This window comes from Streptomyces sp. NPDC107522 (genome assembly GCF_055657525.1).
Map to the genome: position 1 here is coordinate 222632 of NZ_JBVKAU010000006.1, position 56854 is coordinate 279485.

The following is a 56854-nucleotide window of genomic DNA, read 5'->3' on the forward strand; positions in this document are numbered from 1 at the left end:
AGGGCGTCCAGGTCGAGGACATCGGACTGCGCAGGCCGAGCCTCGACGACGTCTTCCTGCGCCTGACCGGACACCGCACCGAGTCCGCCCAGAAGGAGGCCGTCGCATGACCGCCGTAGACCTCACCGTCCCGGCCACGCACGGCCGTCTGTACTGGACCCTCGCCGACGTGTGGAACGTCGTCCGCCGCGGCCTCACCCACTACCAGCGCCAACCGGTCAACATCGCCTGGCAGCTGGGCTTCCCGATCCTCTCCGTCCTTCTCTACGGCTATGTCTTCGGCAGCGCGATGAAGGTGCCCGGCGGCGGGGACTACAAGGACTTCCTGATGCCGGGCATGTTCGTGATGACGATGGCGTTCGGCTTCATCAACACGGCGACGCTCGTCGTCTACGACTCGACGAAGGGCGTCATCGACCGTTTCCGCTCGATGCCGATGGCCTCCTCCGCGGTGGTCGCCGGGCGCGGGATCACCGATCTGCTCGCCGCCTGCGCGGAGTTGGCGATCATGATGCTGACGGCCTTCGCGATGGGCTGGCGCCCGGACGGCGGCCTCGGCTTCCTCGGTGCCTTCGGGCTGCTGCTGTGGCTGCGGTTCGCGTTGATCTGGATCGGGGTGTGGCTGGGTCTGCTGGTACCCAACCCGGAGGCCGCGGGCGGTCTGTTCGCCGTCGCCTTCCCGCTGACCATGATCTCCAGCATCTTCGTCGCGCCTCAGCTGATGCCCGACTGGCTGGGCTGGGTGGCGGCCTGGAACCCCATCTCCTCCACGGCCGCGGCCACCCGCGAGCTGTTCGGGGTGCCGGGCGGGGCCCTGGCCGGGGACTCCTGGGTGGAGCAGCACGCGATGCTGATGGCCGGGGTGTGGCCGGTGATCCTTACGGCGATCTTCCTGCCGCTGGCGGTGCGGAGGTTCCAGAAGCTGAGTCGGTGACGCCGTAGGGCGTCGTATGAGGTCGTAGTCCTTGACGTGTTCATGTGACCTGACTTCCATGGGAGGTGCGGGCGATGGGAGCGCTCCCATCCGTTCCGGGCCCGCGCCTCCGAGAGGAAGCAGCGACATGTTCCGCAGCTTGCGAAGAGCGCTGTGTGCGGTGGCCGCGGCGCTCCTGTTACCGCTGGCCGGCGTCGGTGCGCAGCCGGCCCGGGCCGCCGAGGCCGGTGCCGGCTACTGGCACACCAGCGGCCGGCAGATCCTGGACGCGGCCGGGCAGCCGGTCCGGATCGCCGGGATCAACTGGTTCGGCTTCGAGACCGGCAACCACGTAGTCCACGGCCTGTGGACCCGCGACTACAAGAGCATGCTCGACCAGATGAGATCGCTGGGCTACAACACCCTCCGCCTGCCCTTCAGCGACGACATCCTCAAGCCCGGCACGATGCCGGACAGCATCAACTTCGCCGACGGCAAGAACGCCGACCTGCAAGGGCTGACGTCCTTGCAGGTCATGGACAGGATCGTGGCGTACGCCGGTCAGGCCGGCCTGAAGATCGTGCTGGACCGGCATCGCCCCGACGCGGGCGGGCAGTCGGCGCTCTGGTACACGTCCTCGGTCCCCGAGTCGACGTGGATCGCCAACCTCAAGGCGCTGGCGACGCGCTACAAGGGCAACAGCACGGTCATCGGTATCGACCTGCACAACGAGCCCCACGATCCCGCCTGCTGGGGCTGCGGCGACACGGCGAGGGACTGGCGGCTCGCCGCGCAACGGGCCGGGAACGCGGTCCTGGCCGTCAACCCCGAGCTGCTGATCATGGTCGAGGGCGTCCAGTCGTTCAACGGCGTCAACGGCTGGTGGGGCGGCAACCTCATGGGCGTGGCCCAGTATCCGGTGCAGCTCGACGTGCCGAACCGCCTGGTCTACTCCGCCCATGACTACGCGACGAGCGTGGCCCAGCAGCCCTGGTTCAGCGACCCGTCGTACCCCGACAACCTGCCGGGTGTCTGGGACAGGTACTGGGGCTACGTCTTCAAGCAGAACATCGCGCCGGTCTGGCTCGGCGAGTTCGGTACGACGCTCCAGTCGACGGTCGACCAGAGGTGGCTGGCCGCGCTGGTGAGCTACCTGCGGTCGACGTCGGCGTACGGCGCGGACTCGTTCCACTGGACCTTCTGGTCCTGGAACCCCAACTCCGGGGACACGGGCGGGATCCTGAAGGACGACTGGACGACCGTGGACACCGTGAAGGACGGGTATCTGGCGAGCATCAAGGCGCCGGGGTTCCCGGGGAGCGGGGGAGGCGGCGATCCCGACCCCGATCCCGGTGGCGGTACGGCCGCCTGCAGTGCCGCCTACACCGTCAGCAGCGACTGGGGCGGCGGCTTCAACGCCGAGGTGAAGGTGACCAACACAGGGGCGGTGCCCATCAACTCCTGGAAGGTGACCTGGACCTGGAGCGGCGCGCAGAAGGTCACCTCGATGTGGAACGCGTCGTACACCCAGGGCGGTGGGACGGTGACCGCGTCCAATGCCGCGCACAACGGGTCGGTTCCGGCGGGCGGTTCGGCGAGCTTCGGCTTCGGAGGCGCGCCCGGGGGCGGGGGTGTGCCGAGCATGAGCTGTACGGCGGCGTGACGGCGGCCCGACCCGTGGTGGGCTCCGTGGCAGGGACCGCGGCGTGAGATGGGGGCGCCTGGTGTTCTGGTGTTCTGGTGTTCGCCGAGCGCCCTCATCGGCGGGGTGGTATGTCCGTATCGGACCAACTATCCCTATCTGTGAGTAACTTGAGCGCTCTCAATGACTCAATTCGGTCAAGTCCTAGTCGAATATGTTCTTTCGCGGTGTGCTCTTCCGGAACCATGCGGCAGGTGGCCCGCGAACGCGCGGGCCTGAACCCCCCTCACAGTTGCGAGAGAACTCCATGAGAAGAAGCGCAGCCGTGCTGTGCGGCGCCACCGTCGTCGTGGCCGGGACGCTCACAGCCGTCCCCGCCAACGCCAGCGCGTCGGACTCCGCGAACACCGTCCAGGCCGCCGCCGCGCAGGTCACCTGGAAGAAGTGCGCCACGGACGACTACCCGACGCTCCAGTGCGCGTCGGTGAAGGTGCCGCTCGACTACGCGAAGCCGAGCGGGAAGAAGATCACGCTGGCGCTGTCCCGCGTACCGCACACCGCGGACAAGTACCAGGGCCCGCTGCTGGTCAACCCGGGCGGCCCCGGCGGCAGCGGCCTGACGCTGGCCGGGTTCGTCGCCTCCAGCCTGCCCAAGGAGGTCGCGGCCCAGTACGACGTCATCGGCTTCGACCCGCGCGGAGTGGGCAAGAGCAAGCCCGCCCTTGACTGCAAGCCCGGTTACTTCAACCCGGTGCGCCCGGACTCCGTGCCCAGCACGCCCGCGATCGAGAAGGCCAACCTCGATCGCGCCAAGTCCTTCGCCAAGGCCTGCGGCACGAAGTACAAGGACGTCCTGCCGTACATCAACACCATCAGTGCCGTGAAGGACATGGACTCGATCCGGAAGGCACTCGGCGCCAAGAAGATCAACTACTTCGGTTACTCGTACGGCACCTACCTCGGCGCGGTCTACGCCAAGCTGTACCCCGAGCGGGTGCGGCGCCTGGTGCTGGACTCGATCGTCGACCCGACCGGAGTCTGGTACGAGGACAACCTCGCCCAGGACTACGCCTTCGACGCCCGCCACAAGGCGCTCATGGCGTGGATAGCCAAGTACGACTCCACCTACAAGCTGGGCACCGACCCGGCGAAGGTCGAGGCCAAGTGGTACGCCATGCGGGCGGCCGTGGCCAAGAAGCCCGCGGGCGGCAAGGTGGGCGCCTCCGAGCTGGAGGACATCTTCATACCCGGTGGCTACAACAACGGCTACTGGCCCACCCTCGCCAAGGTGTTCTCGGCGTACGTGAACGACAAGGACGAGGCCGCGCTGGTCAAGGCGTACGAGAACATCGCCGCCATCGACGCCTCCGGAGACAACGGCTACAGCATCTACACCTCGGTGCAGTGCCGCGACGCGTCCTGGCCGCGCGACTGGAAGCAGTGGCGCAAGGACAACTGGGCGGTGTACGAGAAGGCGCCGTTCATGGCCTGGAACAACGCCTGGTACAACGCGCCGTGCGCGTTCTGGCCGACGAAGTCGCTGAAGCCGGTGAACGTCGCCAACTCCAAGCTGCCGCCGGTGCTGCTCTTCCAGGCGACGGACGACGCGGCCACGCCGTACCAGGGCGGCGTCACCGTCCACAAGCTGCTCAAGAACTCCAGCCTGGTCGTCGAGCAGGGTGGCGGCAACCACGGCATCTCGCTGAGCGGTAACTCCTGCCTCGACAAGTACCTGGCGACGTACCTCACCAACGGCAAGGTGCCGCACGGCGCTGGTACGGCCGACGCCGTCTGCCAGAAGCTGCCCGACCCGAAGCCGCAGAGCACGCAGAGCACGAAGGCGGCGTCGAGCGCCGAGACCGGCTCCACACTGCACGGCATGCTCGGCTTCCGCGGCTGAGTGTTCCTGCCCGGGCCACGAGCGCGGGCGATGACCTCGCGCAATGAGCTCCGGCAATGAGCTCGCGCAACGAGAAGGGCGCCCGGTCCGTACCGGGCGCCCTTCGCTGTCGTACAGGAGTGATCAGAGCTTCTCGATCACGTAGTCGATGCACTTCGTCAGCGCCTCGACGTCCGCCGGGTCGATCGCCGGGAACATCGCGACGCGCAGCTGGTTGCGGCCGAGCTTGCGGTAGGGCTCGGTGTCGACGATGCCGTTGGCACGCAGGACCTTGGCGACGGCGGCGGCGTCGATCTCGTCCGTGAAGTCGATCGTGCCGATGACCTGGGAGCGCTTGGCCGGGTCGGCGACGAACGGGTTGGCGTACTTGATGTCCTCGGCCCAGCCGTACAGGGTGCGGGCGGAGGTCGCCGTGCGGCGGACCGCCCAGTCCAGGCCGCCCTGGCCGTTGATCCACTCCAGCTGCTGGTTGAGCAGGAAGAGGGTGGCGAGGGCCGGGGTGTTGTACGTCTGGTTCTTGCGGGAGTTGTCGATCGCCGTGGGGAGGCTGAAGAACTCCGGGATGTGGCGGCCGGACGCGTGGATGCGCTCGGCGCGCTCGATCGCGGCCGGGGAGAAGACGCCGATCCACAGGCCGCCGTCGGAGGCGAAGGACTTCTGCGGGGCGAAGTAGTAGACGTCGGTCTCGGCGATGTCGACCGGGAGACCGCCGGCGCCGGAGGTGGCGTCCACGAGGACCAGGGCGCCCTCGTCGGCGCCTGCCACGCGCTTGATGGGCATGGCGACACCGGTGGAGGTCTCGTTGTGGGTGAAGGCGTAGACGTCGACGTCCGCCTCGGCCTCCGGCTGCGGGTGGGTGCCGGGGTCGCTGGCGATGACGGTGGGTTCGGCCAGCCAGGGGGCCAGCTTCGCGGCCTTCGCGAACTTCGAGCTGAACTCGCCGAAGTTCAGGTGCTGCGACTTGTTCTCGATCAGGCCGTGCGTCGCGATGTCCCAGAAGGCCGTCGAGCCGCCGTTGCCGAGGACGACCTCGTAGCCCTCGGGGAGCTGGAACAGCTCGCTGATGCCCTCGCGCACCTGGCCGACCAGGTTCTTGACCGGGGCCTGGCGGTGGGAGGTACCGAGGAGGGAGGTTCCGGTGGCGGCCAGCGCGTCCAGCGCTTCCGTCCGCACCTTGGAGGGGCCCGCGCCGAAACGTCCGTCGGCGGGCTTGATGTCAGCGGGAATCTGGATCTCAGCCACGGAGTGAGGTTAGCCGGTGGGGGAAACCTCGGTGAAACCTCGTCCGTCGGGTGAGACGCGTTCGGGTGACCGTCCCTGGGGACTGCCGCCCCCAGACGGCCGCTCGCCGGTCGCGGCCGCCCAGTCAGTGCCCGGGGGCATGCTGGACGTATGACGGATCTTGAGGCTGCGCTGCGTACCGTCGTCCGGGGTGAGGTGGGATTCGACGTCACCTCTCGGGCGTTGACGACCATGGACGCGTCCAACTACCGGCGGGTCCCGAGGGGAGTCGTCGCTCCGAGAGACGCGGACGACGTGGCCGCCGTGCTGGAGGTCTGTCGCGCGCGTGGCGTGCCCCTCGTCGCCCGGGGCGCGGGTACGTCCATCGCCGGGCAGGCCACCGGCACCGGCGTCGTGCTGGACTTCACCCGGCACATGAACCGGCTCCTGTCGCTCGACCCGGAGACCCGCACCGCCGTCGTCCAGCCCGGCCTCGTCCTCGACCGCCTCCAGGACGCCGCCGCCCCGCACGGACTCCGCTTCGGCCCCGACCCCTCCACCCACAGCCGCTGCACGCTCGGCGGGATGATCGGCAACAACTCGTGCGGTTCGCACTCGGTGGCGTGGGGGACGACCGCGGACAGTGTGCGGGAGCTGGACGTGCTCACCGCGCGGGGGGAGCGGTTGCGGCTCGGGCAGGGATGGGCGGGCGCGCCGGAGGGGCTGCGGGCACTCGCCGAGGCCGGGTTGGCCCGTCTGCGGACCGGGTTTCCCGAGCTGCCGCGCTGCATCTCCGGGTACGCGCTGGACGCCCTGCTGCCGGAGAAGGGCGCCGATGTCGCCCGTTCCTTCTGCGGGAGCGAGGGCACCCTGGGCATCCTCACCGAGGCGGTCGTACGGCTGGTGGAGGCGCCACGCGCGCGTGCGCTCGCCGTGCTGGCGTACGGCGACGAGAGCGCGGCCGCGGAAGCGGCGGCCGGCCTGCTGCCGTACGGGCCGTTGACGGTGGAGGGGATGGCGGCCGACCTGGTGCCGTCGGCGGCGGCGCTGCCACGGGGCGGGGCCTGGCTGTTCGTGGAGACGGGCGGGGAGTCGGACGGGGAGGCACGCGCGCGTGCGGAGGCGATCGTGCGGGCCGCCGACGTCGTGGACGCGCTGATCGTGACGGACCCGGCCGGGCAGCGGGCACTGTGGCGCATCCGGGAGGACGCGAGCGGTACGGCGACCCGGATGCCCGACGGGAGCGAGGCGTGGCCCGGCTGGGAGGACTGCGCGGTGCCGCCTCAGCGCCTCGGGGCGTATCTGCGGGACTTCCGCGCGCTGCTGGCCGCGCACGGGCTGCGCGGGACGCCGTACGGGCACTTCGGGGACGGCTGCATCCACGTCCGGATCGACTTCGACCTGCTGACGCAGGCGGGCATCGGCCGCTTCCGGCGCTTCTCGGAGGAGCTCGCCGAGGTCGTCGTGGCGCACGGGGGCTCGCTGTCCGGGGAGCACGGGGACGGGCAGGCGCGGGCCGAGCTGCTGCCGAAGATGTACGGCACGGAGCTGGTCGCGCTCTTCGAGCGGGCGAAGGGAGTGTGGGACCCGGACGACCTGCTCAACCCCGGAATGCTGGTACGCCCGGCCCCGCTCGACTCGAACCTCCGGTTCGCCGTCCTGCCCCGGGAGCCGGTGGACGTGGCCTTCGGCTACCCGGCCGACGGCGGGGACTTCTCGGCGGCCGTACGGCGCTGCGTCGGGGTCGCCAAATGCCGTACGACGTCGGTGGCCGGCTCCGCCGTCATGTGCCCGTCCTTCCGGGCCACCGGCGAGGAGGAGCACTCCACGCGCGGGCGTGCCCGGCTGCTGCACGAGATGCTGGCCGGGGAACTGGTCACCGACGGGTGGCGGTCGACCGAGGTGCGCGACGCGCTGGACCTGTGCCTGTCCTGCAAGGGGTGCCGCTCCGACTGTCCGGTCGAGGTCGACATGGCCACGTACAAGGCGGAGTTCCTGCACCACCACTACGCCGGGCGGCGCCGCCCGGCCGCCCACTACAGCATGGGGCGGCTGCCGCAGTGGCTGCGCGCGGTGGCACGCACGCGCACGGCGTCACTGGTCAACGCCCTGGCCGCGGTACGGCCCTTGGCGTGGGCGGCGAAACGGCTCGGCGGGATCGCCCCGGAGCGGGGCATTCCGCGGCTGGCGAGGCAGACGTTCAGCCGGTGGTGGGAGCGGCGGGACAGGGCGGCCTTGGAGGGCGACCTGGTCATCCTGTGGCCGGACACCTTCACCGAGCACCTCTCGCCGTCCGTGGGGCAGGCGGCGGTACGCGTGCTGGAGGCGGCCGGACTGCGCGTGGCGCTGCCGCCGACGGTGCGGCTGAAGAGGGGGCCGGGGGGCGAGGGGACGACGGTGGCGCTGGACCCGATGTCCCTCCTGCGGGGCCGCAGCCGCGTCTGCTGCGGGCTGACGTACGTCTCGACGGGGCAGCTCGACCGCGCCCGCGCGGTGCTGCGGCGCACGCTGGACCTGATGGAGCCGGTGCTGGAGACCGCCGCCCCGGTCGTGGTCCTGGAGCCGAGCTGCGCCGCCGCCCTCCGCGCCGACCTGCCGGAACTCCTGCACGACGACCCACGGGCCCGCCGCCTCGCCGACCGCGTCCTGACCTTCGCCGAGGCGCTGCAACGCCTGGCCCCCGACTGGACCCCGCCCCGCCTGGACCGCCCGGTGGTCGGCCAGACCCACTGCCACCAGCACGCGGTCCTCGGCGACGAGGCCGACCGCCGCCTGCGTCGAGCCGCTCTGCTCTCCGGCGAACTGAGCGGCGGCTGCTGCGGCCTCGCGGGTGACTTCGGCTTCGAAAAAGGGCACTTCGAGGTGTCGACGTCCTGCGCCGAGGAACAGCTGCTGCCTTCGGTGCGGGGAGCGGGGGAGGGGGCGCTGGTACTGGCGGACGGTTTCTCGTGCCGGACCCAGGTGGAGCAGCTGGCCGGGGTGCGGGCACGGCATTTGGCGGAAGTGTTGGCGGAGGGGGTGGAGGGGAGTGGGGTCTGAGAGGTGGTCGGCACGGTCGGTGCGGTCGGATCGGGTGGTGCCGGGACGGCTGGGCCGCGTGGCCGTCCTCTCCGACATACACGGCGTCCTCCCCGCCCTGGAGGCGGTGGTAGCGGCAGTGTGGTCGGCAGGGGTTGGCCGGACCGGGTTCCCGAGCCGGCCGTACTGGACTGGCCTCTGTCGAGATGAGGGGTGCGGGGTCCGCTCGTAGGGTGGCAGGTGAGCCGTCCAAGGAGCGCTGACCATGCCCCTGCACCTGCAGCCCATCACCCGTGACGAGCACCTGGCCTTCGTTGCGGGCCGTTCATCCGTCAGCCATATGCAGGTGCCGTCCTGGGGTGAGGTGAAGCCCGACTGGCGGGCGGAGAGCCTGGGGTGGTTCGACGGGGAGCGGGGCGGCGGGCGGCTGGTCGGGGTGGGGCTGGTGCTGTACCGGCCGCTGCCGAAGGTGCAGAGGTACCTGGCGTATCTGCCGGAGGGGCCGCTCATCGACTGGTACGCGCCCGACCTCTGCGAGCGCTGGCTCGACCCGATGCTCGGGTACCTCAAACGGCAGGGGGCCTTCTCGGTGAAAATGGGCCCGCCCGTCGTCGTACGCCGCTGGAGCGCCGACGCGGTGAAGGCCGCCATCGCCGACCCGGCCGCCCGGCGGCTGCGCGACGCGGAGCCGACGTCGTGCGAACAGGGCGCCCTCGACATCGCCGACCGGCTGCGACGCACCGGCTGGCGGCAGACCGAGCCCGGTGGTGAGGAGGGCTTCGCCGCCGGTCAGCCGCGGTACGTCTGCCAAGTGCCGTTCGCCGGGCGGTCGTTGGACGACCTCCACCGCGGCCTCAACCAGCAGTGGCGGCGCAACATCAAGAAGGCCGAGAAGGCGGGCGTGAAGGTCGAACGGGGCGGCTACGAGGACCTGCCCGTCTTCCACGAGCTCTACGCCGAGACCGCCGAGCGGGACCGTTTCCTCCCGCGCCCCCTGACCTACTTCCAGCGCATGTGGACCGCGCTCACCGCCGAGCACCCCGACCGCATGCGGCTCTATCTCGCCCACCACGACGGCGACACCCTCGCCGCCGCCACCATGCTCACCGTCGGCGACCATGTGTGGTACTCCTACGGCGCCTCCACCAGCCGCAAGCGCGAGGTCCAGCCGAACAACGCCCTGCAGTGGCGGATGATGACCGACGCCCATGAACTCGGTGCCCGCGTCTACGACTTCCGCGGCATCACGGACACCCTGGAGGAGTCCAACCATCTGCTCGGCCTGCTGCGGTTCAAGGTGGGCGCCGGGGGTGAGGCCGTGGAGTACCTGGGGGAGTGGGACTTCCCGCTCAACCGGCTGCTGCAGAAGGCGCTGGATCTGTACATGGCGCGGCGGTAGGTCACATGGGGCGGGGACAGGCCACATGGCGCGGGGCCCAGGCCCGATTGCGCGGCGACAGTCCACACTCCGGGACAGTGGCGTCATGGGTTCACACGCCTGACGAGGTCTACTACCCTGGACTCGGCAGTACAGCATGATGAACATCCTCCCCGCGAAGAGCCGAGTCCCCTGGAACGCCCGTGAGCACCCCCGATGCCACCGCCGCCACACCCTCGCCGACCCGCACCCGGGCGTCCGTACCCGAGTCGACGGCGGGCGCCCCGCGCCGCTGGGGCTCTCTCGGCCCCGTCGGCCTGGTGCTCGCCGGAGGGGTCTCGGTGCAGTTCGGCGGCGCCCTGGCGGTGAGCCTGATGCCGAGGGCCGGGGCGCTCGGGGTGGTGGCACTGCGGCTGCTGGTGGCGGCGGTCGTCCTGCTGCTGGTCTGCCGGCCGCGGCTGCGCGGTCACTCCCGTACCGACTGGGGCACGGTGATCGTCTTCGGCATCACGATGGCCGCGATGAACGGCCTCTTCTACCAGTCGGTCGCCCGTATCCCCCTGGGCCCCGCGGTCACCCTTGAGGTGCTCGGCCCGCTCGCCCTCTCCGTCCTGACCTCGCGACGCGCGATCAACGTCGTCTGGGCCGGACTCGCCCTCGCCGGCGTCTTCCTTCTCGGCGGCGGGGGGTTCGGCGCCCTCGACCCCATAGGTGTCGCCTTTGCCCTGGGGGCCGGCGCCATGTGGGCGGCGTACATCATCTTCAGTGCCCGTACGGGCCGACGCTTCCCCCAGGCCGACGGGCTGGCGCTCGCGATGGCGGTGGGGGCCGTCCTGTTCCTGCCCCTGGGGATCGCCGAATCGGGCATGAAGCTCGCCGACCCGGTCACCCTCGGGCTGGGCGCGGCCGTGGCGATCCTCTCCTCGGTCCTCCCCTACACCCTCGAACTCCTCGCCCTGCGCCGCATGCCCGCGCCGACCTTCGCGATCCTGATGAGCCTGGAGCCGGCCGTCGCCGCGACCGCCGGTTTCCTCATCCTCAGCCAGGCCCTCACGGCCGTACAGGCCTTGGCGATCGCCCTGGTGATCGCGGCGAGCATGGGGGCGGTGCGGACGCAGGTGGGGAGCAGGGGCTCGGCCCGGCCCTCCGGCTGACCCCTTCGGGGCGGCGCCCGTGAGATCCTCCACCGCGCCGTGAAGGAAGGGGGGCGAGCCGTCATGCGGACCGAGAACCGTGGGAAGACCGCGGGTTGGGCGAAGGTTCTCGCCTGGCTCGTGTTCATCGTCGTGCTCCCCCTGGTCGTCTGGTTCCTGCTCTCCCTCCAGAACTCGGCCGCCTTCCCCTGGTGAAGCCGGCTGCGGCCGGTTCTCGGGGGGGCGCACCCCCGTGCAGGGCGGTCACCCCGGCCCGAACAAATTAATGCAAGCATGCTTGCTTGTTTCTGGTCCCGCTGCCATGCTCCCCCCATGGCCGACCCCACGCCCGTGTTCGACGACCTGCGTGCCGAAAGCGACGAACTCGACAGCCTCGTCGCGGAGTTGAGCCCCGAACAGTGGGCGCTCCCGACCCCTGCCCCCGGCTGGACGATCGCCCACCAGGTCGCCCACCTCGCCTGGACCGACCACTCGGCCCTGCTGGCGGTGACCGACGTGGACGCCTTCCACGCGCTGGTGGAGGAGGCGCTGAAGGCCCCGGGCTCCTTCGTCGACGAGGGAGCGCAGGAGGGGGCCCGGCTGGCGTCTGCCGAGCTGCTGGCGCGGTGGCGGGAAGGGCGTGCCGCCCTGGACGCGGCGTTGCGCGAGGCATCCCCCGGCGCGAGGTTCCCCTGGTACGGCCCGCCCATGTCCGCCGCCTCCATGGCCACGGCCCGGCTTAGGGAGACCTGGGCCCACGGTCTGGACATCGCCGACGCACTCGGTGTGGTGCGCACACCTACCGAGCGGCTGAGGCATGTGGTGTGGATCGGGGTACGGACCCGGGACTTCGCCTTCGGCATCCATGGACTTCCCGCACCGCTCGACGACTTCCGCGTCGAACTCGTGTCGCCGTCCGGCGAGGTGTGGGCATACGGCCCCGAAGACGCCCCGCAGCGCGTCACCGGCCCGGCGCTCGACTTCTGTCTCCTGGTCACCCAGCGCGCCCACCGCTCCGACCTCGCCCTGCGCGCCGAGGGCCCGGACGCCGACCGCTGGTTCGACATCGCCCAGGTCTTCGCGGGGCCGCCCGGCGAGGGCCGCGCACCGAAGGGTGCGGCGCAGTGACCCCACCCAGCCGGCCCAGCCCGCCCTCCGCGCCGGTTCTGCGGGTCGGCAACGCCTCCGGCTTCTACGGCGACCGCTTCGACGCCATGCGCGAGATGCTCACCGGCGGCGAACTGGACGTCCTCACCGGCGACTACCTCGCCGAGCTCACCATGCTGATCCTCGGCCGGGACCGGCTGAAGGACCCCGGCGCGGGATACGCCCGTACCTTCCTGCGGCAGCTGGAGGAGTGCCTCGGGCTCGCGCACGAGCGGGGCGTCAGGATCGTCGCCAATGCGGGCGGCCTGAATCCGGCCGGACTCGCGGACGCCGTACGGAGGTTGGCGGACCGTCTCGGCGTCCCCGTCCGGGTGGCCCACGTCGAGGGCGACGACCTCAAGGGCCGGTATCCGGACAGCCTCGCCGCCCACGCCTACCTCGGCGGCTTCGGGATCGCCGCCTGCCTGCGGGAGGGCGCGGACATCGTCGTCACCGGGCGGGTGACGGACGCGGCCCTGGTCACCGGGCCCGCCGCCGCTCATTTCGGGTGGCGGCCGGGGGAGTACGACCGGCTCGCGGGCGCTGTCGTCGCCGGGCATGTGCTGGAGTGCGGGGCGCAGGCGACCGGCGGAAACTACGCGTTCTTCACCGAGGGCGACGTCCGCCGCCCCGGCTTCCCGCTCGCCGAGCTCCATGAGGACGGCAGCTGCGTCATCACCAAGCACCCCGGCACCGGCGGCTTCGTCGACGTCGGCACGGTCACGGCCCAGCTGCTGTACGAGACGGGGGGCGCCCGGTACGCGGGGCCGGACGTCACCGCCCGCCTGGACACCGTACGGCTCACCCAGGACGGCCCCGATCGCGTCCGCGTCGAGGGCGTACGGGGAGAGGCACCGCCCCCGACGCTCAAGGTCGGCGTCAACCGCCTCGGCGGCTTCCGGGGCGAGGTCGCCTTCGTGCTCACCGGCCTCGACATCGAGGCCAAGGCCGCCCTCGTGCGCGCACAGATGACGGACGCGCTCGCCAAGTCGCCGCCTTCCGACGTCCGTTGGGATCTCGTCCGCACCGACCGGCCGGACGCCCCGACCGAGGAGACGGCGAGCGCGCTGCTGCGGCTCGTCGTACGCGACCCGGACCAGGAGGTCGTCGGGCGGACGCTGAGCGGGGCCGCCGTGGAGCTGGCACTCGCGAGTTACCCCGGCTTCCATGTGCTGGCGCCACCCGGAAAGGGCTCGCCCTATGGGGTCTTCGAGGATGTGTACGTCCCCCATGGTGCCGTCGACCATGTGGCCGTCCTCCACGACGGACGCCGGGTCCCTGTGCCGCCGGCCCATGTGCCGTCAGCCCATGTCTCGGCAGCCCATGTGCCGCCGGCCCACGACACGGCCGTACTCCACGAGGTGCCGGAGCCGCCGGTCCCGCCGCTTCCGGAGCCCGCCCTTCCGGAGCCGTTGCCGGACGGGCCCACGCAACGCGCCCCCCTCGGCCTCGTCGCAGGCGCCCGCAGCGGGGACAAGGGAGGGAACGCCAACGTCGGCGTCTGGGTGCGCACGGACGACGCCTGGCGCTGGCTCGCGCACGAGCTCACCGCCGACCGGTTCCAGCAGCTGATCCCCGAAAGCCGCGGGCTGAAGGTCACCCGACACCTCCTGCCCAACCTCCGCGCCCTCAACTTCGTCGTCGACGGCATCCTCGGCGCGGGCGTCGCCGCCCAGCACCGCTTCGACCCGCAGGCCAAGGCCCTCGGCGAATGGCTGCGCAGCCGCCACCTCGACATCCCGGAGGCCCTCCTGTGACCGTCCTCGCCTCTTCCCTGGACACGCAGAGCCCCGATTACGCGGCCAACCGCGAGGTCATGCTCGCCAAACTCGCCGACCTCGACGCCGAGCACGCCAAGGCGCTCGCGGGGGGCGGGGAGAAGTACGTCGAACGGCACCGAAAGCGCGGCAAGCTCCTCGCCCGCGAGCGCATCGAGCTGCTCCTCGACCCCGACACGCCCTTCCTGGAGCTGTCCCCGCTGGCGGCCTGGGGCAGCGACTACACGGTCGGCGCGTCCCTCGTCACCGGTATCGGGGTCGTCGAGGGCGTCGAGTGCCTGATCACCGCCAACGACCCGACCGTGCGCGGCGGAGCGAGCAATCCCTGGTCGTTGAAGAAGGCCCTGCGCGCCAACGACATCGCCCTCGCCAACCGGCTGCCCTGCATCAACCTCGTCGAGTCGGGCGGCGCCGACCTGCCGTCCCAGAAGGAGATCTTCATCCCCGGAGGCGCCATCTTCCGGGACCTGACGCGGCTGTCCGCAGCCGGGATCCCCACGATCGCGGTCGTCTTCGGCAACTCGACGGCCGGCGGGGCGTACGTCCCCGGCATGTCCGACCACGTGATCATGGTCAAGGAACGCGCCAAGGTGTTCCTCGGCGGCCCGCCCCTGGTGAAGATGGCGACCGGCGAGGAGAGCGACGACGAGTCGCTGGGCGGCGCTCAGATGCACGCGCGCGTGTCGGGCCTCGCGGACTACTTCGCGGTGGACGAACCGGACGCGCTGCGGCAGGCACGCCGCGTGGTGGCCCGCCTCAACCACCGCAAGGCGTACGGCGACCCGGGCCCCGCCGAACCGCCCAAGTACTCCGCCGACGAACTCCTCGGCATCGTCCCCGGCGACCTCAAGACCCCCTTCGACCCCCGTGAGGTCATCGCCCGGATCGTCGACGCCTCCGACTTCGACGAGTTCAAGCCGATGTACGGAACGAGCCTGACCACCGGCTGGGCGGCCCTGCACGGCTATCCGGTCGGCGTGCTGGCGAACGCCCAAGGGGTCCTGTTCAGCGAGGAGTCCCAGAAGGCGGCCCAGTTCATCCAGCTGGCGAACCAGCGGGACATCCCCCTGCTCTTCCTGCACAACACCACCGGCTACATGGTGGGCAGCCAGTACGAGCAGGGCGGCATCATCAAGCACGGCGCGATGATGATCAACGCGGTGAGCAACAGCCGCGTGCCCCACCTCTCCGTCCTCATGGGGGCGTCGTACGGCGCCGGCCACTACGGAATGTGCGGCCGCGCCTACGACCCCCGCTTCCTGTTCGCCTGGCCCAGCGCCAAGTCGGCCGTCATGGGCCCCCAGCAGCTCGCCGGCGTCCTCTCCATCGTCGCCCGGCAGTCGGCGGCCGCGAAGGGACAGCCGTACGACGAGGAAGGCGACGCCGCCCTGCGCGCCATGGTCGAGCAGCAGATCGAGTCCGAGTCGCTGCCGATGTTCCTGTCGGGGCGGCTGTACGACGACGGCGTCATCGACCCGCGCGACACCCGCACCGTCCTGGGCCTGTGCCTGTCCGCCATCCACACCGCCCCCTACGAAGGCGCGCGGGGCGGCTTCGGCGTCTTCCGGATGTGAGGCAAATGATTTCGACTCTGCTCGTCGCCAACCGGGGCGAGATCGCCTGCCGTGTCTTCCGCACCTGCCGTGAGCTGGGAATCCGGACGGTCACCGTGTACTCGGACGCCGACGAGAACGCCCTCCACGCGCGCGTGGCGGACGCGGCGGTACGGCTGCCGGGTGCGGCGCCCTCCGCGACGTATCTGGACGGCGACCTGATCGTGAAGGCGGCCGTGGCGGCCGGCGCGGACGCCGTGCACCCCGGCTACGGCTTCCTCTCCGAGAACGCCGACTTCGCACGCGCCGTCCTCGACGCGGGACTCGTCTGGATCGGCCCGCCCCCCGAGGCGATCGAGGCGATGGCGTCCAAGACGCGGGCCAAGGAGCTGATGGGGCTGGCGCCCCTGGGCGAGGTCACCGAGGCCGACCTGCCCGTGCTGGTGAAGGCCGCCGCGGGCGGCGGAGGGCGCGGGATGCGGATCGTGCGCTGCCTGGAGGAGCTCGACGGCGCGTTGCAGAGCGCGCGTGCCGAGGCCGCGAGCGCCTTCGGGGACGGCGAGGTCTTCGTCGAGCCGTACATCGAGCACGGCCGCCACGTCGAGGTGCAGGTCCTCGCCGACACCCACGGCACGGTCTGGGCGCTCGGCACCCGCGACTGCTCCCTGCAGCGCCGCCACCAGAAGGTGATCGAGGAGTCCCCGGCACCCGGGCTCTCCGAGGCGCTCACCGACGAGCTGCACGCCCTCGCCGTACGGGCCGCCCGCGCCGTCGACTACGTCGGCGCCGGCACCGTCGAGTTCCTGGTGGCCGGCGACAAGGCGCACTTCCTGGAGATGAACACCCGCCTCCAGGTCGAGCACCCCGTGACCGAAGCGGTCCTCGACCTCGACCTGGTCGCGGAACAGATCCGCGTCGCCGAAGGCCACGCCCTCGCCGCCGACCCGCCACGCGCGCGTGGCCACGCGATCGAGGCCCGCCTCTACGCCGAGGACCCGGCCCGTGACTGGGCCCCGCAGACCGGCACCCTGCACCGTTTCGCCGTACCCGAGGGCGTGCGGCTGGACACCGGCTTCACCGACGGCGACGAGATCGGCGTCCACTACGACCCGATGCTCGCCAAGCTCGTCGCCCACGCCCCCACGCGCGCGGCGGCCATCCGCAAACTCGCGGGCGCCCTGGAACGGGCGACGCTCCACGGCCCGGTCACCAACCGGGACCTCCTCGTCCGCTCCCTGCGCCACGAGGAGTTCACCACCGCCCGCATGGACACCGGCTTCTACGACCGCCACCTCACCGACCTGACCGAGCCGACCCCGGACCCCTACGCCCCCCTGGCCGCCGCCCTCGCCGACGCCCACGGCCGCTCCCGCTTCGGCGGCTGGCGCAACGTGCCGTCCCAGCCGCAGGTCAAGCGGTATGTCATGGCAGGCGAGGAGATCGAGGTCCACTACCGGCACACGCGGCAGGGCCTGGCGGCGGACGGGGTCCGGGTCGTCCACGCGGACGCACGTCTCGTCGTGCTGGAAGTGGACGGCGTGCGAAGGAACTTTGAGGTCGCGCGGTACGGCAACGAGATCCACGTGAACGCCACACACCTCACGGCACTGCCCCGCTTCCCGGACCCGACAGCCCAGCACGCACCGGGTTCGTTGCTCGCGCCGATGCCGGGGACGGTCGTACGAGTCGCCGAGGGCCTGACCGTAGGAGCGCCTGTGCAGGCCGGAGAGCCCCTGCTGTGGCTGGAGGCGATGAAGATGCAGCACAAGATTCAGGCGCCTGTCACAGGGACGCTGAGCGCCTTGCACGCCGTGCCCGGCCAGCAGGTGGAGGTCGGCGCATTGCTGGCCGTCGTTGAGGAGGACCAATGAGCGCCATCATCGAAACGGACGAGCACAAAGCGCTGCGTGCCGCCGTCGCCCAGCTCGGCAAGCGGTATGGACGCGACTACATCACCAGGATCGTCGGCGAGGGCCGCCACCCCGAAGAACTGTGGTCCGAGGCCGCGAAGCTCGGTTACCTGGGCGTCAACCTCCCCGAGGAGTACGGAGGCGGAGGTGGCGGCATCTCGGAACTCTCCATAGTCCTGGAAGAACTGGGGGCGGCGGGCTGTCCCCTCCTCATGATGGTCGTCTCCCCGGCGATCTGCGGGACGGTCATCGCTCGCTTCGGCACCGACGCGCAGAAGCGCCAGTGGCTGCCCGCCCTGGCCGACGGCACCCGCACGATGGCCTTCGGCATCACCGAACCCGACGCCGGTTCCAACAGCCACCGCATCACGACAACGGCACGCAAAGACGGCCTCGATTGGGTGCTCAACGGCCGCAAAGTCTTCATCTCCGGCGTCGACATAGCGGACGCGACCCTCATAGTCGGCCGCACGGAAGACGCCCGCACCGGCCGCCTCAAGCCCTGCCTCTTCATCGTCCCGCGCGACGCCGAGGGCTTCACACGCCGCCAGATCGACATGGAACTCAACGCCGCCGAGAAGCAGTTCGAGCTGACTCTGGACGACGTACGGCTCCCCTCCGACGCCCTCGTCGGCGACGAGGACGCGGGCCTCCTCCAGCTCTTCGCCGGCCTCAACCCCGAACGCATCATGACGGCCGCCTTCGCGATCGGCATGGGACGGTACGCCCTCACGCGTGCCGTCGAGTACGCGCGCGACCGCACCATATGGAACGCCCCCATCGGCGCCCACCAGGCCATCGCGCACCCCCTCGCCCAGGCGCACATCGATCTCGAACTGGCCCGCCTGATGATGCAGAAGGCGGCCTACCTGTACGACGCAGGTGACGACGTCGGCGCGGGCGAGGCCGCCAACATGGCCAAGTACGCGGCCGGGGAAGCCTGCGTGAAGGCCGTCGACCAGGCCGTGCACACCCTGGGCGGAAACGGGCTCACCCGCGAGTTCGGCCTCGCCTCGTTGATAACCGCCGCGCGCGTGTCTCGTATTGCTCCGGTGAGCCGGGAGATGATTCTCAACTACGTCTCCCACCAGACCCTGGGCCTGCCCAAGTCGTACTGACCGGCACCGTGTCGTGCCGGTCGCGAGGAGGAACGATGTTCCGCAGCGAGTACGCAGACGTCCCGGCCGTAGAACTCCCCATCCACGAGGCCGTACTGGGCCGGGCCGCCGAGTTCGGCGACGCGCCCGCGCTCGTCGACGGCACGGACGGCACCACCCTCACGTACGAACAACTGGACCGCTTCCACCGGCGCATCGCCGCCGCCCTCGCCGAGGCGGGCGTCCGCAAGGGCGACGTCCTCGCCCTGCACAGCCCCAACACGGTCGCCTTCCCCACCGCGTTCTACGCCGCCACGCGCGCGGGTGCCTCTGTCACGACCGTGCACCCGCTCGCCACGCCCGAGGAGTTCGCCAAGCAGCTCAAGGACTCCGCGGCCCGCTGGATCGTCACCGTCTCACCACTGCTGGAGGCCGCACGCCGGGCCGCCGAACTCGCCGGCGGGGTGCAGGAGATCTTCGTGTGCGACAGCGCGCCGGGACACCGGTCGCTCATCGACATGCTGGCGTCGGCGGCCACCGAACCGCAGGTCGCCATCGACCCCGTCGCGGACGTCGCCGCCCTGCCCTACTCGTCGGGCACCACCGGCATCCCCAAGGGCGTGATGCTCACCCACCGCCAGATCGCCACCAACCTCGCCCAGCTCGAACCCGCGATATCGGCCGGCCCCGGCGACCGCATCCTCGCCGTACTGCCCTTCTTCCACATCTACGGCCTGACAGCCCTCATGAACGCACCGCTACGGGTCGGTGCCACAGTGGTCGTCCTGCCCCGCTTCGACCTGGAGACCTTCCTCAAGGCCATCCAGAACCACCGCATCACCGGCCTCTACGTCGCCCCGCCGATCGTCCTCGCCCTCGCCAAGCACCCACTGGTCGAGCAGTACGACCTGTCGTCCCTGAGGTACATCGTCAGCGCCGCCGCACCCCTGGACGCCAAGCTCGCCGCCGCCTGCTCGCAGCGCCTCGGCCTGCCGCCGGTCGGCCAGGCGTACGGCATGACGGAACTGTCCCCCGGCACCCACGTCGTCCCCCTGGACGCCATGCACGACGCGCCCCCCGGAACGGTCGGCAGGCTCATCGCCGGCACCGAGATGCGCATCGTCTCCCTCGACGACCCCGACAAGGACCTCGACGTCGGCGAGTCCGGCGAGATCCTCATCCGCGGCCCCCAGGTCATGAAGGGCTACCTCGGCCGCCCCGACGCCACCGCCGCGATGATCGACCCCGACGGCTGGCTGCACACCGGCGACGTGGGACACGTGGACGAAGGCGGCTGGCTGTTCGTCGTCGACCGGGTGAAGGAGCTCATCAAGTACAAGGGCTTCCAGGTGGCCCCCGCCGAACTGGAGGCACTCCTGCTCACCCACCCCGGCATCGCGGACGCGGCGGTGATCGGCGTCTACAACGACGACAACAACGAAGTCCCGCACGCGTACGTGGTCCGCCAGCCGACCGCCACCGACCTCTCCGAAGGAGAGGTCATGATGTACGTCGCCGAACGCGTCGCCCCCTACAAGCGGATCCGCCAGGTCACCTTCATCGACGGCGTCCCACGGGCCGCCTCCGGCAAGATCCTGCGCCGCGAACTGCGGGCCCTCAAGGAGAGCGCCCGCACCGAGAGCACGCTCAAGGAGGGCACATGACCCTGATCGGCCGCACACGCGCGCGTGCCGTGGAAACTTTCACCCTGGACTCCCCGGACAACCGCAACGCGCTCTCGGCCGCACTCGTGGGCGAGCTCACCGACGCGCTGACGGACTGCGCCAAGGACACCGACGTCCGCGCGATCGTCCTCACCCACACCGGCAACACGTTCTGCGCGGGCGCCGACCTGCGCGACCCGCCGCACCCGGACGCACTGGTCGCACTGCTCCGGCAGATCGTGGAGCTGCCCAAGCCCGTCGTCGCCCGCGTCACCGGCCACGTACGCGCGGGCGGCCTGGGCCTGCTCGCGGCCTGCGACATCACGGCGGCGACGCGCGAGTCCACCTTCGCCTTCACGGAGGTGCACATAGGCGTCGCCCCCGCGGTCATCTCCCTCCCCCTCCTCCCGCGCACCGACCCCCGCGCCCTGGCCCGCTACTACCTGACCGGCGAACGCTTCACCGCCCCGGAGGCGGCCCGCATCGGCCTGCTCACGACGCAGGGCGAGGACGTCGACGAGACCCTCGCCCCCGTCCTGGACGGCCTGCGCCGGGCCTCTCCGCAGGCCCTGGCCGAGACGAAGGCGCTGCTCACGGCTAAGGTGCTGGAAACCTTCGACCGGGACGCGGCCGACCTGACCGCGCTCTCGGCCCGGCTGTTCTCCTCCGCCGAAGCCCGCGAGGGGATGACGGCCTTCCTCGAAAGACGGGATCCGCAATGGGTGGTGTGAGCGCAGTCGGCGACCGCGTGGACCGAGCGGACCGCGTGCCCAAACAGGACCGCAGCCGTGCCACCCGGCAACGGCTCCTGGAAGCCGCCGTGGCCTGCCTCGCCGAACACGGCTGGGCGGGCTCCACGGTGTCCGTCGTCGCCGAACGCGCCGGCGTCTCCCGCGGCGCCGCCCAGCACCACTTCCCGACCCGCGAGGACCTCTTCACGGCGGCCGTCGAGTACGTCGCCGAGGAACGCTCGACGGCACTGCGGGCCCTGTTCCCCGAGGGCGCGGCGGGAGACCGCCGGGCAGTGGTGTCGGCACTGGTGGACCTCTACACCGGCCCCCTGTTCCGCGCCGCCCTGCACCTGTGGGTGGCCGCGTCGAACGAAGAGCAGCTACGGCCGAGGGTCACCGAACTCGAGGCCCGCGTCGGCCGCGAGACCCACCGCATCGCCGTGGACCTCCTGGGCGCCGACGAGTCCCGACCGGGCGTACGCGAGACGGTCCAGGGCCTGCTGGACATGGCCCGCGGCCTGGGCCTGGCCAACCTCCTCACCGACGACACCGCCCGCCGCGACCGTGTGGTCGCGCAGTGGGCGGCGCTGCTGGAGGAGGCGCTGGGCTGAGGGCGTTGTCAGTGGCGGGACTTACTGTTCGGGCATGGGTGATCACTTCCAGACGATCGTCGACCGCGACGCGAGCCCGCAGCAGGCGCCACACCTCGCCGAGCGCGTGGTCGAGTGGCTGGTGGCCGAGGGAATCGTGCTCGCCGAGCGCACGGACTGCGTCCTCGGGCAGCCGCTCGGCCATCCTCCGGGCCCTCACTGGCAACGGGCCGTGGGGCCGGACGACGCCGACCGGGACCCCTCGGACGGCCTCGCCGTGTACACCGGGCGCACCGTGTTCCACGGCGGCCAGGGCGAGCCGGAGGCGGTGACCTGCCCGCGCTGCGGGGTCACCACCCGGCTGATCACCGACGAGTGGGAGCTGATCGACGACGCCTGGGCACCGTTCAGCAAGGCCATCGACGCCTGGCACAAGACGGGCGAGGCCCAGGCCGACTGCCCGTCCTGCGCCGAAGCCGTCCCCCTGCCCGACTGGACCTGGACCGACGACTACTTCGCCTTCGCCCACTTCGGCTTCGAGTTCTGGAACTGGCCCCCGTTCACCGAGGAGTTCCGCACCCGAATATCCGAGCTCCTGGACGGCCACCGCACGGCTTACGTGTGGGGCAAGCTCTGACCCTCAGTCGTCCTCGCCGCTCTCGACGTCCTGCTGCAGCTCGCGTTGCTTCTGCTGGTCCAGCTTCTTCGCCCCCTTCTTCTCCTCGTCCGACTCTTCCCCACCGGCGCTCGTCCCCACCGCCGGACTCGGGGACGCGGTCGGGGACGGGCTCGACCTCACGGGGGACACGGATGCGGAGGCACCCGTGCCGGGCGGTGCCTCGGACTTCGTGCCCTCCGCCCCGGCGTTGTCCGGCGAGAACCACAGCATGCCGAGGAGCATCGCAGCCACGAAGAGCACCGCTCCGGCGGCCGTGACGACCATGCGCCGTGTCGCAGTCCGGGACACGGACCCGGTCCGTGACCGGGACCCGGGTCTGGATCCGGGGCGGCCGACGGACGCCGTCCCTCGGGCCGACGGCAGCATGTACGTGGTCGGGGTGCTGGTCTCACCCACCTGCTGCGCCCCGGGGGCGGGCGCCGACGCGACCGGCGGACGCCGGGACGGCGCGGTCGCGTCGGGCAATGGCTCGGGGCGTCCCTGCCAGGCACCGTCGGCGAACCAGTCGGCGGCCTGCTGGGCGGTGGGCCGGTGCTCCGGGTCCTTGGCCAGGAGGCCGAGGAGGTAGTTCTCGAAGGCGGGCGGGAGGCCGGGGACACCCAGCTCGCGGGGCGGCACCGGGGCGGCGTCGAGGTGCTGGTGCAGGATGGCGACGGCGCTGTCGGCCTGGAACGGCGGGCGGCCGGTCAGCAGCTGGTAGAGCACACAGCCCAGGGCGTAGACGTCGGAGGCCGGGCCCGCCGGCTGCCCCAGGGCACGCTCGGGGGCCAGGTAGAGGCTCGTGCCGACGATCTGGCCGGTGGCGGTGAGCGCGGCTCCGGGGTCGTCGAGGAAGCGGGCGATGCCGAAGTCACCGATCTTGAGGGTGCCGTCGGCGTCCAGGAGCAGGTTGCCGGGCTTGATGTCCCGGTGGACGATGCCCTGCCGGTGCGCGGCGGCCAGTCCCGCGGCGGCCTGGGCGGCGATACGGGCCACGCGTTCGGCGGGCTGTGCGCCGGACCGCGCCAGCACCCCGGCGAGGTTGTCGCCCTGGACGAGCTCCATCACCAGGAAGAGCCGGTTGTCGTACTCGCCGAAGTCCCGGACGCCGACCACGTTGGGGTGGTCGATCCGGGCCGCGGTCTGCGCCTCCAGGCGGAAGCGGGTGGCGGCGGTGGGGTCGGAGTCCTGGGGCAGGAGGAGCTTGACGGCCACCGGCCGGGCGAGCATCTCGTCGTAGGCCCGCCAGACCTCCCCCATCCCACCGCGTCCGATCGACTCGCTCAGCCGGTAGCGGCCCGCTATCAGCACCAGTTCTCATCCTCATGCCGTGAGACGTTTCGGTCGCCGCAGGCCGTAACTCGCCGTGTGGGGACGGGAGATGGTGGGGGGTGCCGCAGCCGACCCAGCATACTGGCGAAGTGGATCAGTCACGTTCCGTATGCCGTCGTCTCCGGGGTGGCGAGAGTCGCCGAGCGGCATCACGCGGGGCTGCTCGGCCCCGCGTGATGACCTGTCCGGAGAGGCCGGGATCCCGTACGACAGGACGGGATCCCGTACGCATCGGAATCAGTGCGCGATGTCCGCGTAGCCCTCGATCTCGCGCGGGTTGCGCGGGCCCGGGCCGATGTAGCGCGCGGACGGGCGGACGAGGCGGCCGGTGCGCTTCTGCTCCAGGATGTGCGCCGACCAGCCGGCCGTACGGGCGCAGGTGAACATCGACGTGAACATGTGCGCCGGGACCTCCGCGAAGTCCAGGACGATGGCCGCCCAGAACTCGACATTGGTGGCCAGGACGCGGTCGGGGCGGCGGTTGTGGAGCTCTTCCAGGGCCGCCTTCTCCAGGGCTTCGGCGACCTCGAAGCGGGGAGCGCCGAGCTCCCGGGCGGTGCGGCGCAGGACGCGGGCGCGGGGGTCCTCGGCGCGGTAGACGCGGTGACCGAAGCCCATGAGGCGTTCGCCCTTGTCGAGGGTCTGCTTGACGTACGCCCCGGCGTCACCGGTGCGCTCGATCTCCTCGATCATGTGCAGGACGCGGGAGGGCGCGCCGCCGTGCAGCGGGCCGGACATGGCTCCTACGGCGCCGGAGAGGGCGGCGGCCACATCGGCGCCGGTCGAGGCGATGACGCGGGCCGTGAACGTGGACGCGTTCATGCCGTGCTCGGCGGCGGAGGTCCAGTAGGCGTCCACGGCGGCGACGTGCTTGGGATCGGGCTCGCCGCGCCAGCGGATCATGAAGCGCTCGACGACGGACTGGGCCTTGTCGATCTCGCGCTGCGGGACCATCGGCAGCCCCTGACCGCGCGCGGACTGGGCGACGTAGGACAGAGCCATGACGGCGGCTCGGGCGAGGTCCTCCCGGGCCTGCTCCTCGTCGATGTCCAGGAGCGGTTTCAGTCCCCACACGGGCGCGAGCATGGCGAGCGCGGACTGGACGTCCACACGGATGTCACCGGAGTGCACGGGGATCGGGAAGGGCTCGGCGGGCGGCAGACCGGGCCGGAAGGCACCGTCGACGAGCAGCCCCCACACGTTGCCGAACGAGACGTGACCGACCAGGTCCTCGATGTCGACGCCCCGGTATCGCAGGGCGCCGCCCTCCTTGTCCGGTTCGGCGATCTCCGTCTCGAACGCGACGACTCCTTCGAGCCCGGGTACGAAGTCGGACATCAGGCGGCTCCTCGTGATGTGTGCGACAGGTGGGGTTGTGGATGGGACGACCACATGTCAGTCGGCAGAGATCGGGACACAGGCCGGTGGATCCACGGTCACGGACTCGGAATCCGGGATTGCAGGCTTCCGAGCCTCGGCGGACTCGCGGTCCGGGGCGTAACCCTGTGATGCCCCGTGCGGCCGGCGGTCACCCAACCGGAACGACATCAGAAACGATATCCCCGAGTGTCACCTTTGGGGAGGTCTTGCGGCACTGAGTGCCATGCAGTGACCAAGGACACCGTGCCGGACGGCGCCCGCCGCATACGGCAAGATGACCGCGTGACCGACCGAGACGCCGTCCCCCTCGATCCCGCCGAGCCCCTCCCCGACCCCGCCGCGATGCGCAAGCACTACCGGGCCGAGGGCCTCGCCGAGAAGGACCTGGCCGCCACTCCGGTGGAGCAGTTCGCGCGCTGGTTCAAGCAGGCCGCGGCGGAGGCCCACCTCTTCGAGCCGAACGCGATGATCGTCTCCACCGCGGACGCCGAGGGGCGGCCCAGCTCCCGTACGGTGCTGCTCAAGCAGTTCGACGAGCAGGGTTTCGTCTTCTACACCAACTACGACTCCCGCAAGTCCCGCGACCTCGCCGACAACCCGTACGTGTCGCTCCTCTTCCCCTGGCATCCCGTGGCCCGCCAGGTGATCGTCACCGGTATCGCCCGCCGCACCGGCCGCGACGAGACGGCGGCCTACTTCCGCACCCGCCCCCACGGCTCCCAGCTCGGCGCCTGGGCCAGCGCCCAGTCCACCGTCATCCCGTCCCGCGCCGAACTCGACGCCTCGTACGCCGAGTTGGCGGCACGCTATCCCGAGGGCGAGCAGGTGCCGGTGCCCCCGCACTGGGGCGGTTTCCGGGTGGCCCCGCAGACGGTGGAGTTCTGGCAGGGGCGGGAGAACCGGCTGCACGACCGGCTGCGGTATGTGGCGGAGCAGGACGGGAGCTGGCGGGTGGAGCGGCTCAGTCCGTGAGCCGGCCGTTACGAGGGCAGTGAAAGCAGACGACCCGCGAGCTCGGGTCCCTCCGCCGGGGCGGGGGAGCCGGCCGGACGTACCGGCGAGCTCGCGGGTCGGGTGACTGCTTGGGATTGGGCCGGCTGCACGCATCTGTCACGTGCTGGTCCGGCACCGCACTGGGTGGGGCGACGGGCCGCTAGCCCGCAGCCACCTCACGCGTCCGGTTTCCATACATCTGCCGAACCACCTCCCTTCTCGTGTGCCCCACACCCTAAGAAGCGGCCCGGCCCCGATCAACCACTTTTTTCCTTGGATCCATCTGCGCTGGTCACCTAGCGTTCCGTGCATGACAAAGCAGCAGGCCATGCGGGTGTCTGAGTTTCGTGTCGCGCCGGTCGACGGTGACGTCATGCTGCAGGAGTGGCGGTACGTCCACAACGTGATCGTTCCGCCCGCGGCCATGGATCTCGACGAGGTGCGCGAGCGCAGCGGGCGGTACCGGCTGCGGAACGCGTACGTCGGTGATGTCCTCGTCGGCTGTTCCACCGTGCGGCCGCCGGCGGGCGAGGAGGCGGTGGCGACGGTCATCGCGCGCGTGCTGCCCGGGTTCCGGGGGCGCGGGTACGGCTCGGCGCTGTACGAGGACGGGCTCGCGCACGCGCGCGTGCAGGGCGCCAGGGTGATCGAGACCTGTGTGCTGGCCGCCAATGAGGACGGGCTGCGGTTTGCGGAGGCGCGTGGGTTCGTCGAGGTCGATCGGTATGTGCTGGACGGTGAGAGCGATCTGTGGGTGGACCTGCGGCTGGAGTGATCCGCGTAAGTCCGCGTAGATCCACCGCGGCTCGTACAACGATTCCTTCAATCTTGGGGAACACGGTGTGTGCTGCATCACGTTCCAGTTAGATGATTACAAGTGAGCGAACCGACGCGTCGTACGTGCGGACGCAGCTTGGCAGGGGGTCCAGGTGAGTGCTTCCCGGCGTAGTGGGACCACCGACGAGCTGGGGCCGGACGAGCCCGAGCGGGACGGTCCGGAGGGTTCGTCGGGTGGTCCAGGTGGTCCGGACGGTTCGGCAGGCGGGTCCGATCTGCTGGCCGCGCTGCTGGACGGGATGGACGCGGCTCTGTGCGCCTTCGACGCGGACGGGGTCGTGACCCATTGGAACCGTGAGGCGGAGCGGATCCTGGGGTGGAGTGCGGCGGAGGCCGTCGGGCGGCACGGGTTCGCCGGATGGGCGGTGCGCGAGGCCGACGCCGAGGAGGTCGAGGGCCGGCTGATGTCCGCCATGCAGGCTCCCGGGCGTCAGGTGCATGAGTTCGCGCTGCTGACCAAGGACGGCGGGCGGGTTCTCGTACGGACGCAGTCGGCGGCGGTGCGCGGGCCCGAGGGGAAGCCCGCCGGGGTGTACTGCGCCTTCAGCGAGGTGCATGCGCAGATCGATCTGGAGCGGTCGATCGCGCTGAGCGAGGCGCTGTTCGAGGACGCGTCGTGGGGTGTGGTGCTGGTCGACGCGGATCTGCGGCCGGCGGTGGTGAACGCGCATGCGGCGCGTGCCCTGGGTATCGGGCGTACGTCCGTGCTCGGGCGGCCGCTGGGGGAGTTGCTCGCGCAGGGTGTCGAGGAACTGGAGAGCGCGCTCACGCATGTGCTGGCGGAGGGTGCGCCGCCCGCGCCGGCCGAGATCTGGGTGAGCGTACGGACGCCGGAGGGCGAGCGGCGCCGGTGCTGGCGGTGTGGCTTCGTACGGCTGGCCTCGCCGCTGGCGGAGGAGCCGGTGCCGTTGGGGGTGGGCTGGCTCTTCCAGGACGTGACGGCGGGCAAGCAGGGGGAGCAGGAGGCGGCGCTGCTGCGGTTCCGGACGAATCAGCTGCACCGGGCCGCTCGGGCCGCCGCGGAGTGCGAGGACCCCGTGGAGGCGGCGACCGTGCATCTGGACTTCGCGCTGGCCGGGTTCGCCGATCATGCACTGATCGACCGGGTCGCGGGTGGGGCGGTCGCGGATGCGGATGCGGGCGCGGCGGAGGCGGTACGGCTGGTTCGGGTCGCCGTGACACCCTCCGGGGCGCCCGGGCCGAGTCTGCTCGGTGGGGAGGCCGGGCTGCCGGTGCGGTACGGCGAGGGGCATCCGGCGTTGCAGTGCGTGGCGCGGGCCGGGTCGGTGCGGGCCGACGCGGGGGATGTGCCGGCCGAGCGGGCGCGTGAGTGGGCGGTGGGGCGGCAGTGGCCGGCTGACGCGGTGCACGCGCTGTGCGCCGTGTTGCGGAGCCGGGGGCGGACGTTGGGGGTCGTCACGTTTCTGCGGGGCGCCGGGCGGAGTGCGTTCGAGCGGAGCGACGCGGTGTACGCGGAGGCCGTGGCGGTGCGGATCGCTGCCGCGTTGGACTTGGCGGGGGCGCTGGGCTCGGAGTGACGGGCGGCCGGTGCGGCGGCGGTGCGGGATGCCGCAGCGCTGCCGGTCGTGGATTCGGTGCGGGTAAGAGGCTCGGTGCCGGTGTGGGGATCAGTGGGGGTACGCGGCTCGGTGCCGGTGCCGGTGCCGGTACCGGTGCGTGTGGCAGTTGCGGTACGAGACTCAGTGGCCGGTGACTGGGTCAGTCGCGGTACGCGGCTCCGTGCCGGTCCGTGGGTCAGTGGCGGCGCGAGCTTCAGTGCCGGTAGAAGATCCGGTCGCCGTACTTCTCGAACACCCGGCTGTTCCAGTCGTGGCCGCCGTCGACGTTGCCGGAGCGCAGGAGTGGGGGCTCGATGCCGCGGGTGGCCAGGGACGCGGCCGCGGTGGCCATGACGGCCTGGAGGAGCGCGGTGGTGACGACCGTGGAGGCGGGGGCGAAGGGGGCCGGGATCGTGTCGAGGGTGAGTTCCGCGTCGCCGATCGCGATCTTCGAGTCGAGGACGATGTCGCAGTGGTCCTTGAGGTAGGTGCCGGAGACATGGCGGGACTTCGTCTCCGAGGCGTACGCCACTGAGGTCACGCCGATGACCTTGACGCCGAGGGCGCGGGCGTGCGTGGCCATCTCCACGGGGAGGGCGTTGCGGCCGGAGAGGGAGATGATGACGAGCGCGTCGCCGTCGCGGAGGGGGGAGCTGTCCAGGACCGCGCCTGCGAGGCCGTCGACGCGTTCGAGGGCGGAGCCGAGGGTGGCGGGCATGACGTCGACGCCTACGACGCCGGGGACCGCGAGCAGGTTCATCAGGGCGAGGCCGCCGGCGCGGTAGACGATGTCCTGGGCGGCGAGTGAGGAGTGACCGGCGCCGAAGGCGAAGAGCCGGCCGCCGGTGGCGACGGTGTCGGCGAGCAGGGTGCCGGCTGCCTCGATGTTCTCGGCCTCCTCGTCACGCGCCCGCTGGAGCAGGGCGATCGCGGCGTCGAAGAACTGGTCGGCCGGCTTGCTGTCGCTCATGCGGGGCCCTCCGGGGGTGGCATGGTCGGGTGGGGGTGTGTCGCGGATCACCGTGCGGTCTGGACCAGTGCGGTGTCAATACGACGTGCCTCCGGCGGTTGGGGTTGGGCAGTGAGGTGCTGTTTCTTGACTCCGGCCACTGCGGGCGGACACCCCCCGGCACGTCCCCTTCCCGCCGTCGGCGACTGCGGGTCCGTGGGTGTGCGCCGCCTTGGGGAGGTCCGGACAACCCGCTCGTTTCCACGGCGCGGCACGGTTGTCGGTGGTATCCGGCAGAATTGAGTGCAGGGCCAGCGCACGCGCCGTGGAGCTGTCTCGCTTCCGGCTGAGCTAATCGCAGAGCTAATCGAGGGGCACGTATGTCCGGACTGATCGACACCACGGAGATGTATCTCCGCACCATCCTCGAGCTGGAGGAGGAAGGTGTGGTCCCCATGCGCGCCCGGATCGCCGAGCGGCTGGACCAGAGCGGGCCGACCGTCAGCCAGACGGTGGCGCGGATGGAGCGTGACGGGCTCGTGTCCGTGGCGAGTGACCGGCATCTGGAGCTCACGGACGAGGGCCGGCGGCTGGCCACCCGCGTCATGCGCAAGCACCGGCTGGCCGAGTGTCTGCTCGTCGATGTGATCGGGCTGGAGTGGGAGCAGGTGCACGCGGAGGCGTGTCGCTGGGAGCACGTGATGAGTGAGGCCGTGGAGCGGCGCGTGCTGGAGCTGCTGCGGCACCCGACCGAGTCGCCGTACGGCAACCCCATCCCGGGTCTGGAGGAGCTCGGCGAGAAGGACGGCGCCGATCCGTTCCTCGACGAGGGCATGGTCTCGCTCGCCGACCTCGACCCGGGCGTCGAGGGCAAGACGGTCGTCGTGCGCCGTATCGGCGAGCCGATCCAGACCGACGCGCAGCTGATGTACACGCTGCGCCGGGCGGGCGTGCAGCCCGGCTCGGTGGTGAGCGTGACCGAGTCGGCGGGTGGTGTGCTCGTGGGCAGCGGTGGTGAGGCGGCCGAGCTGGAGGCGGACGTGGCCTCCCATGTTTTCGTCGCCAAGCGCTGAACCATCGTCAGCTGTCCATCTCGGGTTCCCTCCGGTGTAAGTCCCGGTAAGGGAGAGGGAGTTGTGGCGGTCCGCCGATCGCGTCGAATCAAAGATCCAGTGCGTCAAATCGCAGCGCTCCGACATTTCGCGTGCGAGGCTGTCGCGTGAGGCATATGACCTGAGGGCTCTTGGCCGTGATCGTCGGTGAGGCGATCCGGCCGGTGAGGGGGCGGGCGGATGTGCCGTGATCGTGGAGAGGGTCCCGGCGCCTGCCGGCGCCGGGACCTGTCCTCCCCTGTGCTGACCCGGAGCCCCGAGCTCTCAGGGTCATTCCCCGCGGACCGGTTTCCCCGAGCGGCCCGCCTCCCGGTGAAGGTCTCCCCTCGGCAGTGGCGATCAATCCTTGAGGGGGGTCACTCGAACGAGGGGTGTTGGCCGCCGAGCCCGCATTTTCGAATAAGAGTTCGATAGTCTGCGGGGTGACGGGTCACGCGGAACGTGCGCTTCAGGTATGTGCGCATAAGATCACGTGAGACACACAGGACATGCACATCGCGTGCGAGGGCATCGACGCCCCGTGTGCCACAGGTGGCGCGCGATGCTCGCGTGAGAGGCAGCGGATACGGCAGGCAGGACGCGGTTCACAGGATCGGCCGGCTCGAGCGGGAGCGAGCGGTCCGAGCGGAGCTAGGGGGGTGCCAGGACCAATGGCGCGGCGCATCGACGTGACCGGGACAGGCGGCGTACGTCTCGCGGCCTGGGAGTTCGGCGACCCTCCCAAGACCGACCCCGCCAAAGAGCCCGACGGAATGCCCGGGGTCCTGTTACTGCACGGCCTGATGGGCCGCGCCTCACACTGGGCCTCCACCGCCCGCTGGCTCTCCGAACGGCACCGTGCCGTCGCACTCGACCAGCGCGGCCACGGCCGTAGCGACAAGCCCGCGCAGGCCGCCTTCACGCGCGAGGCGTACGTCGACGACGCCGAGGCCGCCCTCGAGCAGCTCGGCCTCGCCCCGGCCGTCCTCATCGGCCATGCCATGGGCGCGCTGACCGCCTGGCAGCTGGCCGCCAAGCGGCCCGACCTGGTGCGCGGCGTGATCATCTGCGACATGCGGGCCTCCGCGCTCGGCGCGGCGTCCCAGCGCGAGTGGGCGGACTGGTTCAAGTCCTGGCCCGTTCCCTTTGCCACGCTCGCCGATGTGCGGAAGTGGTTCGGTGAGGACGACCCGTGGGTCGAGCGGCCCAATCCTGCGCGGGGCGAGTTCTACGCCGAGGTGATGCAGGAGTACGAGGACGGGTGGCGGCCGGTGTTCGAGCCGGACCAGATGCTCGCGTCCCGGGAGACGTGGGTGTACGACGCGCACTGGGAGGAGTTGGCTCAGGTGCGGTGCCCGGCGCTCGTCGTTCGTGGGCTCGATGGGGAGTTGGGGCGGGCCGAGGCGCAGGAGATGGTGCGGGTGTTGCCTCGGGGGGAGTATGCGGAGGTGGCTGACGCGGGTCACCTTGTGCATTACGACCAGCCGGAGGGGTGGCGGGCTGCGATCGAGCCGTTCTTGGATTCGGTGAGGATGGGGTGACTTTGCGCCCATGAGCTCGGTGGCTTCTGTGTGACGGCGGCTGCGAGTTGTCTGTGGTTGCTCGCCAGTTCCCCGCGCCCCTCAGGGCGTTGCAGGCCCCCCTTATCCCTTGCTCACCGCCGTCAGGATCTCCGGTAGTCGGGCCGCCGTTCGCGGAGCCGCCAGCCGCAGCCCCAGCCACGTGGCCGTCGCCCCGTACGCCGCGCCCACCGGCAGCAGCAGCCAGCTCCACGCCTCCCCGCCCTCGCTGACGTTCAGCCAGATCGTGAGCGCGATGACGGGTGCGCACAGCAGGGCCGCTGAGACCATGCCGCCGAAGATCGAGATCCAGGCGAGGCCCGCCTGACCGGGAGCGACGTTCTTGTAGCCCTCCTGCGGGATGGAGTACGGGAAGCGGGCCGACGTCCAGGCGCCCGTGGCCAGCATCGCGCCGAGGAGGGCGAAGGACAGGCCGAGGACCTCGGGGAGCTTGGGCCAGTCGTCGAGGAGCGCTGTCGTCAGGACGGTGACGAGGGTGGCGTACGGCAGGGTGATCAGGAGCAGCGCCAAGGCTCGGCCGCGCAGCTCTACGTAGGCGTCCCTGGGGGACGAGATCGTCATCGCGACCATCCAGAACGCGGATGTGTCCTGGCCGAACTGGTTGTACATCTGGATGCCGAGCATCCCGGCGGCGAAGCAGGCGAAGTAGATGGAGCCGGTGCCCTGCAGGGCGTTGAACAGCGGCACGATGAGGCCGATGGCGAGCGAGGTCACCCAGGCCGCCTTGGTCTTCGGGTCCCGCCAGACATAGCGCAGGCTGCGCTCCATGACCGTGCCGGTCCGCCCGGCCGGCAGGAGGCGGGCCGGTCCGGTCGAGGTCCGTTCCCGTACGGCGGCCTCGGTGACCGCCTGGAGCGTGGAGCCGTCGGGGGACGTCATCAGGCGCGTCAGGTGCCGTGACCATACGGCGATCAATGCCACCAACGCGCATGCGCTCAGGGCGAGTTGGAGGACGCCGATGCCGTACGACCCCTCGCTCACCGACTCCACCGCCCCGATCGCGGACGCCGGCGGCACCCACCGCAGCACGTCCGCCACCGGGTCGAGCCGGCCGAGCCCGGCCGAACCGAGGCGCTGCGCCCCGAAGTTCACGAGCTGCGCCCCGATCGCGATGACCAGCCCGCTCAGCACCGCCAGATCGCGCCCCTTCCGGCTGGTCAGCAGCCGGATGTTGGCCGCGGCGACAGCACGTGCCAGCGCCACGCACACCAGCAGCGCCAGGACGACGCCGATGACACCGACGACGTAGGCCACAGCGCCGCGCGCAACCGCGATCACCGACCCCGCGAACAGGCACACCGTGAACAACGGGCCGATCCCCACCAGCGAGGCCGCGAGCAGGGCCCGCACCAGCGGCCGGGGCCGTAGCGGCAGCATGACGAGCCGGGTCGGGTCGAGGGTCTCGTCCCCGCCGGGGAAGAACAGCGGCATCACGGCCCAGCCGAGCGCGAGCACCGCCACCAGCAGGACGACCACGGAGTCCGCGTGCGCGTTGCCGCGCAGCATGATCAGGCCGAGGAGCTGCAGCGCGGCGAAGAGGAGCACCACGACGGCCGAGGCGACATAGGCGGCCCGCCGCCCACCGGACTGCCGCAGCCCGTTCCTCAGCAGCGACAGCTTCAGCCGTACGACGACCGCTGTCACGTCCGCGCTCATCGGGCCCCGCCGCCCAGCCAGTCGAGGTGGGATCCGGTGTCGCGGCCGTTCGCGCCGACGAGTTCGAGGAACGCCTGTTGCAGCGAGGCCGCCTCCCCGCGCACCTCGGCGAGGGGGCCGTGGGCACGGATGCGTCCGGCGGCCATGACGGCGACCCAGTCGCACAGCGACTCGACGAGCTCCATGACATGGGAGGAGAAGACGACGGTCGCGCCGGAGGCGGTGTAGCGCTCCAGGACGCCCCTGATGGTCTGCGCGGAGACGGGGTCGACACCCTCGAACGGCTCGTCCAGGAACAGCACTTCGGGATTGTGGAGGAGCGCGGCCGCGAGCCCGATCTTCTTGCGCATGCCGGTCGAGTAGTCGACGACCAGTTTGTGCTGGGCCCCCGCCAGATCGAGTACGTCGAGCAGCTGGGTAGCCCGCTTGTCGACCTCGGCCCCGGGGAGCCCCCGCAACCGCCCCGAGTACGCGAGCAGTTCCCGCCCGGAGAGCCGCTCGAACAGCCGAAGCCCCTCGGGCAGCACCCCGATGCGCGCCTTCACCGCGACGGGGTCCCGCCAGACGTCATGCCCGACGACCTCGACGGACCCCTGATCGGGCCGCAGCAACCCGGTCACCATGGAGAGAGTGGTGGTCTTCCCAGCCCCATTGGGCCCCACGAGCCCGATGAACTTCCCCGCAGGCAACTCCAGATCAATCCCGGCAACGGCGACTTGCTGCCCAAACCGCTTCCAGAGCCCACGCACACACACGGCCGACGTCATGGACGCCAACCCTAAGGGGCGCGGGGCTGTGTCTGATTTGCGGCTCCGCCGCGTGGGCGCGACCAGCCACAAACGACCCGCAGCCGCCGACGACGATCAACCAGGCAGATGAACCGGCGAATTACCGGTCCCGGCCGCAGGCATACGCGAGCGGCGAGATCAACTCCTCCGCATCCGGCAGCCACCGATTGGCCGGCGTAGGCCGGCACGCCCACTGCACAGCCCCCCGAGACCCGAACCGCGTAGGCGGCGCAGCCACATACGCCCCCTCGCCCAGGGTGACCAGATCAAGCGACGCCACCGACCACCCGAGCTTCCGCACCAGCTCCGGCACCTTGACCGAGGCCCCCGGCAACACGAAGAAGTGCATCCGCCCGTCCGGCGTCAACGTCACCGGCCCCAGCGACAACTCCATCCGCTCCATACGGGCCAGCGCGAGAAACCCCGCGGTCTCCGGGACGGAGATCGCATCGAAGGTCCGCCCCGTCGGCAGCAGGATCGACGCGTTCGGCTGCTTCTGCCACATGCGGCGCGCGACCGTCGCACTTCCCGTCGCCTGACTCGCCCAGTCGGGGCGCGTGGCGTGCGCACCGGGCGCGGGGCATGCGGTGTCGCCGCAGGAACAGTGCTGTACGCCGTCGACGGCTTCCAGCCAGGTCCCGGGGAACACGTCCCAGTGGCGCTCCTCGGCGTAGCGAACGGCGGTCTCCAGCAGCGTTTCGCCGCGCTGCTTCGGAATCTGTGCGGCTTCGGTGGCCGGGATCGTCTCTTCCACGCTGAACACAACTCCCGCACCCACCTCGGGTTACGGCCGAAGCGCGCGCGGGGGAGGAGCACTGATTTCTCATCTGGGGCGCATGGGTGCATGTGTGGGGGCGCGTGGGGGGAACCATGGCCCGAGCTGGGTAGCCACCTGTGGGGTCGGCTTCCGCCTTTACCCCGGCAATCCTCGCAAGCCTCGCATTTTCGGTATGCCGACGGGGCATTGATCTTCACGGCCGGAACCTTGCGGTGCACAGCCAGTGCCCCGGGGTCGGATTCGGTGGTGGAAGACACATCAACTCGGTGCGTGGGCAGGCACCGCAGCCACAGGGGGTACGCCATGGCCGCAAGGCCTCTCGTCGCGCGACAGCCGAACGAACGGCTGCAGGCGCTCATTCAGGAAGCGGGCTGCTCGAACGCCGGGCTGGCCCGCCGGGTCAATATGTGCGGCGCCGAGCACGGCCTCGATCTGCGCTACGACAAGACGTCCGTGGCCCGTTGGCTGCGCGGACAGCAGCCGCGGGGACGGGCGCCGGCGATCATCGCGGAGGCGCTCGGCCGCAAGCTGGGCCGTACGGTCACGATCGACGAGATCGGCATGGCCAACGGCAAGAATCTCGCGTCCGGCGTCGGCCTCCAGTTCTCGCCGACTGTACTGGGGGCCATCGAGCAGGTCTGCGAGCTGTGGCGCAGCGACGTCGGGCGCAGGGACTTCCTGTCCGGCTCGTCCGTCGCCGCGTCCGCGCTGGTCGAGCCCAGCCGTGACTGGCTGATCTCGTCCCCCGACTCACAGGTGGCGCGCTCGGCGGGGCCGCGGGTGGGGCAGTCCGACGTGGCGGCCGTGCGCGCGATGACGCAGGCGCTCGTGGACCTTGATCACCAGTACGGCAGCGGGCATGTGCGGCCGGTCGTGGTGCACTACCTGAACAGCGTCGTCTCCGGTCTGCTGGCCGGGTCGTACCGGGAGGCGGTCGGGCGTGAACTCTTCGCGGCCGTCGCGCGGTTGACCGAGCTCGCCGGGTACATGGCCATCGACACCGGGCAGCCGGGGCTCGCCCAGCGGTACTACATCCAGGCGCTGCGCCTCGCGCAGGCGGCGGGAGACCGCGGATACGGCGGGTATGTGCTGGCCGCTTCCATGAGCCACCTCGCCGCGCAGCTCGGGAACCCCCGCGAGATCGCGCAGTTGGCGCGGGCGGCGCAAGAGGGGGCGCGCGGGCGCGTGACCCCGCGCGCGGAGTCGATGTTCTATGCGGCCGAGGCGCGCGGGCACGCGTTGATGGGTGATGTGCGGGCCGCCCAGGTGGCGTCCGGGCGTGCGGTGACCGCGCTGGAGACCGCGGATGCGGAGTCCGGGGACGACCCGCCCTGGATCGCGCACTTCGACGAGGCCTATCTCGCCGACGAGTTGGCGCACTGCCACCGCGACCTCGGCCAGGCCGAGGCGGCGGCGCGGCGCGCGGAGGAGTCACTGGCCGGGCTCCCGGAGACGAAGGCGCGACGCCGGGCGATCGGCTATGTGCTGCTCGCCACAGCACAGGTGCAGCAGCGCGAGGTCGAACAGGCCTGCCACACCGGGCTGAAGGCCGTGGAGCTGCTGGAGACCCTGCGTTCCAACCGGGGCGCCGAGTATCTGGAGGACTTCCAGCAGCGGTTGGATCCGTACCGGGACGAGCCGGTGGTAAGGGAGTTCGGGGCGCGGCTGGACCTTCAGGCCGCGGCGTGAAACCAGTGGGTACGGCGGTGTGAACGGCAGGGAAACGAAGGCTCCGGGGTGATGGGAGGGCATATAGAGCGGATTGGGGGCCGAAGCTGTTACCGCGGTCACAGGGACGCAGGTCACGTCCTGGGCTGCGTGGCACGGGGATCGGCGGAGCCGGTAGCGTGAGCCGACGATTCACAAGGTCCCCCATTCGTAGGAGTCCCGGTGACGCAGAGTGGACAGGGCGAGGAGCCCTCGGCGCGGCCCGCGCGCGAAGGCATCGTGCTGCCCTCCGACGGTGGTGAGCCGCTGCTGCCGGGCATGACGGGCGGCGACCGGCCGACGTCGGTACCGGCCGCGCCGCCGGCTCCACCCCAGCCCTCGGCACCGCCCGAGGGTCAGGCATGGGGCACCCCCTGGGGACCCGACCAGCACCCGGCCCCGCCGCCGGCCGCGCCGGGTCAGCCCTGGGGGGCGCAGTCCGGCCAGGCCTGGGGCGGGCAGGAACCGCAGCAGTACCAGGGACAGCCGTACCAGCAGCAGACGCCGACACCGGCCCCGTGGGGCGCGGCGCCGGACGCCGCCGGGGGCGTACCGCCCCAGCAGTCCCCGCCGCCGCAGGACGCCGCCCATGGCGGGGGCGTACAGGGTGCGCAGGCGAGCACGCCGTCGTACGGGCAGGGTGCCCCGGCCGGCTCACCGATGCCCGCGTCGCAGCCGCCGTACGGGCAGGGCGGTCCTGCTTCGGCACCGCTGCCGTCCGCGGGTGCGCAGGCGTACGGGGCTTCCGGTGGGAGCGCTCCGCTGCCGCCCGCGGGTGGGGAGACGTACGGCGTGCCCGGCTCCGGTGGTGTGATGCCGCCTGCCCAGCAGGACGGCTCGAGCGCGCCGCTGCCGCCCGCCGGTGGGGGCGCGTACGGCGGTGCTGGTGGCTCCGGTGGCGCACTGCCGCCCGCCCAGCAGGGCGCCCCGAGCGCGCCGCTGCCGCCCGCCGCGCACGGCACGCCCCATGCGCCCCTGCCGCACGCCGGTGCCGGGGGTTTCGGAGCCCCGTTGCCGCCGGCCGACGAAGGCGCCACTCAGTACATGCCGCCGGTCGGTGCCGCCCCTGCGGGTGCCGACGAGCAGGCCACCCGCTACATACCGCCCGTCGGTCCGACGGGCCCGGCCGACGCGCCCTCGGCGTCCCCGGTGGACGAGGGGGCCACGCAGTACATCCCGCCCGTGGGGCCGGGGGCGCTGCCGCCCGAGGTGTCCAACGAGAGCACGCAGATCCTGGGGCGGGCCCGGCAGGGAGCCGGCGCCGGACCGATGCCGTCCGCGTCCGGGCCCGACGCCGAGGCCACCCGCTACATACCGCCCGTGACCGGTCAGCCGGGCGCGGCGCCGCACGGCGGCCCGCAGCGGCAGCCGCTCTCCGACTTCGACAGCCTCTTCCGCAGCGAGCCGGGCGGCGAGTCCCCGGCCGGCGCCACGCAGCAGCTGCCGCGCTTCCAGCAGCCGCAGCCGCAGGGCGCGCACGAGCAGGGGTACTTCCCGCCGGGCCCGAACGGCCCGCACAGCTCCTACGGCCCGGACGACGACGGTGGCCGCGGCGGCCGTACGGGCTCCCGGTTGCCGCTCATCGCCGCCGTCGGCGTCGGCATCGCCGTCCTCGGCATCGGCGCGGGCGCGCTGCTGGCCGGTGGGGGCGGGGACGACGAGAAGAGCGACAAGAACCAACCCGTGTCCGCCACGGCCCCGGCGACCGAGGGTTCCTCCTCGCCGTCCGCCGACCCGGCCGAGCAGCAGGCGGTCGCCCTGGACAAGCTGCTGGCCGACAGCGGCAACAGCCGTACCGCGGTGATCAACGCGGTGGCCGCCGTGAAGTCCTGCGGCAACCTCGCTCAGGCCGCCCAGGATCTGCGGGGCGCGGCCAAGCAGCGCAACCAGCTGGTCAGCGACCTGTCCAAGCTCTCCGTCGACCAGCTCCCGAACCACACGGAGCTGACCACCGCGCTGACCAAGGCGTGGCAGGCGTCGGCGTCCGCCGACAACCACTACGCGGCGTGGGCGGACCAGGTGGCCGGCAACAAGAAGAAGCTCTGCAAGGGCGGCCAGGCCCGCGCCACCGGCCAGACCCAGGCGGGCAACCGTGACAGCGGCACCGCAAGCCAGCAGAAGAAGACGGCCGCCCAGCTGTGGAACGCGATCGCCAAGAAGTACGGCCTGACCGAGCGCCAGCCGACCCAGCTGTAGGGCGGCCGGGCGGTCAGTTCGGTTCGGCGTTCTGCAGGGTCTTCGTCACGTCGATGAAGCCCTTGCGGGCCGCCACCAGCCGGCCGTCCCGCACGACCTGGAGGGTCACCTTGCGGTTGGCCAGGCGGGGGAAGCCGACGGAGGCCAGGACGTCGCGGAACTTCCACTGGAGGGTCGGGGTGAGCCCGCCCGTGGAGACCTTCAGGCCCCGGTCCAGAGCCTCCGCCACGGAGTCGGCGGTCACCTCGCCGTCGCCGAGCGACTCGACGACCTTCTTGAACACCGTGTACGCGATCCACGTGGTCTGCACGCCGGCGTCCGCGGGGTCGATGCGGTTGTCGCCGAAGGCCTGCTCGCTGATCACCTTCTTCATGCCGTCCCAGCGAGGATCGCTCGCGACGGGGTACCAGCCGCTGATGTACGACCCCTCGTACGGGCCCGATGCCCCGCCGTTGGCGTTGATCACGGTCTGGTCGACGCTGCCGAGGACGGTGGCGGTGCGCACATCGGCGTAGTCCTGGCGGGCGCGCCGGAAGGAGTCCATGAAGGTGGTGGTGCGGTCGCCGAGGGCGGGCACCACGCAGCCCGTGTCCGTCGGGTCGTCGGCGGCGTAGCCCAGCGCGCGCACCGCCTGCTGGCTGTATTCGGTGGAGTCCTCCTCGGCCAGCTGGTCGCCGGCGGCCCGGTGCCCGCCCGCCTTGAGGCCGGAGTTGAGCAGGGGCGGCAGCTCGTCGCCCGCGATGCTGTCGGGGCGGACCAGCGCGACGGGGCCGCACCGGCCGGCCAGCTCCTTGCCGAGGCCGGCCAGCAGGGTGGGCTGGCCGCCGTTGACGGGGTAGGACAGTGGGCTGGTGAACTCGGCGCTGGTGACGCCGTAGCCGCCTATGTACGGGATGCCGGCGCCCTCCAGCGAGGGCAGGAAGGTGTCGCCGTACTGGCTGTAGGAGCCGACGACCGCCACGACGTCCTCGTCGACCGCGCGCTCGGCGCACTTCGCCGCGACCACGCTGTCGTTGCGGTCGTTGCAGGTGAGGACCTTCAGCTCGCGGCCGTTGATACCGCCCTGGGCGTTGATCCAGCGGGCGTAGGCCTGGGCGAAGGCGGGCATACCGGGCTTGTTGGTGGCCTTGGTGTTCTCCGGGGCCCAGGTCATGACGGTGATCGGGCCATCCCCGGAACCCCCCGTGGTTCCGGGGATGACCCCGCATCCGACGGCGAGCGACGCACACGCCACCACGGCCGCCGCGGTCCGTGCGGCGGCTCGGCCGGGCCGGTTGGTGAACGTGGGGAGGACGGTGCTGCGGGTGCGTCGCCTGCCGGTCATGGCTATGCACGATTCCGCCACACCGCTAACCCGAGCGTGACCCTTGGTTATCCTTCGGTGACGAGAAGGTGAATTGCGGGGGTCGGTGGGGCGCCTGTGAGGGGGAACGTACGATCGATGACCGTGCAAGGTTCGGATAGCTCTTCCCGTCGCGGCCGTCGCTCATCCACCATGGGCGGCATGCCCGTAAACGACATGCCGTGGTGGCGCTGGCGCAGCAATGTGCGCTCGGCGCTGCACATGCTCTCCGATCCGGTGTTCCAGCGGGACGTCTGGCTGGCCGGCGTCGACGGGTACGGCGACGTCACCGACGCCGTGTACCGCCTGGTCGAGGACACCTGGCTGGACAACTGGTCCGCCGAGAAGTACGTCGGCACCATATTCCGCGACTCGCAGGAGGCGGCCCTCGTGGACACCGCCGTACTGCGGGTGCTGCGGATCATGCACCAGGTCGGCCCGGACGCGCCGGTCTCCGCGTACCTGGAGAACCAGGGGTGGCCGGAGGCGGTGCGGGCGGCGCGGGACGCGCATGTCCGGATGGCCATGGCCGACGGCGAGGACCCGGACGCCCCGCCGCGCACGCTCGAGGTGCTGCGGATCATGACGCGCTCCGCGTAGGCGGTCCGCGTAACGGGACGCCTGTCCACCGGGGGCGTCGGGTATGGGACCCTGTGCTGCATGAACGAGCAGTCCACCCGAGCCGCGGTCCCTTCCGACCAGTACGTCCTCACGCTCTCCTGCCCCGACAAGCAGGGCATCGTGCACGCCGTGTCGAGCTACCTGTTCATGACCGGCTGCAACATCGAGGACAGCCAGCAGTTCGGTGACCGCGACACGGGACTGTTCTTCATGCGCGTCCACTTCTCGGCGGAGGCGCCGGTGACGGTGGACAAGCTGCGGGCGAGCTTCGCGGCGATCGGGGACTCCTTCCAGATGGACTGGCAGATCCATCGGGCCGAGGAGAAGATGCGGGTCGTGCTGATGGTCAGCAAGTTCGGGCACTGCCTGAACGACCTGTTGTTCCGGGCCAGGATCGGCGCGCTTCCTGTGGAGATCGCCGCCGTGGTGTCCAACCACACCGACTTCGCCGAGCTCGTGGGGTCGTACGACATTCCCTTCCACCACATTCCGGTGACGAAGGACAACAAGCCGGAGGCTGAGGCGCGGCTCCTCGAGCTCGTGCGCGAGGAGAACGTCGAGCTGGTCGTTCTCGCCCGGTACATGCAGGTGCTCTCCGACGATCTGTGCAAGCAGCTCAGTGGGCGGATCATCAACATCCACCACTCGTTCCTGCCGAGCTTCAAGGGTGCGAAGCCGTATCACCAGGCGCACGCGCGGGGTGTGAAGCTGATCGGGGCGACGGCGCACTATGTGACCGCCGACCTCGACGAGGGGCCGATCATCGAGCAGGAGGTCGAGCGCGTGGGTCACGACGTCACGCCGGATCAGCTGGTGGCGATCGGGCGGGACGTGGAGTGCCAGGCGCTGGCTCGGGCTGTGAAGTGGCATGCCGAGCGGAGGATTTTGCTGAACGGGCGGCGGACGGTGGTTTTCGCCTAGTAGCTCGGGCCCATCTGTTGTGGGGCGGCTGCGGGTTGTGTGTGGTTGATCGCGCAGTTCCCCGCGCCCCTTAAGTACGTGCAGTGGACGTACCTCCAGGGGCGCGGGGCTGTATCGATATGCGGCTCCGCCGCGTGGGCGCGACCAGCCCCCACGCACCCGCAGCCGCCGTTTCGCAGCAACCCGCCCCTACATACGGCTCAAGCTCGCCGCCGCGAACAGCACATCCCTGATCGCCTCCCGGTCGCCCATCTGCCCTGCCGCTGCCTCCTGAGGCGAGACATGGCCGGCGGCCAAGCGGCAGAACTCCCCACCATCCAGGGCGATATGGGCCACCTCATGCTCCGCGGAGCCGATCGCCGCCGGGGAGTCCAGCGGAATCAGCCACTCGCCACCACCGGACCCCTCGATCTCGAGGCGCAGGCTGCGGCCGGGCTCCCCGGCAGGGACCAGGTGGCGGTAGGGACCCGGCGAAGGCGCCGCCAGGCCGTCGCGGCGGCGGGCCGCCAGGACCGAGGGCAGCATGCGGGCCGCCAGGGCGACCATCTGGTGCAGGTCGCTGCCGGACGGCGGCTCGTACGGGTAGTCCACCGCTTCGGCGATGTCCTCCGCGTGCACCCAGCACTCGAAGGCGCGGTCCAGCATCGCGTCGCGCAGCGGCAGTTCGAAGTCGCCGTACGGCACGGCGAGTCTGCCGGTGCCGCCGCCCGTGAAGGACACGGTGCGCACCAGGTCGTGGGTCTGCTCGCGCCAGGGCGCCCGGACGGCGCGTGTCGGTGGATAGTGCGAGGCCCGCCAGTAGGCCTCCGTCCGCGCGGACGGGGTCGGGCGGTCCGCGGTCACGTCGCCCATCGGGTCGTCCAGGCCCAGCGCGATCGCCACCAGCCCGTCGACCGTCAGCAGATGCGCGATGACCCCGGCGACGGTCGTACGACGGCTCGTCGGCTCGTCCTTCTCGAACCACCGCAACCGCACGGGCGCATGCCACTCGGCGTCGCCGAAGTCCTGCAGCAGGGCGTCGAGGCGGGCCGCCTCGGCGTCGTACGGTGTCGCCCACTCGGGCACCGGGATGCGCGGCGGGCGCCGCTCCAGGCAGCCCTCCAGGACGCGGGTGCGCAGGGACGGGTCCAGGTCGAGGGTCTCGGAGGGGTGCAGCAGGCCGACGGCCTCACGCAGCCGGCGTGCCTCGTCGGCGCACAGGCCGCACGTGCCGAGGTGCTCCTCGACGGCCGCCGTCTCCTCCGGCGAGCAGGCGGCCAGCGCCCACGCTCCGAGCAGCGACTTCAGGACCCGGTGTTCGAGGACGAGCGGGGCGCGGCGCGGTGCCGGGTCGGCGAGGTCCTCCAGGTCGGGCAGGGGGCGTCCGGTGTCCTCGACGGAGGCGCGGGGGAGCGGTATGCGGGGTGGCTGGTCCGGGTCCGGCTTCGGGGTGGCGGGGTCGTGACCGTCGCCGTGGCCGCTGTTCATGCCGTCGGCTCCGGGGGTGGGGTCCTCGGGGCCGTGCTCCTCCCTGTCCTTCTCCTTGCCCGTCTCCCTGTCCTTGTCCCTGTCCTGGGAGTGGTCGTACGGCTCCTGACCTCCGTGCCCTTCGTGTCCCCCGGGTCCCTCGTGCTCGTCGTACACCTCGGACCGCCCCGCCTCGTTCACACCGCACCCCCGTATCCCGGCGACGCCCCGGGGGCGGCTCCGGCGTCGTGGGCCGTGGAGAGCAGTTGCAGGCCCAGACGGAGGCGGCGGCGGGCCTCGTCCTCGGTGACGCCGAGGTCGGCGGCGGTCTGGCGGTAGTCGCGGCGCTGGAAATAGGCGAGTTCCAGGGCGGCGCGCAGCGGGACGGGCATGGACTGGACGATGTAGTCGGCGCGGGCGGCGACCGAGGCGTGCCGCACCTTGCGCTCCAACTCCTCGGTGGAGCCCTGCCCCGCCTGCACGAGGGCGGCGGTCTCGTCGGCGCGCAGCCGCTGCACGGCGAGGCGGTGGGTCAGCGCGGCGACCCAGGAGCGCAGCGGGCCCTGCTTGGGGTCGTAGGTGTCCGGGTGCTCCCAGACGTGGGCGAAGACATCACGGGTGATGTGGTCGGCGGCACGCTCGTCGCCCAGCACGGTGTGCGCGAGTCCGTGCACGAGCGAGGCGAACCGGTCGTAGAGCTCGCCGAGAGCGGCCGCCTCTCCCCGCGCGAGCCGCTGCTGCATCTTGCGGTCCCAGCGGGGCGGTGCGTCCTTCGTCGCCATACGGCCCCCCTCACCGGTCCGTCCTGCCCAGCCTGCGTCCTCCGTCTCCCCGAATGTAGTCGGCACGTCTGACAGCGCACGCCCCTTTGTCGCAATGTGCGCCCCTCCAAGAGCCATCGCTGGTGACACACCTCGCACTCGTGATAGGGGGCCTCGCCGTCGTAGCCGTGTACGACCCGCATTCGACCCGCGTCGGCCTCGCACCCGCTCGGTTACCCGGCCGCCGTGTGATCAGACTCGATCGAACAGGATCGAATGCGATTGAAACAAGCCTTTCCTGATCGGTCACCGTTTTCTGGAAGGTGTTTCAGGGAACAGCCGCTGGGCAGCCGCGCTGCAAGGAAGCGTAGGAGACGCTTCCGTTTCGGCGAGTCCGGCGAGCGAGGGGCGTGGTGGTGACGTTGAAAGTGACCGGCGGTGAGCGGGGCGACTGGGCCGTGCTCCAGGTGTCGGGCGAGCTGGACCTGGTGACGTCGCCGGCGCTGCGCCAGCACGTCCATGACGCGGTGGCCGAGGGGCGGCACAGCCTCGTCCTGGACCTCTCCGAGGTCATGTTCTGCGACTCAAGCGGCGTCGGCGTCCTCATCGCCTCCCGCCGCCTGATCCGCTCCTGCCAGGGCAGCCTGCGGCTGATACTTCCGGCGCAGGGCGCGGCGGAGGGGTCGCACGTCAACCGGGTCCTGGGGGCGCTCGGCGTGCGCCGGCTGTTCGAGGTGTACCCGGACGTCGCGGCGGCGGTCGCGGAGGACGCCGGACCGCTGTCGGCCTGACCGTATGCCGGCCGGACGGTCCCCGATTCCTCTGCGAGTGCCACACCGTTGTCCCAAAATTCCCCCGGTCTTGGCACAACCGCCGCTTTCTCGCGCCCGCACGGCGCCCGCCGTCGTACGCTCCGTGCGAGATACACCCCACGTGACGTAAGGCGGCCCGATAAGAAATGGTCAGCAGCGAGTACGAGCGCAGGATCGCCGCCCGGTTCGCCACCTTCGACCAGGACGGCAACGGCTACATCGACCGCGAGGACTTCAGTACGGCGGCCAAGGCGCTGCTCGCGGAGTTCGGCATCGCCGCCCGGTCCGACAAGGGCCAGGCGCTGTACGTCGGCGCCGAGGCGTTCTGGCAGGGCATGGCCGGGATCGCGGACCGTGACGGCGACCAGCGCATCACCCGCGAGGAGTTCGTGAACGGCGCGGTCAAGCGGCTGCGCGACAACCCAGACCGGTTCGCCGAGATCGCCCGCCCCTTCCTGCACGCCGCCCTCGACCTGGCCGACTCCGACGGCGACGGCGCCGCCACCGTCGGCGACACCGCCCGCGTGCTCGTCTGCCTCGGTGTCCAGGAGGACATCGCCCGGGCGGCCGCCGCCGGCCTCGACCCGGACGGCGACGGCAAGGTGGCGGAGGGCGACATCGTGACCGCGTTCGCCCGCTACTTCACCGTTCCCGAGTGACACCTGCTCCCCAGTGACACCTACGCCGTTCCCGAGAAGCGCTCCCTGAGCTTGTACTTGAGCACCTTGCGCAGGGTCTCGTTGCGCGGAAGGGCGTCGACCACCTCCAGCTGCTCCGGCAGCTTGTGCGTCGCCAGCCCTTCACCGCGCAGATACGACGTCACGGCCTGAAGGGTCAGCTTCTCGGCGCCGTCCGGCTGTTCCACGACCGCGCAGACCCGTTCCCCGCGGTCCGCGTCCGGCAGTCCGATCACCGCCACGTCGCCGACCGCGGGATGCCGGTGCAGCAGGTCCTCGATCTCCTTCGCCGAGATGTTCTCGCCCTTGCGGATGATCACGTCCTTGAGGCGGCCGGTCAGCACCAGATGCCCGCTGTCCGTCAGATACCCGAGGTCACCGGTGCGCAGGAACCCCTCCTCGTCGAAGGCCGCCGCCGTCTGCGCCGGATCCAGATAGCCCCGGCACACCGCCTCCCCGCGCAGCCGCACCTCCCCCTCCACGATCCGGATCTCCATCTGTTCCGGCGGCCGCCCCTCCGTCGTCGCCAGGTTGTCCGCCGTGTCGTCCGGCGCCCCCATCGTGATCATCGGAACTTCGGTCATGCCGTACCCGTGCGTGAGCTGCACCCCCATCTCGCGGACCACGGCGTGATACAGCTCCGGCGGCTTCGGCGCCCCGCCGCCCGCCAGCAGCCGCAGCGAGGGGACGGCCTTCGCGCCGCGCGGCTGCCTGCGCTGCTCGTTCAGGAACATCGAGTAGAAGGCCGTCGACCCGCCGGCGATCGTCACGCCGTGCCGGCGATACGCCTCCAGCGCCTGAGGCAGCGCGAACTGCTCGAACATCACCGCGGGGAAGCCGTACAGCAGCAGCATCACCATGTAGTCCGGGCCGCCTATGTGGGCGTACGGGAAGGCGATCGACCCGATGTCGTCGGCCCTCGGACGCAGCGCGTGCGCCAGGCAGGAGCCGCCCGAGATCAGCGAGCGGTCGGTGTGCAGGACGCCCTTGGGGTCGGACGTCGTCCCCGAGGTCCAGTAGATCCAGCGCACGGAGGTGCCCTCGGCGGGCGGCGGGGGCAGCACGGAGGGATCGCCGTCCGGCAGGGTGTCGTACGCCTCGAAGATCCCCTTCGCGCCCAGTCGCCGCGCCATCTCCGTGTGGTCGAAGCCTCGCCACTCGCCCGGCACGGCGAAGAACTCCGCCTTCGACTCCCGCAGCGCGAAGCCGACTTCACGGTCCCGGTAGAACGGGATGACCGGCGACTGTACGGCGCCCAGGCGGGCCAGCGCGAAGGACAGCAGGGCCGTCTCGATGCGGGTGGGCAGCTGCCAGGCGACGACCGTGCCGGGGCGTACGCCCATGTCGTACAGGCCGGCCGCCACGCGCTCGGCACGCGCGCGTAGAGCGCCGAAGGACAGGGAGCGGTCGTCCTGGAGGAGGACGGGGCGGTCGGGGGTCAGTTCGGCACGGCGTGCGACCAGTTCCCAGAGTGTGCGCGAGGAACCCAGGGCGTGTGCGGTGTCGTTCACGACAACCCCCTCTGGCTGACGGTCTGTCAGATCGTGCGGAGAGCGTAGGGCCCGACGCCTTGTCGGTCCAGGGGTGCGGGGCTAGCCTGCTGCTGAATCTGACGGACCGTCAGGCAGGTGGTGGATGGACCTCACGTACACGCCCGAGGAGGAGGAGTTCCGGGCGCGGTTGCGGGAGTGGCTGGGCGAGGTCCTCCCGGTGCTCCCGCCGAAGCCGTCCCCCGACGACTGGCCCGGGCGCCGCGCCTACGACCTCGGCTGGCAGCGCAGGCTGTACGACGCCGGGTACGCCGATGTGCACTGGGACGCGTCCCCGACCGTACGGCTGATCTTCCTGGAGGAGACCGAGAAGGCGGGCGCTCCCTATGTGGGCGCGGGCTTCGTCGGGCTGCTGCACGCCGGGCCGACCATCGCCGCCGAGGGAACGCCTGAGCAGCGAGCACGCTGGCTGCCGCCGATCCTGCGCGGGGACGAGGTCTGGTGCCAGGGCTTCAGCGAACCGGACGCCGGCTCCGACCTCGCGGCGCTGCGCACGCGCGCGTGGAGGGACGGCGACGACTATGTGGTGAGCGGGTCCAAGATCTGGACGTCCCACGCGGAAGTGGCCGACTGGTGCGAACTGTTGGTGCGCACCGACCCCGAGGCGCCCAAGCACCGCGGCATCAGCTGGCTGGCCATGCCCATGGACGCCCCGGGCATCACCGTACGGCCGCTGAGGACCCTCGCCGGGTCGGCCGAGTTCGCCGAGGTGTTCCTGGACGAGGTGCGGGTGCCGGTCGCCAACCGGGTCGGGGACGAGAACGACGGCTGGCGCGTGACGATGGTGACCCTGTCCTTCGAGCGCGGCACGGCCTTCGTGGGCGAGGTCGTCGCCTGTCGGCGCGTGCTGCGCGAACTCGCCGCCGAGGCCCGTGAGAACGGCCGCTGGGACGACCCTGCGCTGCGGCGGAGGCTGGGACGGCTGAACGCCGAGTTCCGGGCGCTGTGGCGGCTGACCCAGTGGAACGTGAGCGAGGCCGAGCTGACGGGCGGGGTGCCGGGAGTCGGGGGTTCGGTTTTCAAACTGAGGTATTCGCACGCCCGCCAGGAGCTCTACGACGCCACGGCCGACGTCCTGGGGCCGGACTCGCTCGACCTGGACCGGCCGTGGGTCCTCGACCGGCTGTCCTCGCTGTCGTACACCATCGCCGCCGGCACCTCGCAGATCCAGCGGAACATCGTGGCCGAGCGGATCCTCGGGCTGCCGAAGGGGCGGTGATCTCTCCAGATGCGGTTCCAACTCAGTGAAGACCAGCGCGCGTTGCGGGACGGTGTGCGCGAGCTGCTGGCTCGGCGCTTCGGGCCGGAGGCGCTGCGGGCCGCCCTCGACGAGCCCGGACGCCTGGACCGGGAACTGTGGAGCGAGCTCGGTGCGGCCGGGTTCTTCGCGCTGCGGCTGCCGGAGGCGGACGGCGGCGTCGGACTCGGCCTCCCCGAGGCGGTGTTGGCCTTCGAAGAGGCCGGACGGGCGCTGCTGCCCGGGCCCCTGGTGGCCACGCACCTCGCGGCGGGGACGGTGCTCGGCGCGGCCACGGGCGAGGTCGTCGTCACGGCCGTCGGCAGCGGGCTGGTGGAGTGGCTCGCGGAGGCGGACGTCGTACAGGGCGACGCTGCGGGGGCCGTACCGCTGCGGTCGGCCGACCCGCTGACGCCCCTGCACCGGGTTCCCGTGGCCCGCGACGTGGACCCCGTCGCCGTACTCCTCACCGCGGCCGAACAACTGGGCAGCGCCACACGCGCGTGCGAGCTGGCCGTGCAACACGCCCGGACCCGTGAGCAGTTCGGGCAGCCGATCGGCGCCTTCCAGGCGGTGAAGCATCTGTGCGCGGAGATGCTGGTACGGACGGAGACGGCCCGCGCGGCCGTCTACGCGGCGGCCGTCACCGCCGACCCGGCCGACATCGACACCGCCCGGCTGCTCGCGGACCAGGCGGCCGTGCAGGGTGCCCGTGACTGCCTCCAGGTGCACGGCGGCATGGGATTCACCTGGGAGTTCGAGGTGCACCTGCATCTGAAGCGCGCGTGGGTGCGAACTCATCGTGCGGGCGCAATTACGGAGAGTGAAGATCGATTGGCTGCCGAGCTTCTCGCTGAATCGGCCTGAAGGCCCCTGGTCTGCAATGTCACCGATCACGCCCGCACGGATGTCGCGGATTGTGGCATACCGGAATTACGGAGCGTTGATATCGGGTTGTGTCCTACGCGTGACTCGTCACGGCCTGGAGTCGGCGGTCCGCTCCGGTACCTTGTGTGAGATGCGAGTGGTTCCGAGCACGAGCCATGCCGGAGTTGCCCTTGAGGCGGCTCCGGATCCGGCGGTGCGCGCCGTTCCTCGCAGGGCGAGAGGGCTTTCTGCCCCCGCCTGTTCGACTCTCCACAACAAGCGTCGCACAGTATGCCGCACGGGTACTCCTTCGCGCTGGAATATGCCCGAAGCGCTTGTTGGGGTGACTGTACGTCAACCATGCTGTCAGCTAAGGGATTCACGTTCTGTGACCCTGGCTTTGGCCATTGTTCTGGCCATGAAAAAAATGGCTAGGATCGTGGCCCTCGTGAGGCGCGGGGCTATGTGTCCGCCGGTTCGGATGGTGTGAACGGTGCAGGTGCTTCAAGTGCAGCTGGAGATCCGGCCCGACCCCGCTGAGGTGGGGCGAGCCCGGCGGTGGGCCCGCTCGCGGCTCGCCGGATCCGGGATAGGGGTCGACGAGCCGCTCGCCGAGACACTGATCCTGCTCGTCTCCGAACTCGTCACCAACGCCGTGGTGCACACCGGCTGTCCGGCCGTACTGAGGCTTTCCCTGCCGGGCGTGGCGCAGGAGTCCACCACCGTACGGCTCGAGGTGGCCGACCGCAGCGACCGGGCGCCGGTGCCGCGGTGTGCCGACGGCGACGCGACGGGCGGCCGGGGCCTCGCGCTCGTCGACGGTCTGGCGGACCGCTGGGGCTGGAGCTCCGAGGGTGCCGGCAAGCGGATCTGGTGCGAACTGGACCGCGCCGCGGAGTCGGAGAGGTCCTCTTCCGCCTACGGCAGCGGGGCGTCGGCGTACGAGGGGCTGGCGTACGAGGCGGTGTGAAGCGTCCTGGCGGGCGCACGGCTCGACAACTGCGCCGGATTCGGTGCACGGTTGCAGAAAGCGCTGTCTCCCTCTGCTCGGGCAGGCACTGATGCGCCCGGGCATGCTTCTGTGCGCGCCTGCTGCAAATAGGGCTTAAGTAACAAATCCCCGGGTGGGTGTTGACGCGACGTGTCCGGTTGATCACGCTTGTGGTCAGCGATTCGCCGCGAGGGGACGACGAGGGTTTCGGTGACGGAGGCCCTTGCCGAGTGTGGGTCGTGATTCGGCGTCGGTTCTCTCAGGGCTGGGGGAGTCGAGGAACCGGGGCGGGTACGCCGGAGTCGGATGGTGGCGCGGTGCCGTGCTCGGGCGGACAGGGCACCTCCCGCTCGAGCGTAGTTCGAGAGCGGGGAGCCGCGCCGCCAGCCGACCTTGTCAGAGCACCGCCACGGGTGCGACGGGAGTCCCCGTGCCGCCGACGAAGGGCTCGGGCATCGCCGACAGCAGGAATGTGTAACGGCCCTCTTCTCCACAGGCTGTGGACAACTCTTCGAGATTCCAGTTCTGGCCCTGGAGCATGCCCATCTCCACCAGATCGAGCGCGTGCACGGGCAGCCACAAATCCTCTGTCTCGGGCGGAAATATCTCAAACGTGAGGGTGTCGTTCGCCACGGCAGCCACATCGCGCGCGTGGAACCACTCCGGCGTACGGATCGACAGACCGGCTGAGGGATAGCCGTACGCGTGCTTGTCGCCGGCGAGAAGGGTCTGGATCTGCCCTGTCCGTACGAGCACGATGTCGCCGGCGCGCACACGCGTGCCCGCGAGTTCCTCCGCCGCCTCCAGGTCCTCCGGGGTGACCGCATGCCCGCCGTCGAGCCGCGAGACGCCACGCGCGCGTGCCACGTCGAGCAGGACGCCCCGCGAGACGATGTGCCGTGCCTTGTCGATGCCGCTGAACTCGGCGCCGCCGTGCGGGGTGATGGTGTCGGCGGGGCGGCCGTTGTAGAGCCGGCCCGAGTGCGAGACGTGGGTGAGCGCGTCCCAGTGGGTGGCCGCCTGCAGGCCCATGGTCACGATGTCGTCGCTGCAGGCGACGGTTCCCGGGCCGAAGAGCTCCTGGTTGATCTGCACCATGGCGTGCAGCGGGTTGACGCGTCCGGGGATCATCCCCGTCTGGACGCCGTCCTGTTGCAGGGGGAGGGCGAGGGGGACGCGGCGACCGGTGCGTACGCAGGCGGCCGCCTCGCGGACCACCTCGTCGGTGATCAGGTTGAGGGTGCCGATCTCGTCGTCGTCCCCCCAACGGCCCCAGTTGTTCACACGCTTGGCGATCTCGTGGAACGCGTCCGGCAGTGACATGAGTCCTCCCCGGGGGTTGTCTCCGTGTATCTGACGGGTCGTAGAATCGAGTCGAATCTAACGGACCGTCAGAAACTGCGGGAAGGGGCCGGGGCATGGGGAACTTCTTGGCAGGCAAGGTCGTCGCCGTGACGGGTGCCGGGCGGGGGATCGGGCGGGCGGTGGCGCTGGCCGCCGCGGCCGAGGGGGCGCGGGTGGTCGTCAACGACTACGGGGTGTCCGTGGACGGCGTCTCGCCCACGAGCGAGGTCGCCGAGGGCGTGGTCAAGGAGATCGAGGCGGCGGGCGGGGAGGCCGTTGCTGTGGCCGACGACGTGTCCACGATGGCCGGTGGGCAGCGGGTCGTGGACACGGCGGTGTCGGCCTATGGGCGCATCGACGGGGTCGTGTGCGTCGCCGGGATTCTGCGGGAGCGGATGCTGTTCAACATGACCGAGGAAGAGTGGGATCCGGTCGTCGCCACGCATCTGAAGGGGACGTTCACGGTGTTCCGGGCCGCCTCCGCGGTGATGCGGAAGCAGGGGTCGGGGGCCCTGATCGGATTCACCAGCGGGAATCATCAAGGGTCGGTTTCGCAGGCGAATTACAGCGCGGCGAAGGGTGGGGTCATTTCGCTCGTCCGGAGCGCCGCGTTGGGGATGCACAAGTACGGGGTGACCGCGAATGCGGTGGCGCCGGTGGCTCGTACACGGATGTCGGCGAACGTTCCGATGGAGTTGGCGGAGATCGGGGAGCCGGAGGACGTTGCGGCGCTCGTGGCGTATCTGCTGTCCGACGGGGCGAAAGAGCAGGGTATTACCGGGCAGGTTTACACCGTCGCCGGGGCGAAGATCGCGGTTTGGGCTCAGCCGCGGGAGCTGCGGGCCGCGTATGCCGAGGGTTCCTGGACGCCGGAACGGATTGCGGCGTTTCTGCCGGGGGCGGTGGGGGTGGATCCGATGCCGATGTTGGAGCGGGTGGAGGCGATGCGGAGGGCTGCCGCCGAGGGGGCGCGACCTAACGCCTGAGAGCTCGGGGGGCGGTTGTACGGCGGCTGCGGGTGGTTTGTGGCTGGTCGCGCAGTTCCCCGCGCCCCTGAGGTTGGAGACCTGACCGTCGCTTAGGAGGATGCCGTGGATTTCGGGTTTGCACCTGAGGACGAGGCTTTTCGTGCGGAAGCTCGGGCGTGGCTCGAGGAGCATGGCGAGGACGCTCAGGATCGGCGTAGCTGGGAAAGGGCCCTCGGGAAAGCCGGGTGGATCGGGCTGGGGTGGGCCGAGTCCGGTTACGGGAATCGAACCGCCACCCTCACCCAACAGGTCGTCTGGGCGGAGGAATACGCGCGGTCGGCCGCGCCTGCGCGCTCGGGGCACATCGGTGAGAATCTCCTGGCGCCCACTCTCATTGCCCACGGCACCGAAGAGCAGAAGGCCCGCTTTCTGCCGCCGATCGCCGCGGGGGACGAGCTCTGGTGTCAGGGGTACAGCGAACCCGGTGCGGGGTCGGATCTAGCGGGGATTCGGACGCGGGCCGAGCTCGGGGCGGACGGGACGTATCGCGTCACCGGGCAGAAGATCTGGACCTCTCTGGCGCACGAGGCCGACTGGTGCTTTGTGCTGGCCCGTACCGAGCCGGAGTCCCGGCGGCATCACGGGCTGAGCTTTCTGCTGGTTCCCATGGATCAGCCGGGGCGTGTCGACGTGCGGCCGATTCGTCAGATGACCGGGACGAGCGACTTCAACGAGGTCTTCTTCGACGGGGCGCACGCGCGCGTGGAGCACGTCGTCGGGGGCGAGGGTGCGGGCTGGAAGGTGGCGATGAGTCTGCTGGGGTTCGAGCGGGGGGTCTCCACGCTCGCCCAGCAGATCGGCTTCGCGGCGGAGTTGGGGAGGGTCGTGCGGGCTGCCGTACGGTCCGGTGCCGTGGGCGATCCCGTCCTGCGGGAGCGGCTCGTGCGGCAGTGGGCCGAGCTGCGGGTGATGCGGTGGAACGCCCTGCGGACGCTGGGGAGGTCGGGGGACGCCGGGGCAGCCAGTGTGGCCAAGCTGCTGTGGGGTGGCTGGCATCAGCGGCTCGGGGAGCTGGCGATGCAGGTGCGCGGCGCGGAGGCGGGGGTCGGGCCGGTGGCCTGGTCGCCTTCGGCGCCGTACGAACTCGACGAGGCGCAGCAGCTGTTCCTGTTCTCCCGGGCCGACACCATCTACGGCGGGTCGGACCAGATCCAGCGCACGATCGTCGCCGAGCGGGTGCTCGGACTGCCGAGGGAACCCAAGGGGGTTGTGTGATGCGCGGCGTGGTGTTCGACGGGAAGCGGGTCGAGGTCGCGTACGACCTGGAGGTACGGGACCCGGGCTCGGGTGAGGTGCTGGTCGCGATCTCGGCGGCGGGGTTGTGCCACAGCGACCTGTCCGTGGTGGACGGGACCATACCTTTTCCGGTTCCTGTGGTGCTGGGGCATGAGGGGGCCGGGGTGGTCGAGGCGGTGGGTGTGGGGGTCACCCATGTCGTGCCGGGGGACCATGTGGCCCTGTCCACGCTCGCCAACTGCGGTACCTGCGCCGAGTGCGACCGGGGGCGGCCGACCATGTGCCGACAGGCCATCGGACGGCCCGGGAAGCCGTTCGAGCGAGCGGGTCGGCCCGTCTTCCAGTTCGCGTCCAACTCCGCCTTCGCGGAGCGGACCGTGGTGAAGGCCGTGCAGGTGGTGCGGATCCCGAAGGACATTCCGCTGCCCTCGGCCGCGCTCATCGGGTGCGGGGTGCTGACCGGGGTCGGCGCCGTGCTCAACCGGGCGAAGGTGGATCGCGGGGACAGCGTGCTCGTGATCGGGACCGGGGGGATCGGGCTCAACGTCCTGCAGGGTGCGCGGATCGCCGGTGCGCTGCGGATCGTCGCCGTCGACGCCAATCCGGCGAAGGAGGCGGTGGCGCGGCAGTTCGGGGCGACCGACTTCCTGACCTCGGTGGAGGGGGTGCGGGAGCTGCTGCCCACGGGGGCGGACCATGCCTTCGAGTGCGTGGGCCGCGTCGAGTTGATCCGGGCGGCCGTCGATCTGCTCGACCGGCACGGACAGGCGATTCTGCTGGGGGTTCCTCCGGCCGGCGCCGAGGCGTCCTTCGTCGTGTCCTCCATGTACCTGGACAAGTCGATCCTGGGATGCCGGTACGGCTCGTCGAGGCCGCAGCGGGACATCGCGCTGTACGCCGAGCTGTACCGGGAGGGGCGGCTGCTGCTGGACGAGTTGGTGACCCAGACGTATCCGGTCGAGGAGTTCGAGCGGGCGGCGGCGGATGCGGAGGCGGGGAAGGTGGCTCGCGGAGTGCTCACGTTCTGAGGGCCGAAGGGCCTCGGGGGAGAGGTCCAAGGGCCTTAGGAGTTCCGGCTCTTCCCGAGGGCTCCGGCGAGTTTTCCACAGGCCCGGAAAAGTGGCTGCCGTGCTGTCAGTGGCGGCGCCTACCGTCATCTCCATGACCTATCGAGACGTCGCCTCCAAGCAGGTCCTGATCTGGGCCTGCACCGCCGTCGCCGCTCGTATGCCGGTCGCCATGGCGCCGTTGGCCCTGGTGTTCCTGGTGCGCGAGCGGCCCGGCGGCTACACCCTGGGTGCGACGCTTGCGGCGGCCTATGTGCTCGGCGAGATCATCGGGGCCCCGGTCCTCGGCGTACGGCTGGACCCGGCGCGCGGTCGGCGGCATCTGGCCCTCGGACTCGTGGGCGGGGCGGTCGGGTTCGCGGGGCTCGGGGTGCTGGCCGGGGCGCATCCCGTGGTGCTGGGGGCGTTCGCGTTCCTGGCCGGTGCGGCACCGGCCGCGGCAGCCGGCGGACAGCGGGCGCTGCTGACCTCACTGGTCCCGGAGCGAGCCGTGGCGCAGGCGCTGTCCACCGAGTCGATGCTGATGTCCGGCGTATGGGCCGTCTCCCCGGTCGCCGTCGCCGGTCTCGCCCTCGGGGTGGCGCCACGGGTGCCGCTGCTCCTGGCTGCCGCCCTGATGGCAGCGTCGATCGCGGGCCACTGGCTGCTGCCCGCCGACTGGGCGAAGGAGGAACAGGACGGGAAGGCAGAGCGGCGGCTCGGGCCCCGCATGCTGATACGCGCCTGGCCGGTGTACGTCACGGGCGCCGCCAGCATCACCCTGCTCGGCCTCGCCGAACTCACCCTGCCCGCTCTGCTCGAACAGCGCGGCATCGGTGTGGGCTGGTCCGGGCCGATGCTGGCGGGACTCGCGGTGGGGTCGGGGCTCGGGGCGTTCCTGTACGGCCTCCGGCCGTGGCCGGGGCGGCTCCACACACGCAGTGTGGTGCTGATGTGCGGCATGTCGGCCTTCGTGACCCTCGCGGCGCTGATACCGGGTGCGGCCGGGATCGCGACCGCCCTCGTCCTGGCGGGCACACTCCAGGCGGGCGCGCTCATCACCCGCAACCTGTCCCTGCGCGACGCCGTGCCGCCGGGTGCCCTGTCCGCCGGCTACTCCGTGATGTACGCGGCCGCGGGCGCGGGCTACGCGGCGACGGGTTCCCTCGCCGGTGGCCTGCTCCAGGTGGTGGCGCCGTCCACCGCGATGGTGGCCGGAGTGCTGCTGACCCTGCTGCTGACGGCGCTCGGCTGGTGGGGAGAGACCCGCCGGGATCGCTCAAGTGCCGCTGTGGACCCGGCCGTCGGCGTTGCCCCCGGCGCGGAAGGTGCGCCGATAGCTGGTGGGTGTGACGCCGAGGGCCGCCTGTAGGTGCTGCCGCATCGACTGGGCCGTGCCGAAGCCGGCGTCCCGGGCGACCTGGTCGACGGACAGGTCGGTCGACTCCAGCAGGTGCCGGGCGTGTTCCACCCGCTGCTGGGTGAGCCACTGGCCGGGGCTGACGCCGACCTCCTCGCGGAAGCGGCGTGTGAAGGTCCGTACGGACATGGCCACCTGGTCCGCCATGTCGCGCAGCTGGATCGGCTCGTGGAGGCGGCCCAGGGCCCAGGCGCGGGCCGTGGTCGTGGACGCCTGCTGGAGGTCGGGGACCGGGCGGTGGATGTACTGGGCCTGGCCGCCGTCCCGGTGCGGCGGTACGACCGTGCGGCGGGCCACGTCGTTGGCGATCGCCGTGCCGTGGTCGCGGCGGACCATGTGCAGGCACAGGTCGATCCCGGCCGCCACGCCGGCCGAGG

General features: G+C 71.2%; 48 protein-coding genes (2 of these 48 cut by a window edge). 35 read left to right on the forward strand and 13 right to left on the reverse strand.

The genetic code is table 11. From position 1 onward, the window contains the following. The 4 genes from ACZ7L6_RS21355 to ACZ7L6_RS21370 form a co-directional block, all read left to right on the forward strand. On the forward strand, positions 1-110 hold the end of the coding sequence (locus ACZ7L6_RS21355) for an ATP-binding cassette domain-containing protein (protein ID WP_471926128.1). It extends 880 nt beyond the left edge of the window; 110 of the gene's 990 nt are visible here — the last part of the coding sequence; the start codon falls outside the window, past its left edge; the stop codon is at positions 108-110. After that, a complete protein-coding gene (locus tag ACZ7L6_RS21360; RefSeq protein WP_471926130.1) occupies positions 107-934 on the forward strand; it encodes an ABC transporter permease in 828 nt (275 codons plus the stop codon). Before ACZ7L6_RS21355 ends, ACZ7L6_RS21360 begins: the two co-directional genes overlap by 4 nt. Before the next feature lie 127 nt (positions 935-1061). Then, positions 1062-2576 (forward strand): cellulase family glycosylhydrolase, encoded by a 1515-nt coding sequence (locus ACZ7L6_RS21365; RefSeq protein ID WP_471926132.1) that lies wholly within the window; start codon positions 1062-1064, stop codon positions 2574-2576. A 286-nt stretch (positions 2577-2862) separates the two neighbouring features. Then, positions 2863-4455: an alpha/beta hydrolase gene (locus tag ACZ7L6_RS21370; protein ID WP_471926134.1), complete on the forward strand. Its 1593-nt coding sequence runs from the start codon at positions 2863-2865 to the stop codon at positions 4453-4455. Positions 4456-4578: 123 nt separating this feature from the next. Here the strand turns inward: ACZ7L6_RS21370 and serC are convergent, their stop codons facing one another. Further along, positions 4579-5697 (reverse strand): phosphoserine transaminase, encoded by a 1119-nt coding sequence (serC, locus tag ACZ7L6_RS21375; RefSeq protein ID WP_471926136.1) that lies wholly within the window; start codon positions 5695-5697, stop codon positions 4579-4581. Positions 5698-5847: 150 nt separating this feature from the next. On the opposite strand from serC, the gene ACZ7L6_RS21380 reads away from it, so the two are divergent. The 13 genes from ACZ7L6_RS21380 (at position 5848) to ACZ7L6_RS21440 (ending at position 22311) form a co-directional block, all read left to right on the forward strand. Next, positions 5848-8715, forward strand: coding sequence for an FAD-binding and (Fe-S)-binding domain-containing protein (locus tag ACZ7L6_RS21380; RefSeq protein WP_471926138.1), 2868 nt, complete (start codon positions 5848-5850; stop codon positions 8713-8715). Between the two features lie 244 nt (positions 8716-8959). Beyond that, positions 8960-10093: a lipid II:glycine glycyltransferase FemX gene (locus ACZ7L6_RS21385; RefSeq protein WP_471926140.1), complete on the forward strand. Its 1134-nt coding sequence runs from the start codon at positions 8960-8962 to the stop codon at positions 10091-10093. Between the two features lie 182 nt (positions 10094-10275). Continuing rightward, complete coding sequence (locus ACZ7L6_RS21390; RefSeq protein ID WP_471926142.1) at positions 10276-11226, forward strand: EamA family transporter; 951 nt, start codon at positions 10276-10278, stop codon at positions 11224-11226. Positions 11227-11289: 63 nt separating this feature from the next. After that, positions 11290-11421: a hypothetical protein gene (locus ACZ7L6_RS21395; RefSeq protein WP_471926144.1), complete on the forward strand. Its 132-nt coding sequence runs from the start codon at positions 11290-11292 to the stop codon at positions 11419-11421. Positions 11422-11538: 117 nt separating this feature from the next. Then, positions 11539-12333: a TIGR03084 family metal-binding protein gene (locus ACZ7L6_RS21400; RefSeq protein WP_471926146.1), complete on the forward strand. Its 795-nt coding sequence runs from the start codon at positions 11539-11541 to the stop codon at positions 12331-12333. Then, positions 12330-14108: an acyclic terpene utilization AtuA family protein gene (locus tag ACZ7L6_RS21405; RefSeq protein WP_471926148.1), complete on the forward strand. Its 1779-nt coding sequence runs from the start codon at positions 12330-12332 to the stop codon at positions 14106-14108. Before ACZ7L6_RS21400 ends, ACZ7L6_RS21405 begins: the two co-directional genes overlap by 4 nt. After that, positions 14105-15703, forward strand: a complete 1599-nt coding sequence (locus tag ACZ7L6_RS21410) for an acyl-CoA carboxylase subunit beta (RefSeq protein ID WP_471926150.1) — start codon at positions 14105-14107, stop codon at positions 15701-15703. Before ACZ7L6_RS21405 ends, ACZ7L6_RS21410 begins: the two co-directional genes overlap by 4 nt. 5 nt (positions 15704-15708) lie before the next feature. After that, a complete protein-coding gene (locus ACZ7L6_RS21415) occupies positions 15709-17553 on the forward strand; it encodes an acetyl/propionyl/methylcrotonyl-CoA carboxylase subunit alpha (RefSeq protein WP_471926152.1) in 1845 nt (614 codons plus the stop codon). Continuing rightward, positions 17550-18710: an acyl-CoA dehydrogenase family protein gene (locus tag ACZ7L6_RS21420; RefSeq protein ID WP_471926154.1), complete on the forward strand. Its 1161-nt coding sequence runs from the start codon at positions 17550-17552 to the stop codon at positions 18708-18710. Before ACZ7L6_RS21415 ends, ACZ7L6_RS21420 begins: the two co-directional genes overlap by 4 nt. Positions 18711-18745: 35 nt before the next feature. Next, positions 18746-20353, forward strand: coding sequence for a 4-coumarate--CoA ligase family protein (locus ACZ7L6_RS21425; protein ID WP_471926156.1), 1608 nt, complete (start codon positions 18746-18748; stop codon positions 20351-20353). After that, complete coding sequence (locus ACZ7L6_RS21430) at positions 20350-21084, forward strand: enoyl-CoA hydratase family protein (protein WP_471926158.1); 735 nt, start codon at positions 20350-20352, stop codon at positions 21082-21084. Before ACZ7L6_RS21425 ends, ACZ7L6_RS21430 begins: the two co-directional genes overlap by 4 nt. Beyond that, on the forward strand, positions 21072-21695 hold the full coding sequence (locus ACZ7L6_RS21435) for a TetR/AcrR family transcriptional regulator (protein WP_471926160.1): 624 nt from the start codon (positions 21072-21074) through the stop codon (positions 21693-21695). Before ACZ7L6_RS21430 ends, ACZ7L6_RS21435 begins: the two co-directional genes overlap by 13 nt. Positions 21696-21729: 34 nt before the next feature. Next, positions 21730-22311, forward strand: coding sequence for a hypothetical protein (locus tag ACZ7L6_RS21440; RefSeq protein WP_471926162.1), 582 nt, complete (start codon positions 21730-21732; stop codon positions 22309-22311). Between the two features lie 3 nt (positions 22312-22314). On the opposite strand, the gene ACZ7L6_RS21445 is transcribed toward ACZ7L6_RS21440, so the two are convergent. Both ACZ7L6_RS21445 and ACZ7L6_RS21450 read right to left on the reverse strand, forming a co-directional pair. Beyond that, on the reverse strand, positions 22315-23643 hold the full coding sequence (locus ACZ7L6_RS21445) for a serine/threonine-protein kinase (RefSeq protein WP_471926164.1): 1329 nt from the start codon (positions 23641-23643) through the stop codon (positions 22315-22317). A gap of 258 nt (positions 23644-23901) precedes the next feature. Further along, positions 23902-25002, reverse strand: a complete 1101-nt coding sequence (locus ACZ7L6_RS21450; protein WP_471926166.1) for a citrate synthase 2 — start codon at positions 25000-25002, stop codon at positions 23902-23904. Between the two features lie 324 nt (positions 25003-25326). Here ACZ7L6_RS21450 and pdxH point away from each other — a divergent pair, with 324 nt between their 5' ends. From pdxH to ACZ7L6_RS21465, 3 genes are all read left to right on the forward strand, one after another. Continuing rightward, positions 25327-26016, forward strand: coding sequence for a pyridoxamine 5'-phosphate oxidase (pdxH, locus tag ACZ7L6_RS21455; protein WP_471926168.1), 690 nt, complete (start codon positions 25327-25329; stop codon positions 26014-26016). A 331-nt stretch (positions 26017-26347) separates the two neighbouring features. Beyond that, positions 26348-26812, forward strand: coding sequence for a GNAT family N-acetyltransferase (locus ACZ7L6_RS21460; protein WP_471926170.1), 465 nt, complete (start codon positions 26348-26350; stop codon positions 26810-26812). 154 nt (positions 26813-26966) lie between these two features. Continuing rightward, positions 26967-28412, forward strand: coding sequence for a PAS domain-containing protein (locus ACZ7L6_RS21465; RefSeq protein ID WP_471926172.1), 1446 nt, complete (start codon positions 26967-26969; stop codon positions 28410-28412). Between the two features lie 235 nt (positions 28413-28647). Here ACZ7L6_RS21465 and ACZ7L6_RS21470 read toward each other — a convergent pair whose 3' ends face one another. Next, the gene (locus ACZ7L6_RS21470) at positions 28648-29403 is read right to left on the reverse strand and encodes an SIS domain-containing protein (RefSeq protein ID WP_471926174.1); all 756 of its coding nucleotides are present in this window, start codon (positions 29401-29403) and stop codon (positions 28648-28650) included. 359 nt (positions 29404-29762) lie between these two features. On the opposite strand from ACZ7L6_RS21470, the gene ACZ7L6_RS21475 reads away from it, so the two are divergent. Together ACZ7L6_RS21475 and ACZ7L6_RS21480 are read left to right on the forward strand one after the other, a co-directional pair. Next, positions 29763-30455 (forward strand): metal-dependent transcriptional regulator, encoded by a 693-nt coding sequence (locus ACZ7L6_RS21475; RefSeq protein WP_004000347.1) that lies wholly within the window; start codon positions 29763-29765, stop codon positions 30453-30455. Positions 30456-31144: 689 nt separating this feature from the next. After that, positions 31145-32014: an alpha/beta fold hydrolase gene (locus ACZ7L6_RS21480; protein WP_471926177.1), complete on the forward strand. Its 870-nt coding sequence runs from the start codon at positions 31145-31147 to the stop codon at positions 32012-32014. Between the two features lie 102 nt (positions 32015-32116). On the opposite strand, the gene ACZ7L6_RS21485 is transcribed toward ACZ7L6_RS21480, so the two are convergent. From ACZ7L6_RS21485 to ACZ7L6_RS21495, 3 genes are all read right to left on the reverse strand, one after another. After that, the gene (locus tag ACZ7L6_RS21485) at positions 32117-33709 is read right to left on the reverse strand and encodes a transporter (RefSeq protein ID WP_471926179.1); all 1593 of its coding nucleotides are present in this window, start codon (positions 33707-33709) and stop codon (positions 32117-32119) included. Further along, the gene (locus ACZ7L6_RS21490; protein WP_471926181.1) at positions 33706-34476 is read right to left on the reverse strand and encodes an ABC transporter ATP-binding protein; all 771 of its coding nucleotides are present in this window, start codon (positions 34474-34476) and stop codon (positions 33706-33708) included. Before ACZ7L6_RS21490 ends, ACZ7L6_RS21485 begins: the two co-directional genes overlap by 4 nt. Before the next feature lie 121 nt (positions 34477-34597). Continuing rightward, positions 34598-35260, reverse strand: a complete 663-nt coding sequence (locus tag ACZ7L6_RS21495) for a bifunctional DNA primase/polymerase (protein ID WP_471926183.1) — start codon at positions 35258-35260, stop codon at positions 34598-34600. A 318-nt stretch (positions 35261-35578) separates the two neighbouring features. On the opposite strand from ACZ7L6_RS21495, the gene ACZ7L6_RS21500 reads away from it, so the two are divergent. Both ACZ7L6_RS21500 and ACZ7L6_RS21505 read left to right on the forward strand, forming a co-directional pair. Next, the gene (locus ACZ7L6_RS21500; RefSeq protein WP_471926185.1) at positions 35579-36964 is read left to right on the forward strand and encodes a transcriptional regulator; all 1386 of its coding nucleotides are present in this window, start codon (positions 35579-35581) and stop codon (positions 36962-36964) included. Positions 36965-37165: 201 nt separating this feature from the next. Continuing rightward, positions 37166-39178, forward strand: a complete 2013-nt coding sequence (locus tag ACZ7L6_RS21505) for a hypothetical protein (RefSeq protein ID WP_471926187.1) — start codon at positions 37166-37168, stop codon at positions 39176-39178. Between the two features lie 13 nt (positions 39179-39191). Here the strand turns inward: ACZ7L6_RS21505 and ACZ7L6_RS21510 are convergent, their stop codons facing one another. Next, entirely contained in the window at positions 39192-40502 is a 1311-nt protein-coding gene (locus ACZ7L6_RS21510; RefSeq protein ID WP_471926189.1) for an ABC transporter substrate-binding protein, read from the reverse strand. Positions 40503-40619: 117 nt separating this feature from the next. Between ACZ7L6_RS21510 and ACZ7L6_RS21515 the strand changes: the two genes are divergently transcribed. Together ACZ7L6_RS21515 and purU are read left to right on the forward strand one after the other, a co-directional pair. Next, entirely contained in the window at positions 40620-41120 is a 501-nt protein-coding gene (locus ACZ7L6_RS21515; protein ID WP_471926191.1) for an SCO4402 family protein, read from the forward strand. A 60-nt stretch (positions 41121-41180) separates the two neighbouring features. Next, the gene (gene purU / locus ACZ7L6_RS21520; protein WP_398819008.1) at positions 41181-42062 is read left to right on the forward strand and encodes a formyltetrahydrofolate deformylase; all 882 of its coding nucleotides are present in this window, start codon (positions 41181-41183) and stop codon (positions 42060-42062) included. Positions 42063-42251: 189 nt separating this feature from the next. Here the strand turns inward: purU and ACZ7L6_RS21525 are convergent, their stop codons facing one another. Together ACZ7L6_RS21525 and ACZ7L6_RS21530 are read right to left on the reverse strand one after the other, a co-directional pair. After that, positions 42252-43709, reverse strand: a complete 1458-nt coding sequence (locus ACZ7L6_RS21525) for a maleylpyruvate isomerase N-terminal domain-containing protein (RefSeq protein ID WP_471926193.1) — start codon at positions 43707-43709, stop codon at positions 42252-42254. Next, positions 43706-44290: a sigma-70 family RNA polymerase sigma factor gene (locus ACZ7L6_RS21530; RefSeq protein ID WP_471926195.1), complete on the reverse strand. Its 585-nt coding sequence runs from the start codon at positions 44288-44290 to the stop codon at positions 43706-43708. The genes ACZ7L6_RS21525 and ACZ7L6_RS21530 overlap by 4 nt, the downstream gene beginning before the upstream one ends. Before the next feature lie 389 nt (positions 44291-44679). On the opposite strand from ACZ7L6_RS21530, the gene ACZ7L6_RS21535 reads away from it, so the two are divergent. Together ACZ7L6_RS21535 and ACZ7L6_RS21540 are read left to right on the forward strand one after the other, a co-directional pair. After that, entirely contained in the window at positions 44680-45060 is a 381-nt protein-coding gene (locus tag ACZ7L6_RS21535; RefSeq protein ID WP_433042309.1) for an STAS domain-containing protein, read from the forward strand. A 167-nt stretch (positions 45061-45227) separates the two neighbouring features. Further along, positions 45228-45740 carry an EF-hand domain-containing protein gene (locus tag ACZ7L6_RS21540; protein WP_471926197.1) on the forward strand — a complete coding sequence of 171 codons (513 nt, stop codon included), beginning with the start codon at positions 45228-45230 and terminating at the stop codon, positions 45738-45740. A 20-nt stretch (positions 45741-45760) separates the two neighbouring features. Here the strand turns inward: ACZ7L6_RS21540 and ACZ7L6_RS21545 are convergent, their stop codons facing one another. Next, on the reverse strand, positions 45761-47269 hold the full coding sequence (locus tag ACZ7L6_RS21545) for a class I adenylate-forming enzyme family protein (RefSeq protein ID WP_471926199.1): 1509 nt from the start codon (positions 47267-47269) through the stop codon (positions 45761-45763). Positions 47270-47393: 124 nt separating this feature from the next. Here ACZ7L6_RS21545 and ACZ7L6_RS21550 point away from each other — a divergent pair, with 124 nt between their 5' ends. The 3 genes from ACZ7L6_RS21550 to ACZ7L6_RS21560 all read left to right on the forward strand — a co-directional run bounded on the left by ACZ7L6_RS21550 (position 47394) and on the right by ACZ7L6_RS21560 (position 50382). Continuing rightward, positions 47394-48527, forward strand: a complete 1134-nt coding sequence (locus ACZ7L6_RS21550; protein ID WP_471926201.1) for an acyl-CoA dehydrogenase family protein — start codon at positions 47394-47396, stop codon at positions 48525-48527. A 9-nt stretch (positions 48528-48536) separates the two neighbouring features. Next, complete coding sequence (locus ACZ7L6_RS21555) at positions 48537-49412, forward strand: acyl-CoA dehydrogenase family protein (protein WP_471926203.1); 876 nt, start codon at positions 48537-48539, stop codon at positions 49410-49412. A gap of 493 nt (positions 49413-49905) precedes the next feature. Further along, positions 49906-50382, forward strand: a complete 477-nt coding sequence (locus ACZ7L6_RS21560) for an ATP-binding protein (RefSeq protein ID WP_471926205.1) — start codon at positions 49906-49908, stop codon at positions 50380-50382. 417 nt (positions 50383-50799) lie between these two features. On the opposite strand, the gene ACZ7L6_RS21565 is transcribed toward ACZ7L6_RS21560, so the two are convergent. Continuing rightward, a complete protein-coding gene (locus tag ACZ7L6_RS21565) occupies positions 50800-51726 on the reverse strand; it encodes a cyclase family protein (protein ID WP_471926207.1) in 927 nt (308 codons plus the stop codon). A gap of 95 nt (positions 51727-51821) precedes the next feature. Here ACZ7L6_RS21565 and ACZ7L6_RS21570 point away from each other — a divergent pair, with 95 nt between their 5' ends. From ACZ7L6_RS21570 to ACZ7L6_RS21585, 4 genes are all read left to right on the forward strand, one after another. Continuing rightward, entirely contained in the window at positions 51822-52733 is a 912-nt protein-coding gene (locus ACZ7L6_RS21570; protein WP_471926209.1) for an SDR family oxidoreductase, read from the forward strand. A gap of 105 nt (positions 52734-52838) precedes the next feature. Next, positions 52839-53990 (forward strand): acyl-CoA dehydrogenase family protein, encoded by a 1152-nt coding sequence (locus ACZ7L6_RS21575; RefSeq protein WP_471926211.1) that lies wholly within the window; start codon positions 52839-52841, stop codon positions 53988-53990. Continuing rightward, a complete protein-coding gene (locus tag ACZ7L6_RS21580) occupies positions 53990-55039 on the forward strand; it encodes an alcohol dehydrogenase catalytic domain-containing protein (RefSeq protein ID WP_471926213.1) in 1050 nt (349 codons plus the stop codon). The genes ACZ7L6_RS21575 and ACZ7L6_RS21580 overlap by 1 nt, the downstream gene beginning before the upstream one ends. 133 nt (positions 55040-55172) lie before the next feature. Then, a complete protein-coding gene (locus ACZ7L6_RS21585; protein WP_471926215.1) occupies positions 55173-56429 on the forward strand; it encodes an MFS transporter in 1257 nt (418 codons plus the stop codon). On the opposite strand, the gene ACZ7L6_RS21590 is transcribed toward ACZ7L6_RS21585, so the two are convergent. Further along, on the reverse strand, positions 56337-56854 hold the 3' end of the coding sequence (locus tag ACZ7L6_RS21590; protein WP_471926801.1) for a GlxA family transcriptional regulator. Its footprint extends 526 nt past the window's final position; the window shows 518 of its 1044 coding nt (coding positions 527-1044); the start codon falls outside the window, past its right edge — the gene reads right to left on this strand; its stop codon occupies positions 56337-56339. The genes ACZ7L6_RS21585 and ACZ7L6_RS21590 overlap by 93 nt on opposite strands.

Excerpts from the sequence above, each read along its gene's own strand:
- ACZ7L6_RS21425 (WP_471926156.1), top strand. The coding sequence starts at position 18,746 with ATGTTCCGCAGCGAGTACGCAGACGTCCCGGCCGTAGAACTCCCCATC.
- ACZ7L6_RS21475 (WP_004000347.1), top strand. The coding sequence starts at position 29,763 with ATGTCCGGACTGATCGACACCACGGAGATGTATCTCCGCACCATCCTC.
- ACZ7L6_RS21395 (WP_471926144.1), top strand. The coding sequence starts at position 11,290 with ATGCGGACCGAGAACCGTGGGAAGACCGCGGGTTGGGCGAAGGTTCTC.
- ACZ7L6_RS21440 (WP_471926162.1), top strand. The coding sequence starts at position 21,730 with ATGGGTGATCACTTCCAGACGATCGTCGACCGCGACGCGAGCCCGCAG.
- ACZ7L6_RS21510 (WP_471926189.1), bottom strand. The coding sequence starts at position 40,502 with ATGACCGGCAGGCGACGCACCCGCAGCACCGTCCTCCCCACGTTCACC.
- ACZ7L6_RS21550 (WP_471926201.1), top strand. The coding sequence starts at position 47,394 with ATGGACCTCACGTACACGCCCGAGGAGGAGGAGTTCCGGGCGCGGTTG.
- ACZ7L6_RS21500 (WP_471926185.1), top strand. The coding sequence starts at position 35,579 with ATGGCCGCAAGGCCTCTCGTCGCGCGACAGCCGAACGAACGGCTGCAG.
- ACZ7L6_RS21450 (WP_471926166.1), bottom strand. The coding sequence starts at position 25,002 with ATGTCCGACTTCGTACCCGGGCTCGAAGGAGTCGTCGCGTTCGAGACG.
- ACZ7L6_RS21385 (WP_471926140.1), top strand. The coding sequence starts at position 8,960 with ATGCCCCTGCACCTGCAGCCCATCACCCGTGACGAGCACCTGGCCTTC.
- ACZ7L6_RS21480 (WP_471926177.1), top strand. The coding sequence starts at position 31,145 with ATGGCGCGGCGCATCGACGTGACCGGGACAGGCGGCGTACGTCTCGCG.
- ACZ7L6_RS21570 (WP_471926209.1), top strand. The coding sequence starts at position 51,822 with ATGGGGAACTTCTTGGCAGGCAAGGTCGTCGCCGTGACGGGTGCCGGG.
- ACZ7L6_RS21515 (WP_471926191.1), top strand. The coding sequence starts at position 40,620 with ATGACCGTGCAAGGTTCGGATAGCTCTTCCCGTCGCGGCCGTCGCTCA.
- ACZ7L6_RS21490 (WP_471926181.1), bottom strand. The coding sequence starts at position 34,476 with ATGACGTCGGCCGTGTGTGTGCGTGGGCTCTGGAAGCGGTTTGGGCAG.
- ACZ7L6_RS21430 (WP_471926158.1), top strand. The coding sequence starts at position 20,350 with ATGACCCTGATCGGCCGCACACGCGCGCGTGCCGTGGAAACTTTCACC.
- ACZ7L6_RS21565 (WP_471926207.1), bottom strand. The coding sequence starts at position 51,726 with ATGTCACTGCCGGACGCGTTCCACGAGATCGCCAAGCGTGTGAACAAC.
- ACZ7L6_RS21380 (WP_471926138.1), top strand. The coding sequence starts at position 5,848 with ATGACGGATCTTGAGGCTGCGCTGCGTACCGTCGTCCGGGGTGAGGTG.
- ACZ7L6_RS21400 (WP_471926146.1), top strand. The coding sequence starts at position 11,539 with ATGGCCGACCCCACGCCCGTGTTCGACGACCTGCGTGCCGAAAGCGAC.
- purU (WP_398819008.1), top strand. The coding sequence starts at position 41,181 with ATGAACGAGCAGTCCACCCGAGCCGCGGTCCCTTCCGACCAGTACGTC.
- ACZ7L6_RS21420 (WP_471926154.1), top strand. The coding sequence starts at position 17,550 with ATGAGCGCCATCATCGAAACGGACGAGCACAAAGCGCTGCGTGCCGCC.
- ACZ7L6_RS21460 (WP_471926170.1), top strand. The coding sequence starts at position 26,348 with ATGACAAAGCAGCAGGCCATGCGGGTGTCTGAGTTTCGTGTCGCGCCG.
- ACZ7L6_RS21435 (WP_471926160.1), top strand. The coding sequence starts at position 21,072 with ATGGGTGGTGTGAGCGCAGTCGGCGACCGCGTGGACCGAGCGGACCGC.
- ACZ7L6_RS21470 (WP_471926174.1), bottom strand. The coding sequence starts at position 29,403 with ATGAGCGACAGCAAGCCGGCCGACCAGTTCTTCGACGCCGCGATCGCC.
- ACZ7L6_RS21580 (WP_471926213.1), top strand. The coding sequence starts at position 53,990 with ATGCGCGGCGTGGTGTTCGACGGGAAGCGGGTCGAGGTCGCGTACGAC.
- ACZ7L6_RS21360 (WP_471926130.1), top strand. The coding sequence starts at position 107 with ATGACCGCCGTAGACCTCACCGTCCCGGCCACGCACGGCCGTCTGTAC.
- ACZ7L6_RS21415 (WP_471926152.1), top strand. The coding sequence starts at position 15,709 with ATGATTTCGACTCTGCTCGTCGCCAACCGGGGCGAGATCGCCTGCCGT.
- ACZ7L6_RS21530 (WP_471926195.1), bottom strand. The coding sequence starts at position 44,290 with ATGGCGACGAAGGACGCACCGCCCCGCTGGGACCGCAAGATGCAGCAG.
- ACZ7L6_RS21585 (WP_471926215.1), top strand. The coding sequence starts at position 55,173 with ATGACCTATCGAGACGTCGCCTCCAAGCAGGTCCTGATCTGGGCCTGC.
- ACZ7L6_RS21540 (WP_471926197.1), top strand. The coding sequence starts at position 45,228 with ATGGTCAGCAGCGAGTACGAGCGCAGGATCGCCGCCCGGTTCGCCACC.
- ACZ7L6_RS21485 (WP_471926179.1), bottom strand. The coding sequence starts at position 33,709 with ATGAGCGCGGACGTGACAGCGGTCGTCGTACGGCTGAAGCTGTCGCTG.
- ACZ7L6_RS21555 (WP_471926203.1), top strand. The coding sequence starts at position 48,537 with ATGCGGTTCCAACTCAGTGAAGACCAGCGCGCGTTGCGGGACGGTGTG.
- ACZ7L6_RS21365 (WP_471926132.1), top strand. The coding sequence starts at position 1,062 with ATGTTCCGCAGCTTGCGAAGAGCGCTGTGTGCGGTGGCCGCGGCGCTC.
- ACZ7L6_RS21370 (WP_471926134.1), top strand. The coding sequence starts at position 2,863 with ATGAGAAGAAGCGCAGCCGTGCTGTGCGGCGCCACCGTCGTCGTGGCC.